Below are 57,671 nucleotides of genomic sequence, written 5' to 3' on the forward strand. Positions count from 1 at the left end.
TTTGTCTACACTCTGAGAGGTGTACTGAGTACACCTCTAACATTTTTTGTTTTATTTAAATTTTAAAGAATTCTTGCTTGTTTAACTTGAACAGGGCCCATTCCACGTGGAATTTCAATGTTCTCGCGTGTTTCAGCATTTAACGCTTCAGCAATATAATCCGCTGCAATATTTGGATTTAAATCACCGCAAGTATATACATCAATGCTTGCATAGCCGTGCTCAGGGAAGCTGTGAATGGTTAGATGTGATTCAGAAATAATGACTACCCCGCTGACACCCTGTGGAGCGAATTTATGAAAAGCTACTTCGCGAATTTCTGCACCTGACTTAAGAGCCGCTTCTACAAAGGTTTGTTCAATAAAATCAATATTATTTAGTTTTTCAAAGTCGCATCCCCATAATTCAGAGATTACGTGACGTCCCATTGTTTCCATATTCAATTCCCCCTCTAACCTTTTTCAGATCCGTTCTTGAAATTCTGTTATTGACGGTACAGAACAATTACCACGGGGGAAAGTTAGTCCAGAGAGGTCCTAACCCTTTAAGTAATTATTCACTCCCAATTTCAAGAAGTTCACGATGACTAGTATACTTTGTTTATATTTTTTTTGCAACCTATCAAAATGAAATTTTTGCAAGTATTAAATAATTCCATGTAATGATTTTCAAATTAGGTAAAATCACAACAAAAAAAGCTGTCAGTCGACAGCTTTTTTACCCAACCTTAACCTTTGGCATATTAGCAATTTCCTCTGCAACATATAATGTAAGATCGATTACCCGTGAAGAATAGCCCCATTCATTATCATACCAAGCAAGTACTTTTACTTTTCTTGTTCCCATTACCATGGTGGAAAGACCATCAATGATAGCGGAATGTTCGTTTGTATTAAAATCCACGGATACCAGCGGTTCCATTGTCAAATCTAAAATGCCTTTTAATGCATCATCAGCTGCTTCAGTAAACGCTCTATTTATATCATCAACAGTTACATCTTGTTTCAAATCAACTACTAAGTCCACTAATGACACATTTGGTGTTGGAACTCTTAGTGCCATTCCATGCAATTTCCCCTTTAACTGAGGCAACACTAGGGATAAAGCCTTCGCAGCTCCCGTTGTAGTTGGAATGATAGATTGTCCACATCCACGGGCTCTTCTTAGATCTTTATGCGGGTTATCAATATTATTTTGATCATTTGTATAGGCATGAATGGTTGTCATCAAACCGCTTTCAATTCCAAATTTATCATCTAATACCTTTGCAACAGGTGCAAGGCAGTTTGTTGTACAAGACGCATTTGAAATAATATCATGTTGTGTGATGTCGAGCATTTCATCATTAACACCCATAACAATCGTTACATCTTCATTTTTACCTGGTGCAGTTAAGATTACTTTTTTGGCTCCTGCTTGTAGATGAAGCGCAGCCTTTTCTCTATCATTAAATTTCCCTGTAGCTTCAATAACAATATCAATCCCTAGTTCTCTCCAAGGAAGTTCTTCAGGATTACGGTTACTTAACAGTTTAATTCTTTTTCCATTCACAATTAGTTCATTATCTAAAGAAATGACGTCTCCTTGGAAAGGCCCATGGTTTGTATCATATTTCAATAAATGAGCTAATGTTTCGGCCGGATAGCTTGCATTGATTGCTACAATATCAAGTTTATTTTCAAGAATCGCTTTTCTAAAAACCATCCTTCCGATTCTCCCAAATCCATTAATTGCTACTCTTGCCTTCATTGTATGACCCCTTCCACATTAATGTTATACTTTTTAGTTACCTTGATGTAATTAGTATAACATATTTAAACTTAATTGTGATGAATAAAAAGCGGATTTTTTAATGTTTTATTATTCTGACTCTTTAGGCAAAAAAAATAAGAAGGATCGGCTCCTTCTTAATCTATTTCTGCTTGATTCCCCAGCTCGATAATATTTCAATGAGCTGTTTTTTTGAATCTGCAATTGATCCATTATTGTCAATTACGGCATCGGCTAATTTGACTTTATCAGAGAGTGGCATTTGCGAATGAATTCTTGCTTCCGCATCCTCTATTGAAAGATTATTTCTCTCGATTAATCGATTTAATTGAGTTTGTTGGTCTACATAAACGAGGATGGTTTTCTCCACCAAATAAGTTTGCTTGCTTTCAAATAATAATGGAATATCTAGAACCACAACTTGTTCCTTACGATTTTTAGCATCTTCAACTTTTGAGTTCATTCTTTTCCGTACTTCCGGATGAACAATTTGATTTAATTGATTTCTTTTTTCAGCTTGGTGAAAAATAATTGAGCCCAATTTCGGCCTATCGATTTCACCATCCTCAAGTAAAATCTCCTTACCAAATTCTTCAACAATTTGATTGTAAGCAGATTCTCCCTTCATGACAGCGAGGCGTGCTTCAACGTCTGCATCGACAACTGTAATATCCATTTCCTTGAACATATTTGATACGGTACTTTTTCCACTGGCAATTCCGCCTGTTAAACCGATAATTAGTGACATGCTCTTATCCTTTCTCGTTTCTTATAATTTCCATATTCCAATTATAATTAATAAGATACCAGGAATGAATGTAAACTTTTGAATCCATTCAAATTTATGAAAAAAGGTTCCGCTTTTTATCCCAAATAGAACAAAGAGGGAACTCATTGTCGCTACGGTAAAGGATAAAATTAACGGAGAGAAACCAAGCATCGCTGCCCCAATTCCTGCTCCAAAAGAGTCAAGTGACAGGGCTAAACCAAGCATTAACGCTTCTATTCCAGTAATGGTACCGGATTGGTCAAAGTCGGCTGACATTGGTTTTTTCAAAATATTAATGGCTATTCCTAGTGAGCGTATTTCAAAATTCACTATAGTTTTTTCATGTTTAAGGACTTCTTTTTCTTTCTCAGGCCGGAAATATTGATAGAGCACCCCAGCGCCAAGAGCAATCAGAATGAAGCCTCCCAGGCTTGCGGTGATCTTCGGGGACAAAACCCTTTCAAGACCATGTCCGATTGTTATGGCAATTAATAAAGAAACCGCCGAACATGTTGCAATAATAAGAATTGATTTTAACGGCATTACCATTTTCCTCAGTCCATAGGTAAAACCTACACTAAAGCTGTCAAGGCTGAGGGCAAATGCCAGAATAAGAAGTGAGAACAACTGAACCATGACGTCTAGGACTCCTTCCTCCAAAATCACTAAGATAGTATATGGCAGGAGCCTATCCGATGTTATTCAATTATCCTCCACTCTTACAAACTTAAAGTTTTTGACAGCTTGGGCAAAAGTGGGTGCCTCTGCCTCCTACCGTTGTTTTTTCTAGGGGTGTCCCGCAACGTTTACATTCTTCGCCCTTTCGTCCGTATGCATATAGTTCGAGCTGAAACATACCAATTTCACCTTGAGAATTCACATACGATCGGATGGTGCTGCCGCCCTTTTTGACCGCCTCACTTAAGGTCCCGACAATTTCACGGTGAAGAATGGATATTTCTTTCTTGTTTAGTGTGTTGGCAATCCTTTCAGGATGGATCCCTGAACGAAAAAGGGCTTCATCCACATAGATATTTCCAAGGCCAACAAAGAGCTTCTGATCTAATAAAGCCGGTTTTATTTTACGGTTCGTTTTTTTCAATTTCTCAGCTAAATACTCTTCTGTAAACTCCTTGGAAAAGGGTTCAGGACCCAGTTCAATTAACGGCGGCTTGAGGAATTCCTCGCCTTTTTTATAAAGATGCATCGTTCCAAATTTGCGGACATCGCGGTACCTTAATTCAGTCCCATCTGTAAAATGAAAAATTACATGTGTATGCTTATCAAAAGGCTCGTCTTTAGGGTGTAGACCATATTTTCCTTCCATCCGTAAATGAGATACCATGGCGAATTGGTTCGTATACAGAATTAAAAATTTCCCTCGTCTGCCGACATCCAAAATCGTTTCACCTTTTAGAGCATCGGTAAACTGCTCCACTTCGACAGGATTCTTTATGATTTTGGGCCAGAAAACTGAAATGCTTTCGATTGTTTTATGGAGTACTAGTTTTTTTAAGGTTTTCCTGACTGTTTCTACTTCTGGAAGCTCTGGCACTTCGTTTGCCCCCTTTTTATTTCGCGTCAAACCAAGTTGGACCATAAGCATAATCGACTTTTAATGGTACTTTTAATTCGAGCGCATTTTCCATAACTAGCGGCACTAAACTTTTTAGAATTTCTATTTCCTCTTCAGGAGCCTCAAAAATTAATTCATCGTGCACCTGAAGTAATAGACGGGTTTTTAAGCCTTTATCCTTTAAGGCTTCTGCCATATCAATCATTGCTTTTTTAATAATATCTGCAGCAGTTCCCTGGATTGGTGTATTCATCGCTGTTCTCTCTGCAAAACTTCTAAGATTAAAATTACGGGCTGTTATTTCAGGAAGGTATCTTCTTCTATGCAACAATGTGGTAACATACCCCTTCTGTCTTGCTGAATGGATAATGTCATCCATGTATTCCTTTACACCAGGATAGGTTTCAAGGTAGCGCTCAATAAATTCTCCCGCTTCCTTCCTTGTGATTCCTAACGATTGAGACAAACCGTAATCGCTTATTCCATAGACAATACCAAAGTTCACTGCCTTTGCCTGCCGTCGCATATTTGAGGTTACCTCATCTTTGCCGACATGGAAGACCTCCATCGCTGTTTTAGTATGGATATCCAGGTCTTCTTTAAAGGCTTGTATCAGTTTTTCATCACCAGCAATATCAGCCAAAACACGGAGCTCAATTTGTGAATAATCGGCCGCAAAAATAACCCAGCCTGGTTCAGACGGAACAAACGCCTGTCGAATCCTGCGGCCCTCTTCAAGTCGGATTGGAATATTTTGCAGATTAGGATCGATCGAGCTTAATCGACCAGTTGCTGTTAACGTTTGTTGATATCGTGTATGTACCTTTTCAGTATTTGGATTAATAAATTTAAGCAGCCCTTCGATATAGGTTGACTGAAGCTTTCCTAATTGCCTGTAAAGCAAGATATGCTCAATAATTTCATGGTCCCCTGCTAATTTTTCTAAGACATCTGCGGATGTAGAATAGCCCGTTTTCGTTTTCTTAAATGAATAGAGACCTAGCTTTTCAAATAAAATTACACCTAGCTGTTTGGTTGAATTGATATTAAATTTTTCACCGGCTAATTCACAAATTTTCTCCTCAATATCAATTAACCGTTCATTTAGTTCCCTGCCCATCGTTTCAAGTCGCTCCCGCTCTACTTTGATACCGCAAGATTCCATATCCGCTAAAATAAGCGATAATGGCATTTCAAGCTCTGTAAACAATTCAAACTGTTCATTGCTTCTTAATTCATCTTCCAATTTTTCCTTCAAATCGGACATAGCCAGGCTTTTGCGAACAAGATGTTCCGCAAGCTTGACTGCTTCCGGAACTTTACGTTTTGCCCCTTTCCCATAAAACGATTCATCTGATTGGATATTATGTAAGTCATACCGTTTCGCAATCGCGGCAAGATCTTCGATGTTTTCAGAAGGATTTATGATATAGGAAGCCATCAAAATATCAAAATCGGCTCCTTTTAAATGGATGTCATGCCTCCTTAATGAAACCTCGGAACGTTTGACATCATAAACCGTTTTTTTCTTGCTTTCATCCTCAGCCCAATTTTTAAAAGCTTCCGAATGCAGGGCTAATTCCGTTGGCAAGTAAAATTGTCCATTTTTATTAACGATGGAAAAACCGATTATATCTGCATAATGATAATTATCATCAAGCATTTCAACGTAAAAATAATTGTTGTCTGCAAAAATCTCAGGGGTTATTTCCGACGGGATATTGACTTCAACATCCTCCAGCTCCTTCTCTTCGGTTACGGTTGTATCCTCACCAAGTTTGTCCAGTAATGAATTAAAACCTAATTCTTTAAAGAAAGGTACTAGTTTTTCACGAATAAAACCTTCGTATTGGATGCTTTCTAGATCTATTTCTACAGGTGCCTGTCTTTCAATCGTCGCAAGTTCTTTACTCATCAAGGCCTGGTCTTTAAATTCCTCGAGCTTTTCCTTCAATTTGTTCCCGCTGACTTGGTCGATCGAGTTTAACAAATTTTCTAAGGTTGTAAATTCCTTAAGCAGCTTTATCGCGGTCTTTTCTCCAACCCCCGGAACACCAGGAATATTATCGGAGGTATCACCCATTAATCCCTTCATATCAATAATTTGCTCTGGAATCAGTCCATATTTTTCTGCAACGTGGTCCGGAGTATATTCTTCAATATCGGTAATCCCTTTTCGTGTGATTCCAACAGTAGTATGAGCGGAGGAAAGCTGTGTTAAATCCTTGTCCCCTGAAATAACCTTCACTTCATAGCCATCTTTTTCCGCTGACAACGAAAGCGTTCCAATTATATCGTCCGCCTCATAATTTTCCAGTTCGTACCTCGAAATTCCATAGGCATCGAGTAATTCACGAATGAACGGAAATTGTTCCGATAATTCAGGCGGGGTTTTTTGTCTTCCGCCTTTATATTCTCCAAAGGTTTTATGGCGAAAGGTCGTTTTACCGGCATCAAAAGCAACAAGCATATGTGTCGGCTTTTCATCTTCGAGTATTTTCATAAGCATCATCGTAAAGCCGTATACCGCATTGGTGTGAATCCCCTTGTCATTATTAAGCAGCGGCAGTGCAAAAAAAGCACGATAGGCAATACTATTGCCGTCAATCAGCACAAGCTTTTTCTTCTCCAACAATTTCACCCTCTATTATTTTTTAAGTTCAATGATAAATTCGCTTCCTTCACCAAGCTCACTTCTAACACTGATTTGACCATGATGAGCTTCGATTAAATGTTTAACAATGGCAAGTCCTAGACCCGTTCCGCCCGAATTTCTGCTCCTAGCACGGTCGACCCGATAAAAGCGCTCAAAAATACGGGGAATTTCTTCTTTTTTAATTCCAACACCTGAGTCCCTCACATGTATTCGAACATTTTCACCTTGCTCAAGCAGAATAACTTTTACCTCTCCTCCAGCCGGTGTGTATGTAATGGCATTGGCAATTAAATTGATAAATACCTGTTTTAGTCTATCGATATCCCCTTTTAAGAATACTTGCTGCTGTTTACTTATAAGTTCCAGGTGAATTCCCTTTGTTCGTGCCTTTCCATTAAGGAGTGCAATAACTTCTTCAAGTAATGTATGTAAATCTAAATCCTGAATGGCCAATTGAAAGCCCTGCTGCTCTATTTTTGAAAGATCTAATAATTCCTGAATGAGCGTTTGCAGCCGGTCACTTTCTTTTAAAATAATAGAAAGGAAGGCTTCCAAAGTCTCTTTATTGTTCATCGCTCCATCAAGGAGTGTTTCCGCAAATCCTTTTATAGAAGTAACAGGAGTTTTTAATTCGTGGGAAACATTCGCCACAAAATCCTTTCGCATTTGCTCGAGCTTTTTCAGTTCGGTAATATCATGAAAAACGAGCAAAACCCCTTTCCAAACATTGTTACTTCCAATAATCGGCACACCATATACGACAAAATACTTTCGTTCAATAAATAAAGGAATTAATATTTGTTTATTAACCTTTTTCTCAGTTCGAAATACTTCTGCAATTAAACCACTAATTTCTTCTTCTTCTATGACTTCATAATAAAGTTTATTTAAGTAATCAGACGGGCTGACTTGGAAAATATCAATAAAGCCTTTATTGATTAAATTGATGTACCCGCGGCTATCAATAAAAACTAGACCGGCACCCATATTTTCAATCAATGCCTTCAAACGATCATGCTGCATTTCTTGTGTTTTCACAAGCTCTTGGAGGTTTTGAGCCAGCCTATTTATCGCTGAGCCCAGCATACCGGTTTCATCGAGCCGATCGACTCTTGTTCTCGCCCGGTAATTTCCTTTTGTCAGCTCAATCGCAACGTGGGTCGCTTCGACAATTGGCTTTGTATACCTCGACGTTATTCTTAATCCAAGAATGATGATGACAATTAAAGCAAGCCCCAGAAATAAAGAGATGCTCCACCAAATGACTATTTTTGAGTGATCATCTAGTGAGTCTAATAAATAACTTTTAAATAACTGACCAAGCAATAATCCTATACCAACTAATACAAAAATAATTAAGGTGATTAGAGCAATGATCATTCTGGACCGAAATTTCATCATTCTCCTTTTGGCTCCTCCAGTTTATAGCCAAGGCCGCGAATGGTTTTAATATAGGCTGGCTTTTTTGTGTCTTCCTCAATTTTTTCCCTTAAATGTGAGATATGGACATCCACGATTCTAGTATCGCCAGCAAAGTCATAATTCCAAACAGCACTAAGTAATTGATCACGGGTTAATACTCGTCCCTTATTTTGTGCGAGATACAGGAGCAGTTCAAATTCTTTTAAAGTTAACTCAATAAGATTCTCTTTAAAGTAGGCCTCATATTTTTCTGGATGAATCAATAAATTTCCAATCAAAATTTGTGATTCCTCTTTACCGCTTTCTTCAGAAGTATCTTGTTGAACCTGCGTTCTTCTTAAGATGGCTTTTACTCTTGCTATCACTTCTCTTGGGCTGAATGGTTTGACCATGTAATCATCTGCACCAAGCTCGAGGCCCAATATTTTATCGAGTTCATCATCTTTGGCAGTCAGCATTAAGATAGGCGTCATGATTTTTTCCTGGCGAAGCTGTTTACATACCTCCATCCCATCCAGCTTTGGAAGCATTAAATCGAGAACGATAATATCTGGCGACTCAATTTCAGCTAATTGTTTTCCTTTTTCCCCATCCATCGCTGTAATAACTTCAAACCCAGCCTGCTCCAAATTATATTGAAGCAGGGTGACTATTGACTGTTCATCATCGACTACAAGTATTTTATTTTTCATCATATCCCCCGCCTATATAAGTTAACTTCATTATAATAATAATTTATGCGTATTATCTAGTTTTACGGGCTGAACTAAATTAGTATGGCTGACGCAAAAAAAATCGTTAAAAACCTAGGTCTGGTCTTTGGTTAAAGATTTTAATTGTGATTATCTTTACAAAAACTTAACAAAGCCTAATTTGTCGATAAAGGAAAAATTAGGCTTCTTTTAATTATTATGTTATTAATGAAAAGCTAATTTGACCCACTTGTCCCATAATCCTTTACGGTTAGATTTACATTGTACTTGATAGGAATCTTACTAAAAGTATGATCCCAATCTTTTTTAACCTTCTCCCAAACTCGTGGATATTCAATTCTCAATCTGTTTCCAAACCCTGCTATGTCAACCTGATAGTTTTGTTGGGTTTTGACTAATATATTTTTAACTAAACGCTCCACTTCTTTTTCAGTCGATTTTTCCGCTTTTTTTAAAAATTCATTTTCAAAGGGTTGGCCTGAAGGAACCCAATGCTCGGCAATACTTCCTTCAGATTCGATCTTTACATCAAATGAAATGTTATTGTTTACAACCCGAGGCTGAATTTTACTTTTCATTGATTTAATCTCGTAAATAATCGGCTGACCGGTCTCTTTATCAAAGCTCTTCACAACCCCGCCTTTTCCTTTACCAGTTAGCCATACTATGCCTTCTAATTCTTTTTCATTCAAAAATCCGAGCAGTTTTTTGGTCTTACCTTTTATTACCGCCGCTCCTGCAAATTTGACTTCACTCTTCTCTGAGACCACAGTCTGTACAAGAAAACTGGATCCAGAATGCAACTTACCCATTACTTTAGCCAATGATAAGGGAGGCAAAATCTTCGTGGTTCTTTCTTGACTTTTTGTAATCTGAAAAAGGTGAAAGGCTGGAATAACGGTGGTTTCTTGCGATTCCAAAGTTTTTTTAGCGTTGTTCTTTGCGATAAGTATTAGACCGCTTAACCGCATCTCTTGTTCTCTAAGAAAAAAATCCAAAATCTGTTGCAGATTCAAAGTACGTGTAAGATCCTCTCCAATGACAATCACTTTTGAATGTTGAGCAAATGCACGTTTATCAATTTTCAATATCATTTTACGTAATATAGGAAGAATGGAATCTCCTGTTTCCGATACATTTTTGAAAGATTTTTGCTGCGGGGCACCTGTTTTTTTTCCACTCTCCGTTGTCTGGGAAGTTATTAATTGGTTTGTTATCGTAATCATCACTCTATTAGGATACCTATCCTCCTGTCCCTCTATTTCTTCACTTAAGTCTGTCTTTTTTTCTAAATCCAGTGCTGTACCTGCAACAAGACCCAATTCTTCAATTTCTTTACTACTCCAGCATCCCGAAAGCGGCAGCAGGAGCAGAAGGACTAGGGAACATTTAAGAAGCCGAAAAAAATTTCTTCGTTTCATGTTTTCCCACCCTTTATTTTCGAAATTACCAATAATAGCAACGGCAATACACCAAATAACACCAAAGCAGCATTTCCAATTAAGTCTCCAAATTTAAAAAGGTCGTTTATATTTTTAGGAATTAAAGCTATGACATAAATAATGAATAATAAACCATACAAAATTGGATTCATCTTCATTTTAAAAATTTGGGACAAACCCAGGGAAGCAGCATAATACGTGATCGTAAAGGTGGAAAATATTTGCATAATCCAAATAACTAGTAACATTGATTCAAAGCGTTCAAAAATCAATCCTTGGATTTCAAAGCTCCTTATGAGGTCAAGGGTGGGCCATGTTCTCAAAACCACTCCATCAATTGATAAAGCTCCGATGACCATAATAACGGTTATGATGTAAAAAATCATAGGAATACCAATTCCAACGAGAATAACCTTGGTGGCTTTATGCGGTTTTTGCATAAATGCTGTTAGGAGCAACATAATTTCCGGTCCTAAAAATGCTAGAACCGTTGTTTTAATACCTTTTAACACCGGAAATAGCCCTAACCCTAAGACAGGACGTAAATTATCTATCTCAAATATTTCGAATCCCATAAAGGTTACAAGCAAAAAGATAACTACTGTGATTGGAAAAATGATTTCAAACAGACGGGCAATCGGGTTTATACCGTCCAAAACCAAATAGAGTCCCACCCACATAAACGGCATGATGATGGCCCAGATCGGGGTGCCTTCCAGCAAAAAAAAACCGGTTACCTCAGCCAGCGTTCTAACTTCATAGGCGGCAAGGGTAAAGAAGTAACCTACTATTAGCAAGCTGAGCAGGCCTCCTAACCATTTTCCCACCAACACTTGACTGTATTGATAGATGGTCTTTTCAGGAAATTGCTGGCTTAATTTGACCATGATTATACCTGCAATTATTGCGATCAAACCGCCAATGATGACTGACAACCAGACATCAGGTGTTTTCACCTTTTCTACAGAAGTTCGTGGAAGGGTGAGGATTCCAGCTGCAAGAATATAATTGATCAGGACAATTACTGCTTGAGGCGTTGTAATACGGTCCTTATGACTTACTTTCATCGCTGGTTCATCCCCTTTTTTAAAGTCAGCTACCCTTTACGAATGGAATCTTTTGTGTCTAGCATTTTCGGACGGCGTTTCATCATAAATAGCGGCATTCTTAAGATAAAATCTTTCCAGTCACTTATTCGATAAGGAACGGCTGGACTGACATATGGTACTCCAAAGCTTTTCAATTTCACCAAGTGACTGCAAAGTATGAGGAAAAACAAAATAATTCCATACAAACCAAACATTGCAGCACAGAACATCGCCACAAAACGAAGAATTCTTAACGTGATCCCGGCACTATATTGTGGGATTGCAAAGGAGGAGATGGCGGTTAAGGACACCACAATTACCATAATGGGACTTATAATCCCAGCTTGTACTGCTGCTTCCCCAATGATTAATCCCCCGACAATCCCCATTGCAGGTCCAATCGGTTTTGGCAAGCGGAGACCTGCTTCCCGCAATATTTCAATCGATATTTCCATAATTAGTGCCTCTATCAACGCTGGAAAAGGGACGCCTTCCCTTGATGAAATAATAGACAATGCTAACTTGGTCGGTATTAATCCTGGATGAAACGAGATGAAAGCAATATACATCGAAGGTGCAAAAAGAGATAAAAAGGCAGCTAAAAAGCGTAAGAGGCGGATTAGTGAGCCAGGAATCCAGCGTTCATAATAGTCCTCTGGTGATTGTAGCAGCATGCTAAAGGTTACTGGGACAATCAAAGCAAAAGGTGATCCATCTAATAAAATTGCGATTCTCCCTTCCATCAAAGCACTGAAAACCCTGTCTGGACGCTCCGTATTCTGTACCTGAGGAAATGGGCTGAGGTAATTATCCTCGATTAACTGCTCCACATAGCCTGATTCAGGCAGATCATCGATATTAATTGTCTTAATTCTTTTTATAACCTCGTCCACCAATGCTGGGTCTGCAATGTCATTTATAAAAGCAATAACAAGTTCCTTTTTAGATCTTTCACCAACTTGAATTTGAATAATAGATAAATTGTGATTACATCCTTGCTGTCGTAAAATGGCCGTATTATCGCTTAACGTTTCTGTAAACCCAATCCTTGGTCCTCGAACTAAAGCCTCTGAAACAGGTTCTTCGATATTGCGCGCTTTTTCTTTTGTCGTGCCGAGAATGATGATTTCCCGTATGCCATCGACTAAAAGTGCTGTATTACCTGTTAATATTTTAGATACCGTATCATGCAAATTATTAACTTCTGTTAAGTCACTAATAGAAAGAGCTTGATTAGTAATAAATTCTTTTAGACTGACTTCACGGTGTTCATGTCTTTCTGAAAAATTGACCATAAGTGATTTTAAAATGTATTTATTGATGAGCTCTTTGTCTGTTAGCCCATAAAGGAAAATAATGGCCGCTCGAATTCCTGTGTTTCCTAAATAAAACTCGCGAAATCCCACATCAGAGTTATGACCGAGTTCTTTCCTGATTTGGTCTAAATCAATAGTGATATTACCTGAAAATGGAACTGCAGCAGTCTCGGGCTGCTTTTCAATTTGCCTGGTCTGTTGTTGCTGTTTGGACAGCTTTATCTCGATCTTCCGTCGTTTCAATTTAATACCTCTCCTTAGAAGAACGTATCCATCTAAACAATCGTGAAGTTGTAAATGGGATAAGGAAGGTAATGAAGGCTTGAATAAAAACTTTCCAGTCAGGAAGATAATCGACTAAAGCTTTCCACATACTCACCATTTCCTTCCATGATTTGTTTTTATCTTTCCTATTATTTGAGAAAATAATCCAAGTAGAAAAGTTAACAAATTAGTCGTTTTTGTCGCTCGGTCGCAGATATATTTTTTTGTAAAATTAAGGTTGAAACTAGAAAGGAAGTGGATTGTGGCTTTTAAATCTCGCATTGAATCAAAGGAGTTAAAAATATTAAGAATTTTAAACACACGAATGGAATTAACCGCAGATGAAAAAAAGCACTATTTCAACCTTAAGAAAGGCTATGAAGGGGAAGTTCAGTTTGATTTATTAACAGAGCAGCTCCAGAATGAATGCTATATTTTAAATGATTTGCTGCTTAAGGCAGGTAATACTAGTTTCCAAAATGATACAGTAATGCTTTTTCAAGAAACACTCCATCTATTTGTGGTAAAAAATTATGAATACGATCTTATTTTCAAAACTAACAGGTTGGAATCATTTTCTGGGAAGGAATATCAGAATCCACTAGATCAGCTGAATAAGAATACTTTACTGCTTCGTCAATTACTCCAAAATATGGGATATAATATCCCCATTAAGGGCTACGTTGTATTTATCAACCCCGAGTTCACCTTATATCAATCACCTCCTAACGAGCCTATTATTCATCCAACACAATTAAAAAAGTTCATGAAAAAATTAAATTCCCAGCCGTCAAAACTATCTAACAAGCATAAAATGCTGGCGGAGAAACTGGTTTCTTTGCATCAGGTTGAATCCCCGTATACAGTGCTGCCCGCATATTCTTTTGAAAAAATGCGGAAGGGGCTTACTTGTGGAATTTGCAATTCATTTAAGGTTTCAATTTCAGTTTCAGGCGGGAAAATGGCCTGTCATGATTGTGGATCCGAGGAAGAGGTTGAAACTGCGATTTTACGGTTTGTCGAGGAAATAAAACTTTTGTTTCCGGTTAAAAGAATTACAACGAATTGTGTTTTTGAGTGGTGTGGGGGAGGAGTTTCAAAGAAGGTAATTAGGCGAATACTCAAGAGGAATTTTAAGGCTTTGGGTGAGAAAAAAGATCGTTACTTTGAGTAAATATAAAATTTTTTGATAAAGTTGTGATTGTTAAGCTGTAATTATTGTACATTCATTGCCCGTAAGATCTCTTTCTAAAGGGATACGGGCAATGAACTGCTTTTTTCATTTACCTTGTGGAACTCTTTTCACCGGTTGCGGGCAATGAACTCCTCTTTCATTTACCGTGAAGACCCTTTTTCACCGGTCGCGGGCAATGAATTGCTCTTTCATTTCCCTTGACGACCCTTTTTCACCAGTTGCGGGCAATGAATATATAACAAGTAATTATTTCTTAAAAATTATCCAACGCCGTCCCATGAATTTCCTGCAACCGATGTGGTGGGCATACTTTCACCGTGCCATTTATGACGGTTTCATTTTTTTCGTTGACAGCTGCCACCTGAATTAAAACAGTATGGTCATCACTGTCCACATTAATAATCTCGAATAAAAACTCGACGGTTCCGTAATGATAAACAGGCTTTGGGAACTCAAGATTTTGGCCTAAAATATGGCTCCCCGGCCCCGGTAAATATTTTGAAATGGCCGAAGTAATCATGCCAGTCAGCATAATACTTGGTACAATTGGTTTTTCAAATGGTGTTTGCGATGCGTAGTCATGTTGAATATAAAGCGGGTTGGCATCATCTGTTAAGCCTAAATAGAGAAGCAGATCTTTATCCTCAATCTTCTCAGTTAAAGTTAACTTTTCCCCAACGGTTATTTCTTCAATTCTTCTCCCTAGTTTTCTTTTTTTTCCTAACAGCATCTAAAAAACACGCCCCTTTGTAAGCGATTGCAAAAAAATATAGAGAAAATTCGGGGTCCCCATAACCCCGAATTTAAAAACAATCTATTAAGCTAATACGTTCATTACGTTGCGAACAGAATCAACAGATTTGTCTAATGCTGCTTTCTCGTCTGCAGTTAACTCAAGCTCGATTATCTTTTCAATACCGTTAGCTCCTAGGATCGTTGGAACACCAAGGTAAATTCCATCGTAACCATATTCGCCTTCAAGGTAAGCGATTGAAGGAAGAACGCGGCGTTGGTCTTTAAGAATCGCTTCACACATTTCCACTAAGGAGGCTGCTGGAGCATAGTAAGCGCTTCCGTTTCCAAGAAGGTTTACGATTTCGCCGCCGCCTTTGCGAGTGCGCTCAACGATTGAGTCAAGACGATCTTTCGGAATTAAAGTTTCGAGCGGGATGCCGCCTGCATAAGAGTAACGAACAAGAGGAACCATGTCGTCACCATGTCCGCCTAAAACGAAGCCGGTAATATCTTTTACGGAAAGGTTTAATTCTTGTGATATAAATGTACGGAAGCGAGCTGTGTCAAGAACACCTGATTGACCGATTACACGGTTCTTAGGGAAGCCAGATTCTTTGAAAACGGTATACGTCATGGCATCAACCGGGTTTGTTAATACAAGAATTGTGCAGTTTGGAGAGTACTTTGCAATCTCCTGTGTTACACTTTTCATGACTTTTTGGTTGGTTTGGACTAAATCGTCACGGCTCATGCCGGGTTTACGGGCAATCCCTGCTGTGATAACAACGATATCAGAATCCTTTGTATCTTCATAGTTGGAAGTACCTGTGATATTTGCATCAAAGCCTTGAACTGGACTAGCTTCAAGCATATCTAATGCTTTACCTTTTGTTGGGTTTTCCATTTGCGGGATATCAACTAAAACAACGTCAGCAAGTTCTTTTTGTGCAAGTAAAAATGCAGTAGTTGCACCAGTAAATCCGCCACCGATTACAGAAACCTTTTTACGCTTTAATGACATATTAGCTCTCCCCTTTTTCCGTTAAAAAATTTAATCAAAGGGCTGTTAAAAACAGCCCTTTAAAATATTACTCCATGTTTTTGATTAGCTCATTAGCAAACTCAGAAGTTTTCACTTCAGTTGCACCGTCCATTAAGCGGGCAAAGTCATAAGTTACAACTTTGGATGCAATGGTTTTTTCTACTGATTTAATGACCATTGTAGCCGCTTCGTTCCAGCCCAAGTGCTCAAGCAATAATACACCAGATAAAATAACTGATGAAGGATTTACTTTATCAAGGCCTGCGTATTTTGGAGCAGTACCGTGAGTTGCTTCAAAAATGGCATGTCCTGTTTCATAGTTGATGTTAGCTCCAGGAGCAATACCGATTCCACCAACTTGTGCTGCAAGAGCATCAGAAATGAAGTCACCGTTTAGGTTCATTGTTGCAACAACATCGAACTCACGAGGACGAGTTAGGATTTGTTGTAAGAAGATATCAGCAATCGCATCTTTAACAATGATTTTGCCTGCAGCTTCAGCATCAGCTTGCGCCTTGTTAGCTGCATCTGAACCTTGCTCAGCTTTAATGCGATCATATTGAGCCCATGTAAATACCTTATCGCCGAATTCTTTTTCAGCTAGCTCATAACCCCAGTTTTTAAACGCGCCTTCAGTGAATTTCATGATATTGCCTTTATGCACGAGTGTAACGGATTTACGGCCTTCTTTAATAGCATAGTTAATAGCAGCACGAACAAGGCGAGATGTACCTTGTTCAGAAACAGGTTTAATACCGATACCAGAAGTTTCTGGGAATCTGATTTTATTTACACCCATTTCGTTTTGAAGGAAATCGATTACCTTTTTAACTGCTTCAGTTCCTTTTTCATACTCGATACCAGCATAAATATCTTCTGTGTTTTCACGGAAGATTACCATATCCGTATCTTGTGGACGCTTAACTGGAGAAGGAACGCCTTCAAACCATCTTACAGGACGTAAGCACACAAACAAATCAAGCTCTTGACGTAAAGCAACGTTTAACGAACGAATGCCTCCGCCAACTGGAGTTGTAAGTGGTCCTTTGATAGCAATTAGGTATTCATTAATTAAATCTAAAGTTTCTTGTGGAAGCCATTCGCCAGTTTGATTGAATGCTTTTTCTCCAGCTAGAACTTCTTTCCATACCAATTTGCGCTCGCCTTTATAGGCTTTTTCTACAGCTGCATTTAAAACTCTTTCGGAAGCAGCCCAGATATCAGGACCAATACCGTCTCCCTCAATAAATGGGATAATTGGATTGTTTGGTACATTTAATACTCCATTTGTTACCGTAATTTTTTCGCCTTGCATAGATGTTCTCCCTCCTATTATGTATGAAAACTAAAAATGTTGGACTGAATCAAAGGTTAGAGAACCAAGGTCCCTAACCTTTTCATACTCTCCTATTTTACAACAATTTTTAAAAAAATGAAAAATATTATCCTCTTTGTTCAATTGGAATATATTTCTGCATTCCAGGACCTGTGTATTCAGCACGAGGACGGATAAGTCGATTGTTTTCATATTGCTCTAAAATGTGTGCAAGCCAGCCTGAAACACGACTAACGGCAAAGATTGGTGTCATTAAGTCATGATCAATTCCTAAGCTGTGATATACAGATGCAGAATAGAAGTCAACGTTAGGCGGAAGTTTCTTTTCCCCAGTAACGATGCCTTCAATTTTAACAGACATATCGTACCAATGAGGTTCGCCTGTTAACTCTGTTAATTTCTTTGACATTTCTTTTAAGTGCTTGGCACGTGGATCGCCTTGACGATATACTCTATGGCCAAAGCCCATGATCTTTTCTTTGTTTTCAAGCTTACCACGTACATATGGCTCAACATTTTCCAATGTCCCGATTTCTGTAAGCATTTTCATTACGGCTTCATTCGCGCCACCGTGAAGAGGGCCTTTTAAAGCACCAATGGCTGCGGTTACACCTGAATAAACGTCCGATAATGTAGCAACACATACACGAGCTGTGAATGTAGATGCGTTTAATTCATGGTCAGCATGTAATACCAATGCTTTGTCAATTGCTTCTACCGCAATTGCCTCTGGTACATTGCCTGTTAACATATAAAGGAAATTTGCAGCAAAGCTTAAATCTTGTCTTGGAGCGATTGGGTCAAGACCCTTTCGAACGCGGGCAAACGTAGTTACAATTGCTGGCATTTTTGCTTGAAGGCGGACAGCTTTTCGATAATTCGCTTCTGTGTCCATAACATCTGCTTCCTCATCGTATAAGCCTAATAAAGATACCGCTGAACGAAGTGCTGCCATTGGATGTACTTTTTGAATTGGGTACATTTTAAAATGCTCGATAACTTCTTTTGGAAGTGCAGCGTTTTCAGCAAGCTGCTGCTTTAATTCAGCCAATTGTTCGGCATTAGGAAGCTTGCGGTGCCATAATAAATAAATAACTTCTTCAAAGCTAGCATTTTTAGCTAAATCATCAATGTCATAGCCAACATATGTTAGCGTGTCATCAATAATTGAACTAATGGAGGAAGTTGTTGCCACTACCCCTTCAAGACCACGTGTTACTGACATAGTTAATCTCTCCTTCACATAATAATTTTCCCCATTACCCATTTTGTTAACAAAAAAATTTCATTGAGCGACTGCTCAGGATAAGAAATAAAAAAATTGAATGCCTTTTCATTCACATTGGTAAAAATTTTTTTTACAAGTAATACAGTATACATATATGATTTATGTAAAAAAGGTGACGCTTACAAGCCTATTATAAACAATTATCAGAACTTTGTGAATGAAAAGGGCCTGAATTTGTTAAAAAAAATATTATTTCACAAAAAATCTAAGTAAAAAAACTAAAGATTTTCATGGAGGCATAGGCAATCCCAGCGCCAATCAACGGGCCAACCGCCACACCTTTAAAGATGGATACAGAAAGAATAGTTCCTAAAACCAAGGCTGTTGTAATCTGTGGATCATTTGCTAATAAGGTTACGCCGCCTTTCGCCAGTAATGCCACGAGCATCCCTGAGACAAGTGCAATCCATGCATAAGGAGTTTTAAAGGCGCCTGTTAAGTCCCGAAAGCCAATTTCACCCGTTGCAATCGGTGCTAGTACAGCGATGGTAATCACGGTAACTCCCCAATTAATCCCCTTCGCTTGCAGAAACGAGAAGGATTTAGTATCCATGCCGATTAGCTTTAAAAAGAGCAGGACTGCTATAGCCATCATTAATGAACTATTTTTAGCAAGAAATCCAATGATCAATAATAAAATGAGGAATAAAACAGGCTGGCTTATCATTTTGTCACATCATTTCTACATACAAATTATTGTACCATAACATTTAAAAAAGGTCAGAATTCTGAATTGATAGGGTATTTTTGTTCTCTAATATTTTGAAACTTTTATTCATTACTTTCGTATTAATGCTTAGGATTTGGAAAATTATACACAAACGCTTATAAAATGGTAAACTAAAACCAATATTCCGTATTGAATAGGAGGTCTACGCTTGAATCCTAAATACATATATCAAACGTTAAGATTTTTACTTGTCATTGGTGTTGTCGTTTTAGCACTCTTTTCTTTTTATTTTGTTTCAAAGGTTGCATATCCTTTTATTATCGGCCTTATAATCGCTCTTATGATTAACCCGCTTGTCAATATTTTTGAAAAAAAGGCAAAAATGCCGCGGGTACTTTCAGTTTTCCTTGCCCTTATTATTATATTTGCCTTATTTGCCGGGTTAATTACACTATTAGTAGCTGAGATTGTATCAGGTGCCACTTATTTAGCTAAGGTGGTACCAGAACATCTTGATACACTCATTAATTATCTTGAGGATTATTTTACAGGCCAAATTCTCCCGCTTTACAATCAATTAACGAGTGTATTTAATAAGCTTGAAACCGGACAGCAGGATACAATCATTTCCAACATCCAAAATGTTGGGCAGAAAATCGGTTCTACTGTTGGATCATTTATTCAAAATTTATTTTTAAAAATTCCAAATATCATTTCATGGTTTCCAAATGTGGCAACCGTGCTCATTTTTTCGCTTTTGGCTACTTTCTTTATCAGCAAAGATTGGTATCGTTTATCGGCCATGGGAGGAAGACTTTTACCTGAAAAAGCAAAAAGGAGCGGTAGAACCGTTTTCGTTGACTTAAAGAGGGCCTTATTTGGCTTTATTAAAGCACAATTGACACTTATCTCCATTACAACAGTTATTATTCTAATTGGTCTTCTTGTCTTAAGGGTTGATTATGCGATTACGATTGCTTTGGTTACAGGAATTGTTGACATCATCCCATACCTTGGAACAGGTGCAGTATTTGTTCCGTGGATTATTTATGAAGCAATCGGCGGTGATATGGGGATTGCAATTGGACTTGGCGTCCTCTATATCATCGTCTTAGTTCAAAGGCAAATCATGGAGCCGAAAATTCTTTCTTCCAGTATTGGCCTCGACCCATTAGCCACTTTAATTGCACTTTTTGTTGGTTTTAAATTAATTGGTTTTTTAGGCTTGATTGTCGGGCCGGTTACCCTAGTTATCATTAGCACGCTATATCGAGCCAATGTCTTTCATGATGTTTGGTCCTTTATAAAAGGAAAGCAAGTATAGCATAAAAAAGTCAGCTCCAATCAGGAAGCTGACTTTTTTATTATAAGACGCTTGCATGCCCGTTATAAATAACTCCTCTTGTTGCATCGACGGTTATTTCTTGGCCATCCTTCAATAATTCCATCACATTGTCTACGCCCACTATTACTGGGATGCCTAGGTTTAATCCAACCACTGCAGCATGGCTTGTTAATCCGCCTTCTTGGGTAATGAGAGCGGCACATTTTTCAATCGCAGGAACCATATCACGATCTGAACCAATTGTCACAAGAATAGAGCCCGGCTTTACTTTTTCTAAAGCTTCCTGTGCATTATGAGCTATAACCACTTTACCGAATGCAGACTTTCGGCCAATTCCTTGAGCTTTTGTGATAATATCGCCAACAACATGAATTTTCATCAGATTCGTGGTTCCAGCTTCACCGACTGGTACACCTGCAGTAATGACTACTAAATCACCACTCTTAACGATCCCGCTGTTTAAACTTTCTTGAACAGCAATATCAAGCATTTCATCAGTTGTTGCGCACATTGTTCCAACACGCGGATATACACCCCAAACAAGAGATAAACGGCGGGAAACAGAATCATTAGCAGCTACCGCAACAATTGGAGCTTTGGGACGATATTTAGAAATCATTCTTGCAGTATGTCCGCTTTCTGTCGGAGTAATAATCGCATTTACATCTAAATTTAATGCTGTATGAGCCACAGACTGGCCAATGGCATCGGTAAGATTGTGTTCAGTATCTTTACTGCGGCTTGAGAGAATTTCTTTATGATCCAAAGCCTGTTCTGCTCTAGAAGCAATATTGTGCATGGTTTGAACTGCTTCCACCGGATAAAGTCCTGCAGCAGTTTCTCCCGATAGCATAATGGCATCTGTTCCATCAAAAATAGCATTAGCTACATCGCTTGCTTCCGCTCTTGTTGGTCTTGGATTTCGCTGCATTGAGTCGAGCATTTGTGTAGCTGTAATGACAGGCTTTCCTTGAGCATTACATTTCTTTATAAGCATTTTTTGAACAAGCGGTACCTCTTCTGCTGGAATTTCGACGCCAAGGTCTCCACGGGCTACCATCAAACCGTCAGAAATCTCTAGAATTTCATCGATATTATCGACGCCCTCATGGTTTTCAATCTTAGGGATAATATGAATATGTGCAGCATTATTCTCTTCTAACAGCTGACGGATCTCTAACACGTCTTTAGACGTACGAACAAATGAAGCGGCAATAAAATCAATCCCTTGTTCGATTCCAAAAAGGATATCTTGTCGATCCTTTTCTGTAATGCCCGGCAGTTTAACCGACACACCCGGAACATTGACACCTTTTTTATTTTTTAATGTGCCGCTGTTTAAAATTTTAGTATGAATTTCATTTTCGGCTTTATCTATTTTGATAACTTCAAGTCCAATCAATCCATCATCTAGCAGGATTTTTGAACCGATATGCACATCTTCTATCAGGCCAGGATATGTAATAGAGAATTTTTCAACTGTTCCTTCGACTTCTGTCATTGAAACAACAATATTTTCTCCGGCCTTTAACTCAATCGCGCCGTTTACCATATTGTTTGTCCGAATTTCCGGGCCTTTTGTATCAAGTAAAATGGCAACGGTTTTTCCAGTCAGCTCTGCTGCTTCGCGGATATTTCGAATCCGTCCGCCATGTTCTTCGAAATTCCCATGGGAGAAATTCAACCGGGCCACATTCATTCCTGAATTTATTAATTGGGTTAATTTTTCAACACTTTCACTTGCAGGACCAATCGTACAAACGATTTTTGTTTTACGTAACATCCTTGTTATCCTCCGATACTACAAAATAGTTAAATAGATAATTCTTTTGATAGCTTATACAACTCAAGATCTAATACATGCTTCCGGCCTAATGCTTCAACAATGTCATAATCAACAAGCTGATTATTTTCGATTCCTACGGCCCGGCCGCCTTTTCCTTCAATAAGGAGCTCAACTGCTCTTGCTCCCAATCTGCTCGCTAATACTCTGTCAGCAGCTGTCGGGGACCCGCCGCGCTGCATATGCCCCAACACTGAAACCCGAGTATCAAAGTTCGTTAATTCTTGAAGCTCCTTGGCAAATTCCACGCCGCTGCAGACACCTTCAGCAACAATGATGATACTATGCTTTTTCCCACGTTCTTGTCCTTTACGGAGCCTGTCTGCTACTTCATTCATGTCATAATTCTCTTCAGGAATAAGAATGGTTTCTGCACCACCGGCTAATCCTGCCCATAGAGCAATATCCCCTGCGTCCCGGCCCATTACTTCAATGACAAAAGTTCTTTCATGGGATGTAGCAGTGTCACGAATTTTATCGACTGCATCTATAACTGTATTTAATGCCGTATCAAAACCAATTGTAAGTTCTGTTCCAGGAATATCATTATCAATCGTTCCAGGAACACCGACACATGGATAGCCAAGCTCTGTCAATGCCTTCGCCCCACGGTATGAACCATCACCGCCAATAACAACAAGGCCTTCAATCCCATGGACATTCAGCTGCTCAATCCCTTTTAGCTGGATATCTTTTGTTTTAAATTCCGGACACCGTGCTGAATGCAGCATTGTACCACCACGATGAATAATGTCCCCAACAGAACCAAGCTCTAATTTTTTAATATTTCCACAGATTAATCCGGAATACCCGCCATAAATACCATAAACATCAACGTTATGATATATTGCTTTTCGAACAACTGCGCGGATGGCTGGATTCATCCCTGGGGAATCTCCACCGCTCGTAAGTACCCCAATTTTTTTCATGGATATCACCTCATTATCAAAATAAAAAAATTATGTAATCATTCATTGAAAGAAACACAGAATATGCCAAAATACCTTCTTTTATTATTCACATAAAACCCTTGAATATTAATAAAATAACATGAAGAAATAGCCATAACAACCCAATCGTATTAGTAATTACAATAGACAGAATAGTTAGTAAACTGGAAACGTTTTATACTTAAGTGTAAGCGTCATCATTGTCTTTTCCTTGAAATTTTCATGTTTTTTTATTGAACTGGTGAAAAAAAATCGTGCCCCAATGAGCACGATTTTTTACTTAACTCCAATAAGATCATTGATTAAAGCAAATTCACCGATTGAGCGGAATCGATTGTACCGATCGGAAATTAATTCATCCTCAGATAATTTTAACAGTTGCTTTAATGAGGCGCTAAGAATCTTTTCAATTTCTTCCGCCTGCTTTTGAACATCCTTATGAGCACCGCCCTTTACTTCAGGGATGATAGCATCAATTACACCGAGCTCTTTCAAGTCAGGAGCGGTAATTTTCATCGTCTCTGCGGCATTTTTAGCGAAAGAGGCATCCTTCCATAAAATTGCGGCTGCCCCCTCTGGGGAAATAACCGAGTAGGTAGAGTTTTCAAGCATATAAATGCGGTTCCCTACTCCAAGAGCCAAGGCCCCGCCGCTGCCGCCTTCTCCTATAACAATACAAATAACGGGTACCTTTAAACCAGCCATCTCAAACAGATTGCGAGCAATCGCTTCACTTTGGCCCCGTTCTTCTGCAGCTTTCCCTGGATAGGCACCTTTTGTATCAATAAAGCAAATAATTGGCCGATTAAATTTATCTGCCTGCTTCATTAAGCGAAGGGCTTTTCTATAGCCCTCAGGATGTGGCATCCCAAAGTTCCGGCGAATGTTTTCCTTTGTGTCTTTTCCCCGCTGATGGCCAATGACGGTAACCGGAAGACCATTAAATTTTGCTATTCCGCCCACAATCGCTTCATCATCAGCAAAAGTGCGATCACCATGACATTCAAAGAAATCTTCAAACAGGAAGGAAATATAATCCAGGGTTGTCGGTCTATTCGCGAGACGAGCGATTTGGACCCTATCCCAAGGTTTAATATTCTCGTAAATATCCTGTTCAAGCTTTTCTAAACGTCCCTCTAATTTTTTAATTTCAGAGCTTAAATCCACATCAGCGTTTTTTGTGAATTCCTTTAATTCACTGATCTTCTTCCTTAGCTCCACTACCGGGCGTTCAAATTCCAATTCTCCGATCATGCCAGTTCACCCCCTGGTTGATGAATATCTAGAATGGTTGAGATTTTCTCTACCATGTCAAGCCTTGAAATAATTGCATCCAGCTGACCATGCTTTAATAGAAACTCTGCTGTTTGAAAATCCTCAGGTAATTCTTCACGGATTGATTGCTCTATGACTCGCCGTCCGGCAAATGCAATTAACGCGCCTGGTTCAGCGAGGTTGTAATCCCCTAATGAGGCAAAGCTTGCCGAAACGCCGCCTGTTGTCGGATGGGTCATAATGGAAATAATTAAGCCGCCGTTGTCGCTGAATTTTTTTAAAGCAACACTCGTCTTTGCCATTTGCATCAAGCTTAAAGCACCCTCTTGCATTCTAGCACCGCCAGAAGCTGTAAAAATGACAAAAGGTACACCAAGTTCATCTGCTTTTTCAATTGCAAGTGTAATTTTCTCACCAACAACTGATCCCATACTACCCATTCGGAAGGATGAATCCATGATGGCTACGACTAATTTATGTCCGCCAACTGACCCTATTCCCGTAACAACCGCTTCATTTAATTGACTTTTTTGCCGGTCCTTTTCAAGCTTTTCCAAATAATCAGGAAAATTAAGTGGATTTTTGGAAATCATATTTTCATTAATTTCTTCAAAGCTTCCCTCATCAATAAAGCTATCGATTCGTTCTTTCGCATTCATCGGAAAATGATGTCCACAATGTAAACAAACCATTAAATTTTTGGAAAGTTCCTTTGAGTACATGATTTTCTTACATGTAGGACACTTCGTCATTATTCCTTCTGGAACATCACTTTTCGCTGCTTCTGTCGGTATCGTTGCATATTTTTTCTTTTTTGTTTGGTTTTTTGTAAAAAGATCTTTAAGCGCCAAAATTAAACCTCCCTGGTTCGCTTCTGCATTATGGGACGATTCCCCACTATATTCTATTCAGAAGTCTTTCTATCTTATTTAAACTTCATACGTTTATATTCACAAAAGTGGTCAGACCACTAGATGATTTAAAATTCCCTTAAAAAATTGGGCTTGTACAGAATTCACTATAAAATAAAAAGAGTTCAAAATTTGTTAATTCTTGTCGTTAGAATGAAGACAAATTTCTTAAGTTGAAGTATGCAGAAAGTGTTTTTGCTTCATCTTTATCAGCTAATCCATTTAGCAAAAGTATATAGTCTTCAAACTTATAGGTACCCTGAATGGGGTTTAAAGAATAATAATACTCTTTTAAGATTAACCAAATCCTCAAGAAGAGGTGATTGTCAGACATTTCGATGATTCGGTAAAAGAACTCATCATCTGTAAAATGTTCTTCTTTATTAATCCAATCATGCAAAATGGCTAAATGATGATCGTCCATCCTTTGAAGGACCAAACGAAGACAATCCATCTCGATATAGTTTTTAGTTTCGAACACATCCCGTTTGGCTTTTTCATCCTGTAAAATAAATGTGCCGAGAAGCTGGACCAGCTGATGACCGCGAAAGTCTCTGATAAATGTTCCTTCACCGCGGCGTGTTTCAATTAAGCCAAGTAATTCTAATGCTCTTAATGCTTCCCGAACTGAAGAGCGCCCGAAATTCAGGCGCTCTGACAATTCTCGTTCTGAAGGGATTTTATCTCCTGGTTTCAGTCCATCAATTGTAATCATTTCTCGTAATTGCTTTACAATCTCTAAATAAACCTTTGAGCTTGTCACTAATGGAATCACTCACTTTTGCCAATCAAAGCGAGCCTTTGTGTTTTTTCTTTCACTTCTTCCGGGTCTACTTTTATGCGGGCGACACCTGTTTCCATCGCAGCTTTTGCGACTGCTGCTGCGACATTTGGAGCAACCCTTGGATCAAATGGAGCTGGAATAACATAATCTGCATTTAGCTCATCTTCATGGATTAATTCAGCGATCGCTTCCACTGCCGCCACTTTCATTTTTTCGTTAATATGTGTAGCACGAACATCAAGGGCACCGCGGAAAATTCCTGGGAAGGCAAGTACATTGTTTACTTGATTTGGGAAATCAGAGCGGCCAGTTCCTACTACTTTCGCTCCAGCTTCTTTTGCATCAACAGGCATAATTTCTGGAACTGGATTAGCCATCGCAAAAATGATTGAGTCTGGATTCATGGATGCTACCATTTCTTTCGTTAGAGCCCCAGCAACGGATACTCCAATAAAGACATCGGCACCTTTAATAACATCTGCAAGGCTGCCAGATAGATTGTCGCGATTTGTATATTTTGCTACTTCTGCTTTTACATTGTTCATGCCTTGAGGGCGGCCCTCGTAGATGGCACCCTTCGTATCACACATAATGATATCTCTTACACCATAGCTATATAATAATTTAATAATAGCAATCCCAGCAGCCCCTGCACCATTTGCAACGACTTTAATTTCTGTCATTTTCTTGCCAACAAGCTTTAAGGCATTGACTAGACCTGCAACGGTTACAATTGCAGTACCATGCTGGTCATCATGAAAGATTGGGATATTGGCTTCTTTTTTCAGTCTTTCCTCAATTACAAAACAATTTGGAGCTGCAATGTCTTCAAGATTTACGCCGCCAAAGGTTGGCTCAAGTAACTTAACAGTTTCAACAATTTTATCAACATCTGTAGTGTTTAAGCAAATTGGAAAAGCATCGACTCCGGCAAAGCTTTTAAATAACACTGCTTTTCCCTCCATTACTGGGAGAGCCGCTTCCGGACCAATATTTCCAAGTCCAAGAACCGCTGTGCCATCAGATACTACGGCAACCATGTTTCCTTTCATGGTATAGTCGTATACGGTTTCTGGTTTTTCATAAATCTCTTTACATGGTTCGGCTACACCTGGTGAATAAGCTAGGCTTAAATCATTCGCATTCCGAACTTGCACTTTTGATTTTGATTCTAATTTGCCCTTGTTAATCCGATGCATATGTAATGCTTCTTCACGTAAAGTCAAGACATGTCACCCCTCGAATAGTTACAAAAAAATGATTAGAACATCCTGTTATATTGGTGGTCAGACCACACTTGTCTATTTATCACTATAACATATCTACGATGGTTGTAAAGAATTAATCTTTTAGCACAACATTATCTGAACCGAGAATAGTCCTTAATTGATCTAATAAAATTGAGGTTGGATTAACATTATTTTCTGATCCTAATTTAATGGTTTTACGGGTTGTTTCATAATGCAATACAACTGATGTTTCCCCTTTATTTTCCTTTAAGACATGATTAATTTGCTTAAGCGAAGTTTCATCCTGTTTTCCACTGACAATTTTCAAATACAAAACGGATTGGTTACCTATTTTGGTTTCTAGCCACTGTTCTAAATCATATACTTGTTGAATGATAAACTGCCGTTTTCCGTCCCGTTCTTCTATTTTCCCCTCCAGCCAGGCAAATTTCCCCTGCCCTAATAATAGCGAAGCTTTTTTATACACATTGGGGAATGCGACTGCCTCCATTTCTCCGCTGCCATCACTCACCATTAAAAATGCCATCGAATCCCCTTTTCTTGTACGAATGGACTTCAATGAGGAAATATAGACTCCTACACCCACTCTTCGCTGATCAGTTTTAAGATGAAACAGCACCTGCGCACCCATCTTTTTTAAATTCTTTTCGAAAATAGAAATCGGATGATCTGACAGGTAGAGTCCAAGTGCTTCTTTTTCAAAGTATAGTTTATTTTCCTGAGTGATAGGATCGACCTCAACATATTTCGGCTTAAGATTAAATTCTTCCTCAAATAAATCAAATTGATTAGAATCATCTGGTTTGAATATTTGGGCATGTTCTATGGCAACATCCAAACTGGCAAGCAGTATGGCACGATCCTCGCCAAATTCATCGAAGCTTCCGGAATGAACGAGAGACTCCAGTGTTTTCCGATTTATTGCTTTCGAGGAAACACGAATACAAAAATCAAATAAGTCCAGAAACTTCTTTGTTTTTCTTATTTGAAAAATTTCTTTTAAAGCGGTGCCGCCAACGCTTTTAATCGCTGCAAGGCTATAGCGGATGGCCCCTTTTTCAACTAAAAAGGAATAACCGCTCTGATTAATGGACGGGGGCAGAATGACGATATCCTTCTGCTTCGTTTCCATTATGTATTGCGCGATTTTCACCTCATTTCCAATAGCAGATGTCAGTAATCCAGCCATGAAATACACTGGAAAATTTGCTTTTAAATAGGCAAGCTGATACGCAATCATACTATAGGCTACAGCATGGCTTCTGTTGAATCCATAATTGGCAAATCGAACAATTAAATCATAAATGTCATTGGCGAGTGACAGATTGTATCCTTTTTTAAGTGCTCCCTGAACAAAATGATGTCGCTCTTTGTCCAGTACCTCTTTTTGCTTTTTCCCGACAGCCCTTCTTAACAAATCGGCTTCCCCAAGTGAGAACCCAGCCATTTTCGAAGCAATTTGCATGATTTGTTCTTGGTAAACAATGACGCCATATGTATTCTCAAGAATTGGCTGGAGATCTGGATGCGGGTATTCGACTGACTGCCTTCCATGTTTCCTGTCAATAAACAGCGGGATATTCTCCATTGGGCCTGGCCGATAAAGTGCATTAACTGCAACAATATCTTCAAATCTTGATGGCTTTAACCGTGTTAAAACCTTTCTCATCCCTTCTGATTCCAGCTGGAAAATTCCTGTCGTTTCCCCTTTAGACAATAGGTCGAAGACAGTTGGATCCTCTAATGGAATCGACCTGATATCCAGATTCGTTCCTGTATGACGTGATATAGAAGATAAAATGGATTCTATAAGCGATAGATTCCGAAGTCCTAAAAAATCCATCTTTAGCAAACCAATCTCTTCTAAATGTTCCATTGAATATTGGGTTAGATAGACATTGTTAGAGCCCTTTTGAATCGGAACTAACTCTATGAGCTGCTTTTCACTTATAACCACCCCTGCGGCATGCGTCGAAGTATGGCGGGGCAACCCTTCCAGCTTTAATGCTGTTTCAAAAAGTTTTCGATTGATCGAAGATTCCTGGACAAACCGCTGGAAACCCTCTGATTCATTGTAGGCAGATTGGATATTAATTCCTAACCGAGAAGGGATAAACCTCGATAATTGCTCGAGCTCTTTTGAATTCAAGCCGAATACTCTGCCGACATCTCTTAATGCTGCCTTGGCAGCAAGTGTCCCAAATGTAACAATTTGCGCGACATGAAGTTCTCCGTATTTCTTTGCAACATATTCAATTACCTCATCACGGCGATGGTCTGGAAAATCGATATCTATATCGGGCATAGAAATCCGCTCTGGATTTAAAAATCGTTCAAATAACAAATTATGTGTTAATGGATCGACATCGGTAATATATAAAACATATGCAACTAGAGATCCTGCAGCAGACCCCCTTCCAGGGCCTGTTAATATTCCATTTTCACGGGCATATTTCATAAAATCCCAGACAATTAAAAAATAATTGCTAAACTTCATTCGTTTAATTACTTCTAATTCATAGGATAACCGGTTATAGTACTCTTCGTTAGAAGAGGAAAAGCGTTCGAGAAGGCCTTTTTTACAAAGCATTTCAAGGTATTCCTCTGCGGGTATCCCATTTTCCGTCGGATAAGTCGGTAAATAGGTTTTATTTAATTCAATATTTACCTGACATCTATCGGCAATATTCAAAGCATTTTCTAAAGCTTCTGGAACCTCTGAGAAAGCATCTATCATTTCTGCTGTGGTTTTTAAATAGAATTGATCACTTCCCAATTTCTCCCTATGATCATCCTGCAATTTATCACCATTCTTAATCGCCAGCAAACATTCGTGAGCAAAGGTATCTTCTTTTTCTAAATAATGGACACGATTGGAGGCAACCACGGGGAAATTCATTTCTCGCGAAATGGACTGAAGCTGATTCCGGATAGTTAACTCTTGCTCAAGCTGATGATTTTGGAGCGATAAGAAAAAGTTGCCGCTGCCGAAAATAGCGGTTAATTTTCTAATTAATGCACGTGCCGAATCCTCGCTGCCCTTTAATAAAAGCTGTTCGATTTCGCCCTCAAGTCCCGGTGTAATGGCAATCAGCCCATCAGAATAATGCTTTAGCCATTTTAGCGGTATCCCATTTTCTACTTTTGTTTGAACAGCACTGGATATTTTTAAAAGATTTTTAAAACCACGTTCATTTTCGGCAAGTAGCACGAGCGGATATGCTTCGTTTTCATTTATCTCACTAGCAACATCCACGGTTAAGCCGATAATCGGTTTTATATTATGCTTTTTACAGAGCTTATAAAATTCAATGGTGCCATACATCACATTTCTGTCGGTTAAGGCAAGTGCCCGAAATCCCTTTGATTGGGCGTTTTTGATTAATTCCGGGACAGAAGCCGTACTTGTCAACAAACTATACGCACTATATACATGAAGGTGAATAAAAGACATAAACGTCACACCCTTATAAATTATCTCACTATCTATTATAGGACTTCATACTAAAAAAGGAAAATATGTTCTCATTTTTTTAAGAAATAACATAATCACAAAGGTTTGTCCATATAGATGAATATAAGGACTATTTTTATAGGGGCGGATGAAGGAATGAAAGAAATTGGTTTTTTTCCTGCGTTTATTGAAAGCTATTTTATTGCCTTAGGAGTCATTCTTGGAGGAGCATTGATTGGAGGGATTGCTTCTTTTTTAACTGGACAACCTCCCTTAACTACGGTTTATCGCTTATCTTCTGCACTACGAATCTGGGCGATCGTCGCGGCGATTGGTGGAACCTTTGATACCGTGTATAGCTTTGAGAGAGGAATCCTTAATGCAGAAACAAGAGATCTTTTTAAACAATTTTTACTTATTCTTTCGGCATTAGGCGGCGCTCAGACTGGTGCGCTTATCATCAATTGGCTGACTCAGGAGCATATTTCATCATGAGAATCCCTCCCTATTACCGGAGGCCCTCCTGGCAGCGATTTTTTTCTGGAATGGTGATTGGCGGCGCGATTAGCTGGTGCATTTTTTTATATATACATGGAGTTTGGCAGGAGAAGTATTCAAAACAAATCCTTAGTCTCCAGGATAATATTTCTGATTTAAATAAAGAAAAGAAAATTTGGCAGGAAGAATATAAGGAGTTAAACAAGCGGAACTTAGAAAAAATCACAGTTCAAAAAATAAACATTAAAATCACAAATTATGAAAAGTATAAGCTTGATTATTTTAGTATCTTTCAAACAGAAGAGGCTGTTAGGGATGAATTAAGTATCATGCTGGCCAAGGACTTAGACACTGTATACAAAAGCAAGGACCTCTTGAAAAAAATCATTGAAAACAAGCCATTGAAAATCAATGAAAAGAGATATAAGCTCAAGGTTAAGGAAATGGTCATTTATACCACCCTCTCTATTCAAGTAGAGCTGCAATTCGACGAATAAAAAAATCGGTCCATTGAAGGGGACCGATTTTTTATTTGAATTAACCCTTACATACTTCTTCTAATTCTTTGAGGACTTGGCTTACCTCATCCCATGAATAGATGGACGCACCGGCTGCAAGCGGATGGCCGCCACCTTTAAACTTTCTGGCAACCGTATTAATGACAGGGCCCTTTGAGCGTAAACGCACGCGAATTTGGTCATTTTCTTCAATAAAGAAAACCCATGCTTTAATCCCTTTTACATCTCCTAAAATCCCAACAAGAAGAGATGCCTCAGCCGGCCTTGCATCGTATTCGGCTAATAATTCTTTTGTTAACTTCACAGAGGCTACGCCGTTCTCATGTAACCCGAAGTTTTGTAATATGTACCCTTTTAGCTTAATTATATTGGCATCCAATTCGTACATTTTATCAAATAGCTCAGTCCGTGAGAAATTGTAATGAATTAATTCCCCAGCATAGGTGAATGTCTTTTCTGTTGAACTAGGAAACAGAAATCTTCCTGTATCCCCGACAATTCCAGCAAACAACAGCCGTGCCGCTTCATCATTCATTTTCAAACCTTTATCTTTTCCATACAGATAAAATTCATAAATCATTTCACTGCATGAACTTGCGCTCGTTTCGACCCATAATAAGTCACCATACGGGTCTTCATTTGGATGATGGTCAATTTTAATGAGCTTATCTCCTAAAGTATAGCGCTTATCACAGATTCTTTCTTGGTTGGCTGTATCACAAACAATGACTAAAGCGCCTTTATAGACCTCATCCTCAATCACATCAAGCCGGCGCATATAGTGCAGGGTCGGTTCTTCTTGGCCAATTGCATAAATCTTTTTCTCCGGATAGGATGCTTGCAGAATAGCAACTAATCCACCTTGGGAGCCATAGGCATCTGGGTCGGGGCGCACATGACGATGGACAATAATCGTTTCATATTGTTCAATCGTTTCCAAAATTTTCTCTTTCATACGATCTCCTTTTTACAACGAAATATGGCGTTTTTTAAAAATAAAAGTTACAATAATAGATGATTTTAAACATGGAGGAACAGATCATGCTAGTTTTTGCCTTTTTAATCGTCATATTATTTGCTTTTTATTTATTTTATAAAACAAAATACATTCGAAGCAACCGTTTAGTCGAAAAGAAATGGCTTTCTGCTAAATCAAATATTGCCCTAGGGCTTTTCGTTTTCTTTTTTGGGATAAATTCCTTATTTGTATCTCAGTCAACAGGCACTTACATTGTTGCCGCAATTTTTATTATCTATGGAGCTTTATTCAGCTGGATAGGATACAAAAAATACAAACATTACCTGCCTTTTGCCATTGAGGAAGCAAAAGAGCTTGATATGCAAAAATAAAAGATAAAAGCCGCTTCGTTCATAGGAAGCGGCTTTTATTTGGTCAATATTATTAAGTTCTATCTATTAGCTGGCACATCATCATCGCTTTTCCAACTAAGACGCCTTCATTGAACACCTCTACATCCACTTTCCCGAACTTACGGCCTACTTCCAGTATTTTTGGGAAAATTTCCAGCCTGCTTTCCATTTGAACGGGTTTAATAAAGTAGATGGTCATGTTCTCTACTACGAGGTCCCCTTTTTTGTAGCTTCTAAGCACTCGATTCGCAGCATCCGAAACAATGGTCGTGAACACACCATAGGAAATCGTCCCAAGATGGTTCGTCATTTGCGGGGTTACTTCGCAAGAAAATACATCTTCCCCTTTTGCCCTTCCCTGCATTAACACCATCTGATTGGTTACGATATCATCAATCGTTTCTCCTACTTGAGGCTGTCTTTGGTTCATTTGAAGTGCTTTTAAGACATCCTGCCTGCTGATCAAGCCTTCTAAACGGTTGGAGTCATCCGCAACTGGAAGAACCTCAATTCCTTCCCACACCATCATATGGGCAGTGGAAGCAACACTCGTCTTCCCATTTACAGTCATTGGATGTTTGGTCATAATCTTATCGATAGAAGTATCTGCATCTTGACCTAACACATCCTTACTCGTCACCATTCCTTGAATCTTCATGTTTTGGTCGACTACAGGATAACGGCTATGTGTCGTTTGCTGATTTAATTCATGCCATTTCGACACTTTATCAGAGGTTTTTAAAAAGAAGGTTTCAGAAATAGGAGTTAAAATATCTTCCACCAAAATAATTTCTTTTTTGATTAACTGGTCATAAATAGCCCGGTTTATCATTGTGGCAACCGTAAACGTATCATAACTGGTGGAGATGACCGGCAGTTCCAGTTTATCGGCTAATTTTTTAACATGGTCCTCCGTATCAAATCCACCTGTAATAAGGACAGCTGCACCAGCCTTTATGGCAAGTTCATGGGCCTGTGTCCGGTTCCCGACAATTAACAGATTGCCAGCCTCAGTGTAGCGCATCATAGCCTCTAATTTCATTGCACCAATAACAAATTTATTAAGGGTTTTATGCAATCCTGCTCGTCCGCCTAGAACCTGACCGTCAACAATGTTTACCACTTCGGCAAATGTAAGCTTTTCAATATTTTCCTTCTTTTTTCGTTCAATTCTAATCGTTCCAACTCGTTCAATCGTGCTGACATAGCCTTTATTTTCTGCTTCTTTAATTGCACGATAGGCTGTTCCTTCACTTACCGTCATCGCCTTGGCGATTTGCCGCACTGATATTTTTTCACCGATTGGAAGTCCATCAATATATTGTAATATTTGTTCATGCTTAGTAGCCAAGACCTTCACCCTTTATAATCAAATTCCAATCTATTCTGTCAAGATTAGCAAATTACGTATAAATTTTATTATAAAGTTTAAAAAGCCTTGATTCAATGCGGTTTCTCACTGATTAATGAAAAGAGCGAGATTTTTTCTTTAATTTCTGAGATTGGATTTTTTGAACAGTTTTCTTAGGGCTATATAAGATCCCTGTTAAATTCCCTGACATTACAATTAATGCAAAGGCCAGCCAGACAATAGAAAAAGCACCCTCTATCCCCTCAGCATGAAGCGATAATCGCGGTACAGCAAAATAAAGCATAAATCCGCAGAGCAACAGGCATAGTAAATATCTATTTTTCTTCAACTTTCTTCCTCCTTCATAAGTGCTTGTTTCATTTTTATGCATTGGGGAGGAAAAAAAGTATGCGAAAGCCTAGGAACTTTATAATTCTATTGCTTCTCCAGGATTTAACACTCTGCCATTTTTTGAATCCAGCATTTCAATAAATTGATATGGATCCTGTTTGATTGGCGGGAAGGTATTATAGTGCATTGGAACAACTGTTTTTGCATTCAATAGTTTTGCTGCAAATGCAGCATCTTCAGGCCCCATTGTAAAATTATCACCGATTGGCAAGAAGGCGAGGTCAATTGGGTGACGTTCTCCTATTAATTTCATATCAGAGAATAAGCCGGTGTCACCGGCGTGGTAAACCGTTTTGCCTTCATTCATAAACAGAATTCCAGCAGGCATGCCACAATAGACGATTTGTTTGTTTTCTAGCGTATAGCTCGAACCATGAAACGCCTGCGTCAGCTTCACTTTCCCAAAATCAAACTGATAAGCACCGCCAATGTGCATGGCATGGGTATTTACTCCTTGCCAGCTTAAAAATTCAGAAAGCTCAGCGTTAGCGATGACAAGGGCATTATGTTTTTTGGCTAATTGCACGGTATCGCCGACATGGTCACCGTGGCCATGTGATAAAATGATAACATCTGGTTTTACATCCTCTACTTTTAAATCTGTCAATGAGTTTCCTGAAATGAATGGATCGATAATAATTGTTTTCCCATTCGAATTAATTTGTACAACTGAGTGGCCATGATAAGAAATTTTCATTTTTAATCCCCTTTCAAAATTGGTCTATTATGTACTTCCATAAAAAGTTTGGATTTCCTTCCTCATTTATATCCACAACTGTCCTCTTTTAGCACATGCTAAGGTCAGATAGTTTACAATTACTTTTAATATTGATAATCTCATAGTGGATTTGAAATTTTTAGGGGGGCTCCAAATAATGAATCAACGTTTAGAAAAACTTCAGACATGGATGAAGGAAAATGATATTGAAGTTAGCTTCCTAACCTCTTCTGAAAACGTATTTTATTTAAGCGGTTATTATACTAACCCACATGAACGCTTGCTTGCGCTTGTTATTTTTCAAGAGCAAGAGCCGTTTCTTGTCTGTCCGGCTATGGAAGTCCATGATGCTAGACGTTCCGGCTGGGAGCATGAGATCATTGGCTTCAGCGATATCGAAAATCCGTGGGAAATGGTGTTAAATGCTATCAATAAGCGGATTAATGCTGTTGCAAAGGTTGCAATTGAAAAAGAGCATATGAATGTAGAGCGATATGAACATCTTTCAAGACTATTCCCTGGTGCAGCATATGTTTCTGCGGAAGAAAAATTAAGAATTCTTCGAATGGTTAAAGATGCTAAGGAATTAAAGATTATCGAAGAAGCGTGTGCCTTAGCGGATTATGCCATTGAAGTCGGTGTAAGTGAAATTAAAGAGGGCCGGACAGAGCTAGAAGTACTAAATGCGGTTGAGTATGCTCTTAAGCAAAAAGGCGTGACCGAAATGTCCTTCTCAACGATGGTTTTGACTGGCGCAAATGCAGCTTCCCCTCACGGCAATCCTGGGACAACGAAAATCCAAAAAGGGGATTTAGTTTTATTTGATTTAGGTGTCGTCGTTGATCGCTATTGTTCTGATATAACTAGAACGGTTGCATTTGGTGATATAAACGATAAGCAAAAGGAAATTTATGATACCGTGTTAAAAGCACAGCTTGCTGCGGTTGAAGCAAGTAAGCCTGGTGTGTCGGCAGCTGAAGTCGATTTAACGGCACGCAGGATTATTGCGAATGCAGGTTATGGCGAGTATTTTCCACACCGCTTGGGACATGGACTAGGAATCAGCGTTCATGAATATCCGTCATTAACGGAGACTAATCAGCTAATTATTGAAGAGGGCATGGTTTATACCATTGAACCTGGGATATATGTTCCAAATGTTGCCGGTGTCCGGATTGAAGATGATTTGTTCATTGGAGCAGATGGCGCTAAAGTTTTAACGAAATTCCCGAAAGAGCTTCAGATTATTAAGTAATTGGATTTGTTTTACATTGAATTGTACGGCTAAATGGTGTATTATACAAATACAAGCTGCGTTGTACGTAATAATAATAAAGTTTTAACCTTATAAGCTGTAATAGGGAGTTTAAACATCGAAGCCGGAATGACAAGCCTCTGTCTATAAGACATGGAGGACACGCAGAAAAGCTTCTGAGAACACCCACTTTGAGGAGTGGTGGTTTAAAACTTTCTTATATAGATACGGCAAAGGCGGCTACATATGTTTTAAACATAAAACCAGTTCCATTTTGGAACTGGTTTTTCTATTATTATTTATTTTTCCAGCAATGTTCTCGTATCTTTGAATTCAAGTCCGTGTGCCTCTGCGACTGCCTCATAGGTAACAAACCCACCAAGTGTGTTGATTCCTTTTAGCAATGCTTCATTATTTAGACATGCCTTCTGATAGCCTTTATTGGCAATTTCTACGGCATATGGAACAGTTACGTTTGTTAAGGCAATAGTTGAGGTTCTAGGTACCGCGCCAGGCATATTGGCCACCGCATAATGGACAACTCCATGTCTCTCATAGGTTGGATTATCATGCGTCGTAATTCGGTCTGTTGTTTCAAAAATGCCTCCTTGGTCAATTGCGATATCTACGACCACACTGCCTGGCTTCATTGATTTAATCATATCCTGTGTTACAAGCTTGGGTGCCTTCGCCCCAGGGATGAGAACCGCACCAATAACTAAATCAGATTCCTTTACCGCTTCGGCAATATTATAAGGGTTAGACATTAATGTTGTTACATCTGAACCAAAAATATCATCTAGTTGGCGTAGTCGGTCAGGATTTAAATCAATAATTGTTACCTTAGCTCCTAATCCTATCGCCATTTTAGCGGCATTTGTGCCAGCTACTCCTCCGCCAATTATCGTTACAGTTCCCCTTTGAACACCAGGAACACCGGAGAGAAGAATTCCCTTACCTCCATAAACCTTTTCTAAAAATTGAGCACCAATCTGGGCAGCCATTCTCCCTGCTACTTCACTCATCGGCGTCAATAACGGAAGACTGCGGTTTGCTAGCTGAACCGTTTCATAGGCAATCCCGACGACTTTTTTTTCAATTAACGCTTTCGTCAATTCTGGTTCAGGTGCTAGATGTAAATATGTAAATAGTATTAATCCTTCACGAAAGTATTTATATTCACTTGGAAGCGGCTCCTTAACCTTCATTACCATTTCCATCGACCATGCTTCTTCAGCTGTTTCTACCAATTTCGCACCAGCGGAACTATAATCTTCATCTGTAAAGCCAGAGCCGAATCCAGCGCCTTTTTCGATCATTACTTCATGACCAAATTTCACAAGATTCACGACTCCTGCAGGTGTCATGGCTACACGGTTTTCATTGTTTTTTACTTCTTTAGGTACTCCAATCCGCATGTGATTACCTCCAAATAATGTTATCATTTCTAAAATAAACCAAGACTATTTTATTATAACCCTTTTCATTAGTAAGATGTAACAACAAGCAGTGATAAGAAAGATACAGGAAACAAAAGCCTCGCCAAGAAGGCAAAGCTTTTATATTTGCTTAATACCAGTATGGATATCCGTATCCGTAATCGTATGGATATCCGTATCCGTAACCGTATGGATATCCGTATCCGTAACCGTATGGATATCCGTATCCCCAAGGGCCTGCTAAAAGAGCTCCAGCAGCTAATCCACCTAAGAATGGTAAACCAAATCCCCATGGTCCAAAGCCAAAGCCAAATGGACGGCCAAACCCGAAGCCAAACGGTCTACCGAATCCAAAGCCAAACGGTCTACCGAATCCAAAGCCAAATGGACGGCCAAATCCGAAGCCAAATGGACGTATCCTCTCGTCTCCTGGATTCACCATATCGTAATTCGCATCAATGGGCATTCCTGTAGTCATTTTTTTCCTCCTCATTTTATTTATAAATTGCACACTAAAGAATATGCAACTGCTAAACCAAATTCTTGGGTAAATGCCCTTCTAATACGAAATTCCCAAGACATTTGTCCAGTAAAAAAGACTATCCAATTCAGGACAGTCTCTTTCTTTTTCGTGCTTATTCTTCAACTGACGTAAAATCCTCACTATCAGCTAGCGCAGTTCCTTGATCTATAAAACCCGTATTGTATGAATCAAAAATTTGCTCACTAACTTCATTTGCCCCTTGTTCATCAAACTCAAATGAAAACTGCTTATTAGGGTCACGATTAACCATCAAATAATTCTTCCTTTCAATGTAAGATTCCTAATTATTGTTCGAAAAATTGCAACAGTTATACGTTGTTAAATTTTGTATAATAAAGGTGAGGAGATGATGATCATGGGACTTAGATATCAAAATATTTTAGTCGCAGTCGATGGTTCGAAGGAAGCTGATTGGGCATATAAAAAAGGAATTGAAATTGCCAAAAGAAATAATGCCAAACTACTTTTAGTTCATGTAATCGACACAAGATCATTTGCATTAGTAGAAGCCTACGATACTGTCATTGGTGATCGGGCAGAAAAGCTGGCCAAGGATATGCTTGAAAACTATCAACAACAGGCAATGGATGCTGGTTTACCAGAAGTTCAATATGAAATTGATTTTGGCTCTCCTAAGGTTAGAATCCCTAGAGAATTAGCTAGAAAGCACAAGGTTGATTTAATCCTTTGTGGTGCGACTGGAATGAATGTTGTAGAAAGGTTCTTTATCGGAAGTGTCTCAGAACATATTACCCGGTATGCTCCATGTGACGTTCTTGTTGTCCGTACAGAAAAAGAAAGTTAATAACAAAAAGGCACGAAACAAATCGGGTTTCGTGCTTTTTTAATAGTTTTATCGTGAATGAATAATAGATGTGTAGTACAATTAATATAACTACTCAATCTTGGAGGCAAAAAATGAAAGAGCATTTTTCTTTCGATGAACGTCTTGGTATTTACTTGCCTGATTTAACAAATGAATGGGATGAATATAGTAAAGAAACCCAGCAAGACATTTTATTTAATTGGGAACAAATCCGCGGCTCCATTCCTGACCGGATTGCCGATCTCGAAAACGATATCAATCATAAACAAGCACAGCTTTCCGATGAAAGTGACTTCAAGCGTTCATGTCAATTAAATACGGAAATAGCAGATTTGGCCTCAATTATTAATGATTTATGGTTATGGTTCCGTGCAAACCAAAGTTTATCTGCTAAATCCCATCACTAAAAAAACTCCCGAAACAGGGAGTTTTCTCATTTTATAAATCTTTCTTTATTTCTCTCACCACATGGCCAAGTTCAGGCAGAATTAATTTATTCATTGCTAACTTAACAGCACCTGTTGAGCCTGGCGTCGAGAATACAGCTTTATTTTGGACCACTCCGGCAATCGCTCTTGAAAGGATGGCTGAGGCTCCAATATCCTCTTGATAACTTAGCATCCGGAACAATTCACCGAAGCCGACAATTTCCTTCTCTATAAGATTTTGAACTGTTTCAATTGTAACATCGCGCTTGGCGATTCCAGTTCCGCCATTCGTTAAAATGACATCGATGTCATCACGACTGCAGCCTTTGAGGATTTCCGTTTCAATAGGCGCCGTTTCGTCTTTTACAATCACATAGTCTACAATCTTATGCCCTGCTTGTTCAAGTAAGTCGATCATCAGCTTTCCGCTTTTATCTGTATCCTTCTCTCTTGTATCGCTGACCGTGATGACCTTGCAATTTACTGTTTTAGGCGCTTCTTGTTTATGCTCGTTAGTGCTCATTCAAAAAACTCCTCTTTTTCCATTAGATAGCGAAGTTGATAATATTTATGGGCCAAATCTGTTACATTTTTTGTTAATTGATAATTTGCACCAGCACCAATGGCCATGCTGATTAGTGGAACCCCTTGGATCAGTTTTTTGCGAAACAAGGCAATCACCATCGCTTTTAATAATTGTTGGACAGGCTGCTCAAGCCAGGTGATATCGGTGATTTCTTCCTTGCCTTCATAAAAATAAGGATCACCATTAGCTTCTATGTCCTCCATCAAGGAGGACCACCCGTCTTTTTGAATTCTCGAGGGCAATGTTGCCGTATGAAAAACCTTAAGTGATGACATCATTTCGTATGGGGAATTCACTTCAAACCCGTAGACACACGCAATTAATTGAACCGCTCTTAAATTAATCACCGCCATTGCGGGAATATCGGTTCCCAATAGGAGCGGACCACCAGTACCTGCAAATCCCCCTTGGACAAACGAATACAAACGGTGCCTCGCTATTTGCTGGTCAGCTATGTATTGCAATTGATCAATCTCTAATTGTTTTAAATCTTCTATTTTTTCGATACCCTTCCGAAAAGTTCTCCCCGAAGAAAGAATTCTGTTCTTCGCATCCATTTGAAGCTGGGAACCCTGGATAATTCCATGTAAATAAAACAACCAGCTATCTATGACCGAAAAAAACTGTCTTTGAACATCCTCAGGCAGTAAGGAAAAGGAACGTTCTAAATATTTTTCATATGTTAAACGAAAATCGCTTGCTTCATAGTTAAGTATTTTCTTTTCCCATTCGCGAATATCATTCAAGACTCTGCTCTCGCGGTCAGTCAGCTGCATGTTTAGGTTCCTCCTTTTTTATATCTTTTACCATCAGTATAGCACAAAGAAAGGCAAAAGCAGTTATCTGCCTTTGCCTTTTTGATGATTAAATGGCCGCTAAACGAACAACGTCTCTTGCGATCATAACTTCTTCATTTGTTGGAATGATGATGACCTTAACTGGAGAGTGAGGGTAATTAATAAAAGCTTCCTCACCTCTGACTTTATTTAGAGCAGGGTCCCAATAAACACCCATAAATTCAAGACCTTTTAAGACATTTTCTCTAATGACATCACTGTTTTCGCCAATACCTGCTGTAAAAATTATCGCGTCAACGCCATACATACGTGAAGCGTATGAACCGATATATTTATGAATGCGATTTGCAAACACATCCAGGGCAAGCTGTGCCCGGTTATTTCCTTGCTTTGCCTGGATTTCAATATCCCTTAAATCGCTCGAGAAGCCTGTTACACCTAACATACCACTCTTTTTATTTAATACATCAAGTACTTCTTCAACTGATTGCCCGGTTTTTTCCATAATATATGGAATAAGCGCAGGGTCAATATTTCCGGAACGAGTTCCCATTGTTACTCCTGCAAGAGGTGTAAAGCCCATGGATGTATCAATCGACTTTCCGCCCTCAATCGCTGCAATACTTGCCCCGTTTCCTAGGTGACACGAAATTAATCGAAGCTGTTCTACAGGACGACCTAATAGTTCAGCAGCACGCTGGGATACATATTTATGTGATGTTCCATGAAAACCGTATTTTCGAATTCCAAATTTTTCGTAGTATTCATATGGAAGACTGTAAAGGAATGAACTCTCTGGCATTGTTTGATGGAAGGCTGTGTCAAACACCGCAACAGCTGGAACATCTGGAAGCACACGCTTAAAAGCCTGGATTCCTGTGATATTTGCTGGATTATGCAAAGGCGCTAACTCGGATAATTCTTCAATTTTTCCCATGACTTCATCCGTGATTAGAATCGAATCATTAAATTCCTCTCCACCATGTACGACACGGTGGCCAATTCCTTCAATTTCATTAAGTGAAGCAATAATACCAAGGGTAGTTAGTTTATCCAAAATCATTTTTACAGCCACTTCATGATCTGGTATATCAATAGTTTCTTGTACTTTTTCACCGTTTACTGTGATATTAAAAATAGAATCTTTTAAACCAATACGTTCAATAAGACCCTTTGTAATTACATTTTCACTTGGCATTTCAAACAATTGAAACTTTAAGGACGAACTTCCTGCATTAATTGCAATAACTTTTGCCATTTTGCTGACGCTCCTTTTATATAACAACATCGGATGAAGAATACGAAATTAATACAACTTTATTTTGTGCAAACCGACCTTGTTTCTTTCTCTCAAGTCCTCATTAAATCACTGTATAATTCACATTTCAAGAAATAATTTAGCTGGGAACGTTTTCAGCAAAAATATAATTATATTCAAATTAATCGAATAATCAAAAAGGATAAAACCGGCTGTTTTTACCGATTTTATCCTTTATTTTCTTGAAACCATTTTTCCATTTTTGTTAAAATTTTATCCATTTCTGCTGCCGATGACAAACTTGGCAGATCAACAAGAAGCGCTTGCTTTGGCGGTTGGACGTCTTCTCCTTTTTTCTGCAAAATTAAGATGCTCTTTGCCGCATTTTTATTTTTAAACATACTTGTCGGCAGTTGAAGCAATCCCTGGATGATAACCTGATCTTTAAAATATTCCCGCAGCTGGGCAGCTTGTTCACTTTCAAACAGTCCATTCGGAATGATGAAGAATAAATAGCCTCCAGGCTTTGTGTGCCGGACACTTTGCTCAATAAATAAATGATGGGCAAAAGAATGGCCTTCTTCTGCTTTTAGTTGATATTCTGCTGCTCTTACATCATTTGGATAAAATCCAACTGGCAAGTCCGCGATGACGGCTTCAACAGGATCAATGAATAACGGCTCAAGGCTGTCTTGATTAAAAAGCTGGACTGGATGTTCCTGTAAATTAGCATTGACATAGGCAAGCTTAATTAAAAGATCGTCAATCTCAACACCAATGGAGGCTACATTTTTATTTAGCTGATTTAGAACTGTCGTTAATAAATTTCCGGTACCAACAGCCGGATCCAGCAATCGGAAGCTTGATTGTTTCAAAAATCTATCAACAAGATAGCCTACAAGCATTCCGACAGTATCAGGGGTCATTTGATGATTGGGCTGAACATTTTCCTTCATCCCTTTTAGAATAACCAGCTGATAGGCTTTGCGGATTTCCTCATTCGAAAACTTTTGTAAATGAATTTCTTCATATTGCTTCTTCAACCTTTTAATGGTTAATTCACTTAGTTCCTCCTGAAGAATAGCTCCTTGAAATAAATTCTCCCCTGTTTCAGCCAGGGCTTCTAGGTAGGTACAATCTAATTCTTCTTGCAGAATAAGAGCTGTTTCATTGAATAAAGTAAATAACTGTTCTGTTGGAGTTATTTTCATTTTTGATACTCCCCATTTATAAATTTCCTTACTCATTTTAAACGAAAAATAAAAATTTAAACAACTAAAAAGGCCCCGCCAATTGACGAGACCTTAATTTTCTTGGCTTTGTTAAACTTAGCTGTTGATTTGCGCTCCGGGCACTTCGCGCACCTTAGGGCGTGCCGGGGAGCCTCCTCGGCCCCGTACTCCCGCAGGAGTCTCGCGCCCTCCACTCCAATCAACGAGTTTCAAAATCAAAAATGTGCTTTAACACAGCCATTAATTTAGATTTATTTTGCAGCTTTTGCTGCTTCAAGTGCTGCTTCATAGTTAGGGTGGTTGGTAGCTTCACTTACATATTCTACATATGTAACTGTGTCGCTTGAGTCCACAACAAAAATGGCACGAGTTAATAATCTTAATTCTTGGATTGCGACGCCATATGCTTCACCAAATGAAAGGTCACGGTGATCTGATAATGTTTGTACATTTTCGATTCCAGCTGCTGCACACCAGCGCTTTTGTGCAAACGGAAGATCATTGCTGATGGTTAAGATTTTAACGTCTCCTAAAGAATTAGCTTCTTCATTAAAACGGCGAGTTTCTGCATCACATACACCAGTATCCAGTGAAGGTACTGAGCTGATTAAACGAACCTGCCCCTTTGTATTGTCTAAAGTAACAGCAGATAAGTCATTTGCAAGCACGGAGAAATTTGGAGCTTTGTCTCCTACTTTTACTTCATTACCAAGTAATGTAACCGGGTTCCCCTTGAAAGTAACATTTGCCATACTAACATCCTCCTTTGATTATGTACAGTGTAAATATATCTTTTCAGAATTATTTTTGCAATTATAAAGCTTTGTGATAGCTCATTTCATGAAAAAAGTTAATCTTCCTCGTTCGTTGGAAGATTAACCTTTCTCATTATAAATCTAAATCATGTTTAGTCTGATGGTTAGTTTGTTGCCTTCCATCATCTCTTTTTGAGAACATTTGCTGAATTTTATCGACCGCCTGCGGTGCGACTTCTAAAATCTTTTCATATAAATGGGTACTTTCGTCTAAGTGAAGCATTTTGACTCCATGCGAGTTAACAATTAAAAAGGCGATTGGTGTAATGGATACGCCGCCGCCGCTACCGCCGCCAAATGGCAGCTTGGCTTGCCCCTGACTTTGCCCTTGTTCTTGTTTTTGGCCTCCGGACTGGGAACTATCCATTTTAAACTCACTGCCCCCGGCAGCAAATCCAAATCCAACCTTTGAAACTGTTAAAATGACACTTCCGTCTGGGGTTTCTACTGGATCCCCTATAATCGTATTTACATCAATCATTTCTTTCAAACTTTCCATTGCCGTTGTCATTAAGCCTTGAATTGGGTGATCGGACATGAAGGTATCCTCCTCGTTCAAATAGATTTCACTTTTTCATCTGAAATATTTGCTTTGCTTTTGAAGTGCGGTTTCCCGCCCTTCCAGAATTTAATCAGTTTTAATCCTGCTAGAATAGCTTGCCCGATTCGAAACTGAAAAATACATGTTAACTGGGTGTGAATAACAACTGCTTGAAAATGCGGGGTAACCGTCAATTGTGGCATTTCTTTTAGCTTTAAAAAATGGCTCAGCAGTCCAATAATACCCCCTTTTACCGCCCATAACGCACCTGTCGCCATTCCCGTATGTGCAGCATCGCCAACCCCAATCATCGAGTGCCACTCGAATTTTTTTATCGTGACTTTCCGAAAGAACTTCCTCACGATCACATGCATTCCAAAAACATGCTTCAGCATTTCTTTCGTATTTTGTAGATTCGTAAGCATATCATTCGGAGTAATTTGTTTTACATTTTTATCGGATGAATTGTCTTCTACGACGATGCTTGGGGAGTTATCATCCACCTTGATTAATGGAATATGTTTTTTATATTTAATTAATCCGAACCAAATCCTTAACTCTACCTTTAAATCATCATTGTCGTTATGGTGATAATAATTTACAAGAATCGTTAATTTAGAAAATATGATAAGGATAAATAAGAGCAACAAGATAGACAGGGCAAGCAGCAGCCAAAACAAAATATTCACAACCTTTCCGACTGTTAGTATTTCCTATTCACAAAAAAAACTATCAACATTGTAGTTGATAGTTCTATTTTTAGCGATCGGCATGAATGACTGTAGTGTCAGTGAAAAGATCATGTATTCCTTGTTTTTTAGGTAAAAAAGCGACAATGAGGTATCCAAGGATTGTTGTTGCTGAAATAAACCGGCCAATCCATTCACGAAACAGTATGGTTCCCCATGTTAATTTTTCTTTATTTAATTCAATTACTTTAAGTCCAAACACCATTTTCCCGAGCGTTTGATTGAAGTATTTTGTCATCAGCACGAAATACAAATAAAAGATGACAGCAGATGCAATAGAAATGGGGGCAAACATATTCAATTCGGATAACGATAGATCAAGACCGCGAAAGACTGGCTTGATTAAAATGCGCCCGATACTGCCGATAACGATTAAATCAAGGAGATAGGCCCAGAATCGCATCCAAAAGCCAGCATAGCGAACCTGCCTATTCATTCTCTCTAAAACTACATGCTCGCCGGCAAAGTAATCATTCGATTCCATTTATAGACCCCCTATTCAGAATAAAGATACATGAGACGCGGCGAATTAGGCCTGGAAAGTAATTTTAAAAGACCTGTCATTTCAACGCGATCACCCATCCATTTTTTTGCTGTTAAATTGAATAAGGAACCTATTCCGAGGTCATCTGTATAACGCACCACCTTGACACCTTTAAGCTTTTCATTTCTTTTCATCTCCGAGATGACATCATCTAAATAGCCGAATCCATCGATAAGATTTAAATCCTTCGCCTGCCGGCCATCATAGACTCGGCCATCTGCAATCTTTTTAACTTGCTCTTCAGTCATATGACGCCCTTCAGAAATTACTTTGACAAAGCCATCATATGAATTTTCAATCATTCGTTGTAAAATTTGCCGTTCTTCATCCGTCATTTTTCTAGTTGGGCTCATGATATCCTTATATTTGCCGCTTTTTATCGTTACAAAATCCACACCGTATTTATTTGCCAGTCCTTGATAATTGATACCTTCCATGATTACCCCAAGGCTGCCCGTAAGAGTTTCAGGGCTGGCATAGATTTTCTTCGCTGCCGTTGAAATATAATATCCTCCCGATGCTGCCATGGAGCCCATCGATATATATACTGGTTTTTTCGTATCCCTTTGGATTTCCATTAATCTATCATGAATTTCTGCGCTTTCTACCACCCCGCCTCCAGGAGAATTTACTTTAATAATGATTCCTTTAACTGTATCATCCTTTTTAATATAATTTAGCTTCTTCATAAACTCCTGGTGGTTATAACCTGGGCTTTGTAAAATCGATTCTGAATCCCCTGTGTCCTGGATTACTCCATTTACATCAAGGATGACGATTTTCTTTAATTCGCTTCCGTTTTGAACCACTTCCTCTGAATATGGCTTATCAGAATTCATCAAGTCATTTATATCTGTTTCAATTCCTTTAAAAGCAAAGGATGATAATAGATTAATGATGACTGATCCAATAAATAAAACGGCTGCAATTCCAAGTGCGGCCCAGCGTTTTCCAGTCAATGTATTTCCCCCTTTTGTCAAAACTCTGAACTTTTACGTTCATTCATTCATATTGTTTCTTAAACATGCTAAACTAAATGCATTAAAACATTAATTTACCAATGATTAATTGAATATAGGGGAATTCTATATTTCAGTTCTCAACTAAGGGGGCCCTGCCATGACAGAAAGACGTAATATTTATTATGATTACAAGCGAGATCCTGAAGTGCTTGCAAAAGCCGCTCCTCTTTTTGAAGCAAGTGAACGTTATGGATTTACCATCGTGAATGATTATCGAAAAGCAAATATAATTGCCAGTATCGGAGATGACGGAGCCTTTCTCCAAGCAGTTAGAAAAACAGGTTTTCGAGATGATTGCCTTTATATGGGGATTTCGATAAAAAACAGTTTAAATATGTATTGTGATTTTAAAATTGAAGACGTCCCATCCATGATTTTAGCAATGCTTAATGAAAAGTTAGAGGTTCGCCGCTATCCGCTGATTGAAGTTTCTGTTGATGGACAAGGAACCTTTCCATGCTTAAACGAATTCTCCATCCGCTCTTCCATTATTAAAACGCTCGTAGTGGATGTGTTTGTCGATGACCTTCATTTGGAAACATTCCGCGGTGACGGCCTGATTGTTGCCACGCCAACCGGAAGCACCGCTTATAACAAATCCGTTGACGGTTCCATTGTTGACCCCTTACTCTCCTGTATGCAAGTAAGTGAGGTTGCTTCCGTTAATAATAATCGGTACCGTACCCTCGGTTCTTCGTTTATTTTAAGCAGTGACCGAACACTAACACTAAAGGTTATCCAGGAAGGCAACGACCACCCGACAATGGGTATGGACAACGAGGCATTAAGTATTCGCCATGTGGACAAAATCCAAATTACATTAAGTGACAAAAAAATAAAAACCCTTAAATTAAAGGACAACTCCTTTTGGCAAAAGGTAAAGCGGACATTTCTTTAATAAAGGCTATTCTCGCAAGGATTGTTGTTCTTAATATAAAAACCTTATCCTTAAAAAACAGGATAAGGTTTTACTTTTATGTTCTTTTTTCTCCCCGCACCTTTAATCCACTCTGGGAAAACAGTTTGGTTTTTGAAAGAGAAAAAATGGTTAATGCGGACCAAATGAATAAGAACGAAAGCAGCTGTATTTTTGAAAAATGTTCTTGATAAACAAATACACCAAGCAGCAGTGTGATTGTTGGTGCGATATATTGCAGGATGCCGAGTAAGGATAGGGGAATTTTTTGTGCCCCTTTTGCAAAATAAAGCAAAGGAACTGCTGTCGCGACCCCAGCACCAATTAAGAGCAAATCAGTGCCAATACCTGCCGTTAAAAATGCATTTGAATCTTTTACAAAAAGAAAAGCCATATATATCGCAGCAATTGGCGCCACTACTAAAGTTTCTAATGTTAACCCAACGGCAGAGTCGACATTAATCAATTTTTTAGCCAATCCGTAAAGTCCGAAGGAAACTGCAAGACCGATGGCGATCCAGGGAAAATTCCCATGCGATGCTGTGATAATCGCAACCCCAACCCCAGCCAACACGAAGGATACATATTGTGGCACCGATAATTTTTCCTTTAAGACAACCATTCCCAATAAAATACTCACTAAAGGATTAATATAATAGCCAAGACTTGCTTCAATCATATGACCACTATTTACTGCCCAAATATAAATAAACCAATTTAAACTGATAAGAAGTGAAGCTATGATTAAGGCATACATCTGTTTTTTATTTTGGGCAAAGCCCTTAAAAGTCCTAATGAATAATCCCCATTTTTTTGTGAAGATAAGAACAACTACCATAAAAATAAATGACCAAAAAATGCGGTTTGCAAGAATTTCTTTTGCATTTACATTATCTAAAAGCTTCCAGTAAATCGGCAATAATCCCCAAAGAAGATAGGAAAATCCGGCATGGATGACCCCTAGCTGTGTTTCACTCTTTTTCATATATCTCTCGAGCCCCTATTCTTTCTAGTTTCGAAATATTTTATATTATAACGTGAAACAACCTTAATTGGGGATTTTTTTGCTTACTAATTCATTCCATAAAAAAAGCAGGATGGAAACTCCCAGCCTGCTTTTTGATTGTGAAATTAATTTTCCTTAACAGCTTCCATTTCTTTTTGGCGCAGTTCTATCCGGCGAATTTTACCAGAAGTTGTTTTCGGAAGCTCTGTCAAATACTCAATTTTTCTTGGATACTTATATGGAGCTGTCAGTGTTTTTACATGCTCTTGAAGATTTTTGGTTAATTCAGGCTCATTCAGTTCAACATTTTCTTGTAAGACTACAAATGCCTTAACAATAAATCCACGAATTTCATCAGGACTTGCAACAACCGCACATTCTTTTACAGCTGGATGTTTAACAAGGGCATCCTCAACTTCAAAAGGCCCAATTGTGTATCCGGAACTGATAATGATATCATCCCCGCGGCCTTCAAACCAGAAATAACCTTCCTCGTCCATTTTCGCTTTATCACCCGTGACATAATAATCGCCGCGGAACTGCATGGCTGTTCTTTCCGGATCCTTATAATAATTTTTAAATAACGCCGGTGTTTCTACGTGTACAGCGATATCGCCAACTTCCCCAACAGCGCAAACCTGGCCATCTTCATTGATAATTTCAACTCTGTTCCCTGGAGTAGGCTTGCCCATTGAACCCGGTTTTAATTCCATCCCTTTGGTCACACCAACTAGTAATGTATTCTCTGTTTGACCATATCCATCGCGAACGTCCACATTAAAATATTTTCTAAATGTATCAATGACCTCACGATTTAACGGCTCTCCTGCTGAAACAGCACTATGAAGATTGGACAGCTGGTATTCAGCTAAATTATCTACCTTTGCCATTAAGCGGTATTCTGTGGGTGTACAGCATAGAACATTCACATCATATTTTTGCAAAAGAGTTAAATACTTTTTCGGCTCAAATTTGCCATTATAGACTAATCCTGTTCCTCCTGAGCCAAGAACGGAAAGGAAAGGACTCCAAATCCACTTTTGCCAGCCTGGACCTGCTGTTGCCCATACTGTATCACCTTCTTCGATGCAAAGCCATTTTGCTGCAGCAGTCTTTAAATGAGCAAATGCCCATCCGTGTGTATGGACTACCCCTTTTGGATTTCCTGTTGTTCCTGATGTATAGGATAAAAAGGCCATATCATCCCGGAGTGTGTCAGCTAGTGGGAACTCCTCTGAAGCCGCTTTCATTTCTTCATCTAGATGAATCCAGTCATTCTCCTTTGCCCCAATCGTAAACTTAACGAGTGGCTGCGTTGATTTAATATTTTCAAATTGGTCTACGTAAGGATAATAGCTGATAACTGCTTTCACATCACCATGTGAAATTCTATACTGCAAGTCCTTTTCCCTTAACATTTCCGAGCTTGGAATGACTACCATCCCTGATTTTAAGGCGGCTAAGTAAACAACATATGCTTCAATTAGGCGTGGAATAATTACGAGAACGACATCGCCTTTTTCCAAACCATTTTGAGCAAAAACATTTGCAGCTTGGTTAACTTGTTTTAATAATTGCTCATATGTAACCTGTTTTGTTTCACCAGATTCACTTTCCCATTTTAAAGCCACTTTGTTTGGGTCTTTAGCAAATCGCTCAACTTCAGATACAAGATTATACTTTTCTGGTGCAATTAAATCCTCGCGTTTCATTCTTCTCCCCCTCAATATTAGATAATAAAATTCCCTCAAATTTATTATACAAAATTATTCTAAAATTTTAAATTATTATTAATTTTTTAATATTATTTAAAATAAAAAGAGAGCGAGGCAAGTGCCTCACTCTCTGTAGCCATCGTATTAAATTTGATTAACGAGCAAATCCGCCGCCTAATTGCTGTTCAGCCATTTGAACTAGACGCTTTGTGATTTCACCACCAACAGAACCGTTGGCACGTGAAGTAGTGTCTGCACCAAGTTGTACACCAAATTCAGAAGCAATTTCATATTTCATTTGGTCAAGAGCTTGTTCAACACCAGGAACTAATAGTTGATTAGAGTTGTTACTTCTAGCCATGTGATAATCACCTCCTTGTGAGTATAGAATGTGTAGAACTCACAAGGTTCATTCTAAATATCAATTGGTAATTATTCACAAAAAATTCACAAATACATTTTAAAATAACTCATTGAATTCCGAGCGATGTTCGCTATCAGGTTTGATAATAATCGTTTCAACCTCTTGAACAGCCTCTTGAATTAAAGGTTCAAAATCAAAATAACTTTCATACTGGTTAACTTTTTCTCGTTTCGGTTTTGTCTTTGGAGATGACGGCACAAAAATAGTACAGCAATCTTCAAAAGGACGAATCGAAATATCGAGGGTATCAATTTCCTCAGCGATTTTAATAATATCCGTTTTGTCCATTGAAATCAAGGGACGTAAAATTGGGGTGTTCGTCACTTCGTTAATCGCATACATACTCTCAAGCGTTTGGCTTGCTACCTGCCCAAGACTCTCACCAGTAATAATCGCAAGGCCCTCTTGTTTTTTTCTAATTTCATCTGTAATCCGTAACATCATTCTCCGCGTAGATGTCATCGAATAATTTTCCGGGACCTGCTCACGGATGGCTTGCTGAATATCTGTAAAGTGTACGATATGGAGTGTTAACGAGCCAAAAATTCCGGCAAGTTTTTTGGAAAGATCAATCACCTTCTCTTTCGATCGCTCACTAGTAAAAGGCGGACTGAAAAAATGAACGGCTTCAATTTCTACTCCCCGCTTCATCGATAAATATCCGGCCACAGGGCTATCAATTCCACCTGAAAGCATGAGCATCGCTTTCCCACTCGAACCAATTGGAAGCCCGCCAGCACCTTGAATAGTTTCAGAAGAAAGGTAGATGGCATCCGGTCTAACCTCAACGCGTAAATTAATGTCCGGATTCCTTACGTCCACTTTCATTCCTGGAATATTTTTTAACAGATGCGCCCCAATCGTTTGATTGATTCCGTCTGTATTTAACTCAAAGGTTTTGTCAGATCTTTTAGCGGTAATTTTAAAGGTTTGTCCCTCTTTAAATTGAGAGTTAACTAATTCATATGAGGCCTGTTTCAAAGCCTCCACATCTTTTTCAACTTTTATTGCAGGACTATAGGACTGAATCCCAAATATATTCTTTAATTTCCCGATAATTTCCAATCCGTTTTCACCATTTAGTAATACATACATCCTGTCACGGCTTGCTTCAATTTTTACTTTTGGAAATGGGGCTAAGGCGATTCGAACACTCTTTTTCAATTTATCAATAAATTTATTGCGATTTCTTCCTTTGGTGGATATCTCTCCATAGCGTATTAGAATACGATCATAATTCATCTATTTCATAACCTTTCGTAGTTGGTTTACTGTTTTTTCAATTACTGAGAGGACTTTTAAGGCTTCTGCTTCTGTATTATCAAAAGATAAGCTTATTCTTATAGCACTCTCTGCAAGGCTTTCTGGGACTCCCATCGCGAGCAATGTATTGCTGGGTGATTTCTTCTTTGATGAACAAGCACTTGTCGTAGACACAAAAATCCCATTTTGCTCAAGGGCATGGATAAAAACTTCTGATTTTATCCCTTTCAAAGAAAAATTTAAAATATGTGGTGCAGCATGTTGAACGGGTGTGTGAATCTGAATATCTTCAATCTTGGTTAAGCTTTTTCGCAGCAAATGTTGAATTTCCGCCAGTCCTGCAATTCCTGCATCACTTTTCATCATTGTCATCCTGAGCGCCTTTGCCATTGCGACAAATCCTGCCACATTTTCGGTACCGCTACGCATCCTCCGCTCTTGATTTCCGCCTGAAAATAACGGGGTCAGTCTTGCTCCCTCCCGTATAAATAGTACACCAGTGCCTTTTAAGCCATGAAATTTATGGCCTGATAGTGAACAAAGATCTACATTATTTTTATATAAAGAAAGTGGTACTTTTCCAACACTTTGTACGGCATCCACATGAAAAAGGATGGATGGGTATTTTTTTAGAATACTACCTATTTCTTCAATAGGCTGGATGGTTCCAACCTCATTATTTACCTGCATGATTGAGATTAAGATTGTTTCTTTTCGAATGGACTTTTCTAAATCTTCTACTGTAATCCGTCCGTACTCATCAACTGGCAAGCGGGTGATCTCAAATCCCTCCTGCTCAAGTTGCTCCATTGCTGCTCGGACTGATGCATGCTCTACACTCGTAGTAATCAAATGCCTACCCTTATGTCGATTTAATAAAGCAGCACCTTTAATGGCGATGTTGTTGCTTTCGGTCCCGCCAGAGGTAAAATAAATCTCATTTGCTTTTACCTTTAAAAGACCGGCAACCTGTTCTCTAGCCTGTGATAAAAGCTTTTCCGCCTGCCCGCCCAAACTGTGCAAAGAAGAGGGGTTGCCAAAATATTCGCTGGATACTGTTACAAAAGAATCTAAAACCTCTTTATATGGTTTTGTTGTTGCACTATTATCAAAATAAATCATCGTTTTATCCTCCGTCAAAAATAAATCTTATCATAAACCTATCTTTTTGAAAAAGAAAAGAAAAAAACCGATTCAGCAGAATCGGTTTTTTATTCCATGACAGCCGAAGCTTTTATTTTCTTTAATGCTTCAGGGTCAATACCTTCCAAGGAAGCCGCTACTTGCTCTAAAGCATCTTGATAATCATAGAGCCTAAAGGCGAGTTCTGCATCCGATAGGCCTTTTGCAACAGAAGGATACTGGCGTCGGTATCGGTTTCCATATTGGATGGCTTTTTCCGCAAGCGTAGCATTCTCAATTAATTCAATAGTCGAAGAAACAAGTTTATCAACGGTTAAAACGGCAATTTCTAAATATTGATTAAGGGCAGAAATGTTAAGCGGCTTTTCCTCCAGCTGGTATCTGACATTTTGAATACTATCGTTAGTATCTTCATATAGGTACTTGTAGTCATCAGGTAAGCCTGGAACATTGCTCTTTGCAACAAGGCGGACAGTCTCTCCAACCTTTTTCGTTAGTTCCTTTAGTTTATCTCTTGCCTCAATTTCATCTTTTCTTAGTGCTTGCAGCTTATAAGCAAATGCATGCTGTCCATCGAGGATGATTTCTAATTGTTCTTTTAGTTCACTTAATTCCTCACTTAGAACAGATTGAGCTGTTTCGTTTAGTTTTAATTTTTCCAATAAAATATCATAATGTTTAAATACTGCCGTAAGTTCTTTATCTAAATTCCGCTGTGTCTCAAAATCATCATCTGATAACTGATATCTTTCTTGAATATTAAATACTTCATTTGAAAGATTTCTATTTTCTTCCTCAGCTGAAATAAGAAGACCACTGGTTACCTTTTCATTCTTCAGCACGAAATGCTTGGCATGAACTTCCTTTTCCAAAAGGTCAAAAAGAATATCGACTCTTTCCTTCACTTCTTTTATTCCTTCTTCAGCTTGCTCTATTTCTGTTTTCTCAATTTGCATTACAATCTCAGTGAGCTTTTCTTCCAAGCGAATCTTTTCTTTTTCCACATTTATGTGCTCTAAATAATATCCTTGACCCGTCATTTCCCGGTATCCATCGTAAATATCAGCAAGCTGATTTGGAAGCAATGACTGACACTCAATTAAGTACTGAGGGATTACATTCATATTGCTTTTGATTGAGTCAAGTGTGCTATGAATTAGTAAGACCACTTCTCGTGCTTCAAGGTAATTGCCGTTTTCCGTTTTTTCATCATATTCATGAAATTTTTGCGTCACTTCACTGAGCTGCACCTCTAAGTATTTTTCAGCATTCCCAAAGCTATGACGGTGGGCTAAAAGCATTTTTTTCGATTCCCGATAAAGCTCTTTTAATTCCTCGATCTCTACTCTGTTTTTCTCCTCACTGCCAACTAGTTCATGAAGCTCTTCCAAAATACTTTTAATTTGGTCTTCTGTCTCCTGCAGTTTTTCAGCAATCTTTTGTTGAACTTCCTTTGACTTCTTGAATCGGTACTTGTCTATGTACTCTTCTGCATCAAACAGCATTTCTTCTAAGTCTGGAAGCTTTACGGTTACGACATCATCCCATTGACTCCGCCAATGTTCAAAAAGCTCCTCGGTCTGTCCGGTCATATTAAGCTGTTTCACTTTCGACATTTCATCCAGTATCGGACGATTCATTAGATCAATTTTCCATGCTTCCAATCGATCCATTTCTTTAAAATATTTTTTCTTTATTAAATATCCTACTACAAATAGGGCTAGTAATAGGAAGAATAAACCAATGAAATACTTCACATGAAAGCCTCCTAGCTCAACACACTGATTCTATTAAAAGAATTTTTTCGTCTATATAAAAAGATCACTTAATGTTTTATTCAATGCTATTATGATACCATGTAAACGACATTTTTTGACTATTAAATTCAATTTTTTTGTAAAATAAAAAAAAATAGCGATTGCCGCTATTTTAGCATTGCTCCTTTTTTAATTGGCACATCTGAGCATAATGTTTTTTCAATCCATTGATTGATATCTTTTAAATATTTCTGCTCAAAAAATTGCTCATTTGGAAAAACATATAATACTTCTCTCATATAATGATTGTTCATAAAGGGCATCATGATCAACCCCTTAAGTTGTATGATTAAATATGGAATGGAATGAGGGCGGAACTCTCCCCATTCAAACCCTCTTTCAAAGATTTTTTGAAAGTAATATTTTTCTTTTAATGAATACGTCGACATAATTTCTCTGACAACTTGTGAATCGATTGACATTTCACGATATACAAAGCATGCCAGCTGCAGATTTTCGCATTGAAAGTGAATTAAATCGGCGACCATTCGCTTTAAACAGACTTCAGCACCTCGTTCAATTGAGAGGTAAGCTTCTTCCATTTTGCTGATATATTGTTCAAAAAAATGCGTAAAGCAATATTCTAACAATCCAGCTTTATTTTCAAAATAATAAGCAATCGTTGCCGAATTTACTTTTGCTGAATGAGCAATATCCCTGATTGACGTCCCAGTGTACCCTTTGGAATTAAACAATAATACGGCGGCTTTAACGATCGCTTCTTTTGAATTTTTCTTCATCAGCTTTCCCCCCAATTAAAACACCGAATATCCCCTTACATAAAGATTCTTTATGTCATAATAGATTCCTTTATGAAAATATCGACAAAGTCTGCTCATTTTCTTCTTGTTTTGATAAAATAAGTTATAAATTTTATAAGAAAAAGGTGAAATTTCATGTTTAACGTCGAAATGTATAGAGGAAGTCGCGAAGAAAATTATGATCTCGTGATAAAACAATTGCAGGCACTTCTGCACGATGAAAAAAATCAAATTGCAAATCTCAGCAACGCTTCTGCTTTATTAAACCAATTTCTTGACCGGATCAACTGGGTCGGTTTTTATCTCTTAGACACAAACGGCGAGCTTGTATTAGGCCCCTTCCAAGGTTTGCCGGCCTGTGTCCGCATTCCGCTTGGCAAAGGAGTTTGCGGGACTTCCGCTTTGAAAAGAGAAACCTTACGAATCGAGGATGTGCACCAATTTCCTGGCCATATCGCCTGCGATGCTGCATCCCAATCAGAGATTGTCATTCCACTTTTAAAAGAGGAACAGCTTATTGGGGTATTAGATATCGATTCACCTGAAAAAAATCGGTTTGATGAACTTGATCAACAAAAACTGGAAGAATTTTCTGCAGTTTTGTTAGAGTATATTTAATAAAAGGCACG

56 protein-coding genes and 1 other RNA gene are annotated in these 57,671 nt (G+C 38.6%); 11 read left to right on the forward strand and 46 right to left on the reverse strand.

The window, feature by feature from the left end:
- Nucleotides 1-62: 62 nt before the first annotated feature.
- The 11 genes from speD to V7161_RS02335 form a co-directional block, all read right to left on the reverse strand.
- Entirely contained in the window at nt 63-437 is a 375-nt protein-coding gene (speD, locus tag V7161_RS02285; RefSeq protein WP_223591041.1) for an adenosylmethionine decarboxylase, read from the reverse strand.
- A gap of 280 nt (nt 438-717) precedes the next feature.
- Nucleotides 718-1,749: a glyceraldehyde-3-phosphate dehydrogenase gene (locus tag V7161_RS02290; protein WP_335442079.1), complete on the reverse strand. Its 1,032-nt coding sequence runs from the start codon at nt 1,747-1,749 to the stop codon at nt 718-720.
- Between the two features lie 163 nt (nt 1,750-1,912).
- Nucleotides 1,913-2,518 (reverse strand): dephospho-CoA kinase, encoded by a 606-nt coding sequence (gene coaE, locus V7161_RS02295; protein WP_335442080.1) that lies wholly within the window; start codon nt 2,516-2,518, stop codon nt 1,913-1,915.
- Between the two features lie 21 nt (nt 2,519-2,539).
- Entirely contained in the window at nt 2,540-3,175 is a 636-nt protein-coding gene (gene ytaF / locus V7161_RS02300; protein ID WP_335442081.1) for a sporulation membrane protein YtaF, read from the reverse strand.
- Nucleotides 3,176-3,266: 91 nt separating this feature from the next.
- Entirely contained in the window at nt 3,267-4,094 is an 828-nt protein-coding gene (gene mutM / locus V7161_RS02305; protein WP_335442082.1) for a DNA-formamidopyrimidine glycosylase, read from the reverse strand.
- Between the two features lie 16 nt (nt 4,095-4,110).
- A complete protein-coding gene (gene polA, locus V7161_RS02310; protein WP_335442083.1) occupies nt 4,111-6,750 on the reverse strand; it encodes a DNA polymerase I in 2,640 nt (879 codons plus the stop codon).
- 12 nt (nt 6,751-6,762) lie between these two features.
- Nucleotides 6,763-8,172: a two-component system histidine kinase PnpS gene (gene pnpS, locus V7161_RS02315; protein ID WP_335442084.1), complete on the reverse strand. Its 1,410-nt coding sequence runs from the start codon at nt 8,170-8,172 to the stop codon at nt 6,763-6,765.
- Nucleotides 8,169-8,885, reverse strand: coding sequence for a response regulator transcription factor (locus tag V7161_RS02320; protein WP_335442085.1), 717 nt, complete (start codon nt 8,883-8,885; stop codon nt 8,169-8,171). Before V7161_RS02320 ends, pnpS begins: the two co-directional genes overlap by 4 nt.
- Nucleotides 8,886-9,121: 236 nt before the next feature.
- Complete coding sequence (locus tag V7161_RS02325; RefSeq protein ID WP_335442086.1) at nt 9,122-10,327, reverse strand: Ger(x)C family spore germination protein; 1,206 nt, start codon at nt 10,325-10,327, stop codon at nt 9,122-9,124.
- Nucleotides 10,324-11,415 (reverse strand): spore germination protein, encoded by a 1,092-nt coding sequence (locus tag V7161_RS02330; RefSeq protein ID WP_335442087.1) that lies wholly within the window; start codon nt 11,413-11,415, stop codon nt 10,324-10,326. Before V7161_RS02330 ends, V7161_RS02325 begins: the two co-directional genes overlap by 4 nt.
- 29 nt (nt 11,416-11,444) lie before the next feature.
- A complete protein-coding gene (locus V7161_RS02335; RefSeq protein WP_420491554.1) occupies nt 11,445-13,001 on the reverse strand; it encodes a spore germination protein in 1,557 nt (518 codons plus the stop codon).
- A gap of 277 nt (nt 13,002-13,278) precedes the next feature.
- On the opposite strand from V7161_RS02335, the gene V7161_RS02340 reads away from it, so the two are divergent.
- Nucleotides 13,279-14,190, forward strand: a complete 912-nt coding sequence (locus tag V7161_RS02340) for a nuclease-related domain-containing protein (protein WP_335442088.1) — start codon at nt 13,279-13,281, stop codon at nt 14,188-14,190.
- Between the two features lie 274 nt (nt 14,191-14,464).
- Here the strand turns inward: V7161_RS02340 and V7161_RS02345 are convergent, their stop codons facing one another.
- The 5 genes from V7161_RS02345 to V7161_RS02365 form a co-directional block, all read right to left on the reverse strand.
- Entirely contained in the window at nt 14,465-14,941 is a 477-nt protein-coding gene (locus tag V7161_RS02345) for a MaoC/PaaZ C-terminal domain-containing protein (protein ID WP_335442089.1), read from the reverse strand.
- Nucleotides 14,942-15,028: 87 nt separating this feature from the next.
- Nucleotides 15,029-15,967, reverse strand: a complete 939-nt coding sequence (mdh, locus tag V7161_RS02350) for a malate dehydrogenase (RefSeq protein WP_335442090.1) — start codon at nt 15,965-15,967, stop codon at nt 15,029-15,031.
- 67 nt (nt 15,968-16,034) lie between these two features.
- Nucleotides 16,035-17,303, reverse strand: coding sequence for an NADP-dependent isocitrate dehydrogenase (gene icd / locus V7161_RS02355; protein WP_335442091.1), 1,269 nt, complete (start codon nt 17,301-17,303; stop codon nt 16,035-16,037).
- Between the two features lie 127 nt (nt 17,304-17,430).
- Nucleotides 17,431-18,549, reverse strand: coding sequence for a citrate synthase (gene citZ / locus V7161_RS02360; protein WP_335442092.1), 1,119 nt, complete (start codon nt 18,547-18,549; stop codon nt 17,431-17,433).
- Nucleotides 18,550-18,817: 268 nt separating this feature from the next.
- Entirely contained in the window at nt 18,818-19,279 is a 462-nt protein-coding gene (locus V7161_RS02365; protein ID WP_335442093.1) for a DUF441 domain-containing protein, read from the reverse strand.
- Nucleotides 19,280-19,490: 211 nt separating this feature from the next.
- On the opposite strand from V7161_RS02365, the gene ytvI reads away from it, so the two are divergent.
- Nucleotides 19,491-20,606, forward strand: coding sequence for a sporulation integral membrane protein YtvI (gene ytvI, locus V7161_RS02370; protein WP_335442094.1), 1,116 nt, complete (start codon nt 19,491-19,493; stop codon nt 20,604-20,606).
- A gap of 40 nt (nt 20,607-20,646) precedes the next feature.
- Here the strand turns inward: ytvI and pyk are convergent, their stop codons facing one another.
- The 7 genes from pyk to dnaE all read right to left on the reverse strand — a co-directional run bounded on the left by pyk (nt 20,647) and on the right by dnaE (nt 31,094).
- Nucleotides 20,647-22,410 (reverse strand): pyruvate kinase, encoded by a 1,764-nt coding sequence (gene pyk, locus V7161_RS02375; protein WP_335442095.1) that lies wholly within the window; start codon nt 22,408-22,410, stop codon nt 20,647-20,649.
- A 29-nt stretch (nt 22,411-22,439) separates the two neighbouring features.
- Complete coding sequence (pfkA, locus tag V7161_RS02380) at nt 22,440-23,399, reverse strand: 6-phosphofructokinase (RefSeq protein WP_335442096.1); 960 nt, start codon at nt 23,397-23,399, stop codon at nt 22,440-22,442.
- 297 nt (nt 23,400-23,696) lie between these two features.
- The gene (gene accA, locus V7161_RS02385; protein WP_335442097.1) at nt 23,697-24,674 is read right to left on the reverse strand and encodes an acetyl-CoA carboxylase carboxyl transferase subunit alpha; all 978 of its coding nucleotides are present in this window, start codon (nt 24,672-24,674) and stop codon (nt 23,697-23,699) included.
- Nucleotides 24,671-25,546 (reverse strand): acetyl-CoA carboxylase, carboxyltransferase subunit beta, encoded by an 876-nt coding sequence (gene accD / locus V7161_RS02390; protein WP_335442098.1) that lies wholly within the window; start codon nt 25,544-25,546, stop codon nt 24,671-24,673. The genes accA and accD overlap by 4 nt, the downstream gene beginning before the upstream one ends.
- A 208-nt stretch (nt 25,547-25,754) precedes the next feature.
- The gene (locus tag V7161_RS02395) at nt 25,755-26,321 is read right to left on the reverse strand and encodes a FadR/GntR family transcriptional regulator (RefSeq protein WP_420491555.1); all 567 of its coding nucleotides are present in this window, start codon (nt 26,319-26,321) and stop codon (nt 25,755-25,757) included.
- Nucleotides 26,322-26,377: 56 nt separating this feature from the next.
- On the reverse strand, nt 26,378-27,616 hold the full coding sequence (locus tag V7161_RS02400; RefSeq protein ID WP_335442100.1) for an NAD(P)-dependent malic enzyme: 1,239 nt from the start codon (nt 27,614-27,616) through the stop codon (nt 26,378-26,380).
- A gap of 115 nt (nt 27,617-27,731) precedes the next feature.
- Entirely contained in the window at nt 27,732-31,094 is a 3,363-nt protein-coding gene (dnaE, locus tag V7161_RS02405) for a DNA polymerase III subunit alpha (RefSeq protein WP_335442101.1), read from the reverse strand.
- Nucleotides 31,095-31,250: 156 nt separating this feature from the next.
- Here dnaE and V7161_RS02410 point away from each other — a divergent pair, with 156 nt between their 5' ends.
- A complete protein-coding gene (locus tag V7161_RS02410; RefSeq protein ID WP_223591012.1) occupies nt 31,251-31,589 on the forward strand; it encodes a YtrH family sporulation protein in 339 nt (112 codons plus the stop codon).
- Nucleotides 31,586-32,089: a sporulation membrane protein YtrI gene (gene ytrI, locus V7161_RS02415; protein ID WP_335442102.1), complete on the forward strand. Its 504-nt coding sequence runs from the start codon at nt 31,586-31,588 to the stop codon at nt 32,087-32,089. The genes V7161_RS02410 and ytrI overlap by 4 nt, the downstream gene beginning before the upstream one ends.
- 40 nt (nt 32,090-32,129) lie before the next feature.
- Here ytrI and V7161_RS02420 read toward each other — a convergent pair whose 3' ends face one another.
- A complete protein-coding gene (locus tag V7161_RS02420) occupies nt 32,130-33,065 on the reverse strand; it encodes a DHH family phosphoesterase (RefSeq protein ID WP_335442103.1) in 936 nt (311 codons plus the stop codon).
- Between the two features lie 86 nt (nt 33,066-33,151).
- Here V7161_RS02420 and V7161_RS02425 point away from each other — a divergent pair, with 86 nt between their 5' ends.
- A complete protein-coding gene (locus tag V7161_RS02425; RefSeq protein ID WP_335442104.1) occupies nt 33,152-33,460 on the forward strand; it encodes a YtpI family protein in 309 nt (102 codons plus the stop codon).
- 52 nt (nt 33,461-33,512) lie between these two features.
- On the opposite strand, the gene V7161_RS02430 is transcribed toward V7161_RS02425, so the two are convergent.
- From V7161_RS02430 to V7161_RS02440, 3 genes are all read right to left on the reverse strand, one after another.
- Nucleotides 33,513-34,832 (reverse strand): CBS domain-containing protein, encoded by a 1,320-nt coding sequence (locus V7161_RS02430; protein ID WP_335442105.1) that lies wholly within the window; start codon nt 34,830-34,832, stop codon nt 33,513-33,515.
- A 112-nt stretch (nt 34,833-34,944) separates the two neighbouring features.
- Nucleotides 34,945-35,181 (reverse strand): hypothetical protein, encoded by a 237-nt coding sequence (locus V7161_RS02435; protein WP_335442106.1) that lies wholly within the window; start codon nt 35,179-35,181, stop codon nt 34,945-34,947.
- A 78-nt stretch (nt 35,182-35,259) separates the two neighbouring features.
- On the reverse strand, nt 35,260-35,940 hold the full coding sequence (locus V7161_RS02440) for a metal-dependent hydrolase (RefSeq protein WP_335442107.1): 681 nt from the start codon (nt 35,938-35,940) through the stop codon (nt 35,260-35,262).
- 178 nt (nt 35,941-36,118) lie between these two features.
- Between V7161_RS02440 and V7161_RS02445 the strand changes: the two genes are divergently transcribed.
- Nucleotides 36,119-37,216 carry a M24 family metallopeptidase gene (locus tag V7161_RS02445; RefSeq protein WP_335442108.1) on the forward strand — a complete coding sequence of 366 codons (1,098 nt, stop codon included), beginning with the start codon at nt 36,119-36,121 and terminating at the stop codon, nt 37,214-37,216.
- Nucleotides 37,217-37,266: 50 nt separating this feature from the next.
- Nucleotides 37,267-37,463, forward strand: a non-coding RNA gene (gene ssrS / locus V7161_RS02450) — 6S RNA.
- A gap of 52 nt (nt 37,464-37,515) precedes the next feature.
- Here ssrS and ald read toward each other — a convergent pair.
- From ald to V7161_RS02465, 3 genes are all read right to left on the reverse strand, one after another.
- Nucleotides 37,516-38,634 (reverse strand): alanine dehydrogenase, encoded by a 1,119-nt coding sequence (ald, locus tag V7161_RS02455; protein WP_335442109.1) that lies wholly within the window; start codon nt 38,632-38,634, stop codon nt 37,516-37,518.
- A gap of 151 nt (nt 38,635-38,785) precedes the next feature.
- Nucleotides 38,786-39,133 carry a hypothetical protein gene (locus tag V7161_RS02460; protein WP_335442110.1) on the reverse strand — a complete coding sequence of 116 codons (348 nt, stop codon included), beginning with the start codon at nt 39,131-39,133 and terminating at the stop codon, nt 38,786-38,788.
- Between the two features lie 157 nt (nt 39,134-39,290).
- Nucleotides 39,291-39,449, reverse strand: coding sequence for a hypothetical protein (locus V7161_RS02465; protein WP_335442111.1), 159 nt, complete (start codon nt 39,447-39,449; stop codon nt 39,291-39,293).
- A gap of 105 nt (nt 39,450-39,554) precedes the next feature.
- Here V7161_RS02465 and V7161_RS02470 point away from each other — a divergent pair, with 105 nt between their 5' ends.
- A complete protein-coding gene (locus tag V7161_RS02470; protein ID WP_335442112.1) occupies nt 39,555-40,004 on the forward strand; it encodes a universal stress protein in 450 nt (149 codons plus the stop codon).
- Between the two features lie 113 nt (nt 40,005-40,117).
- Nucleotides 40,118-40,432, forward strand: a complete 315-nt coding sequence (locus V7161_RS02475) for a hypothetical protein (protein ID WP_223591000.1) — start codon at nt 40,118-40,120, stop codon at nt 40,430-40,432.
- Nucleotides 40,433-40,463: 31 nt separating this feature from the next.
- On the opposite strand, the gene V7161_RS02480 is transcribed toward V7161_RS02475, so the two are convergent.
- The 9 genes from V7161_RS02480 to sppA form a co-directional block, all read right to left on the reverse strand.
- Nucleotides 40,464-40,976 carry a MogA/MoaB family molybdenum cofactor biosynthesis protein gene (locus tag V7161_RS02480; RefSeq protein WP_335442113.1) on the reverse strand — a complete coding sequence of 171 codons (513 nt, stop codon included), beginning with the start codon at nt 40,974-40,976 and terminating at the stop codon, nt 40,464-40,466.
- On the reverse strand, nt 40,973-41,815 hold the full coding sequence (locus V7161_RS02485; RefSeq protein WP_335442114.1) for an EcsC family protein: 843 nt from the start codon (nt 41,813-41,815) through the stop codon (nt 40,973-40,975). The genes V7161_RS02480 and V7161_RS02485 overlap by 4 nt, the downstream gene beginning before the upstream one ends.
- Before the next feature lie 88 nt (nt 41,816-41,903).
- Nucleotides 41,904-43,094, reverse strand: a complete 1,191-nt coding sequence (locus tag V7161_RS02490; RefSeq protein ID WP_335442115.1) for an acetate kinase — start codon at nt 43,092-43,094, stop codon at nt 41,904-41,906.
- A 227-nt stretch (nt 43,095-43,321) separates the two neighbouring features.
- Complete coding sequence (locus V7161_RS02495) at nt 43,322-44,305, reverse strand: class I SAM-dependent methyltransferase (RefSeq protein ID WP_335442116.1); 984 nt, start codon at nt 44,303-44,305, stop codon at nt 43,322-43,324.
- Nucleotides 44,306-44,577: 272 nt separating this feature from the next.
- Nucleotides 44,578-45,078, reverse strand: coding sequence for a thiol peroxidase (gene tpx, locus V7161_RS02500; RefSeq protein ID WP_335442117.1), 501 nt, complete (start codon nt 45,076-45,078; stop codon nt 44,578-44,580).
- 136 nt (nt 45,079-45,214) lie between these two features.
- Nucleotides 45,215-45,679 carry a GerW family sporulation protein gene (ytfJ, locus tag V7161_RS02505; protein ID WP_335442118.1) on the reverse strand — a complete coding sequence of 155 codons (465 nt, stop codon included), beginning with the start codon at nt 45,677-45,679 and terminating at the stop codon, nt 45,215-45,217.
- A gap of 17 nt (nt 45,680-45,696) precedes the next feature.
- Nucleotides 45,697-46,371 (reverse strand): DUF2953 domain-containing protein, encoded by a 675-nt coding sequence (locus tag V7161_RS02510; protein ID WP_335442119.1) that lies wholly within the window; start codon nt 46,369-46,371, stop codon nt 45,697-45,699.
- Between the two features lie 70 nt (nt 46,372-46,441).
- Nucleotides 46,442-46,867 (reverse strand): RDD family protein, encoded by a 426-nt coding sequence (locus tag V7161_RS02515; protein ID WP_335442163.1) that lies wholly within the window; start codon nt 46,865-46,867, stop codon nt 46,442-46,444.
- Nucleotides 46,868-46,926: 59 nt separating this feature from the next.
- Nucleotides 46,927-47,934 carry a signal peptide peptidase SppA gene (gene sppA / locus V7161_RS02520; RefSeq protein WP_335442120.1) on the reverse strand — a complete coding sequence of 336 codons (1,008 nt, stop codon included), beginning with the start codon at nt 47,932-47,934 and terminating at the stop codon, nt 46,927-46,929.
- A gap of 160 nt (nt 47,935-48,094) precedes the next feature.
- On the opposite strand from sppA, the gene V7161_RS02525 reads away from it, so the two are divergent.
- Entirely contained in the window at nt 48,095-48,895 is an 801-nt protein-coding gene (locus V7161_RS02525; protein WP_289987706.1) for an NAD kinase, read from the forward strand.
- Between the two features lie 76 nt (nt 48,896-48,971).
- Here the strand turns inward: V7161_RS02525 and rarD are convergent, their stop codons facing one another.
- The 7 genes from rarD to refZ form a co-directional block, all read right to left on the reverse strand.
- Nucleotides 48,972-49,898: an EamA family transporter RarD gene (rarD, locus tag V7161_RS02530; RefSeq protein ID WP_335442121.1), complete on the reverse strand. Its 927-nt coding sequence runs from the start codon at nt 49,896-49,898 to the stop codon at nt 48,972-48,974.
- 146 nt (nt 49,899-50,044) lie between these two features.
- Nucleotides 50,045-51,631: an acyl-CoA synthetase MbcS gene (mbcS, locus tag V7161_RS02535; protein ID WP_335442122.1), complete on the reverse strand. Its 1,587-nt coding sequence runs from the start codon at nt 51,629-51,631 to the stop codon at nt 50,045-50,047.
- 157 nt (nt 51,632-51,788) lie between these two features.
- Nucleotides 51,789-51,995, reverse strand: a complete 207-nt coding sequence (locus tag V7161_RS02540) for an alpha/beta-type small acid-soluble spore protein (protein WP_289987703.1) — start codon at nt 51,993-51,995, stop codon at nt 51,789-51,791.
- Between the two features lie 99 nt (nt 51,996-52,094).
- Nucleotides 52,095-53,300, reverse strand: a complete 1,206-nt coding sequence (gene thiI / locus V7161_RS02545) for a tRNA uracil 4-sulfurtransferase ThiI (protein WP_335442123.1) — start codon at nt 53,298-53,300, stop codon at nt 52,095-52,097.
- The gene (locus tag V7161_RS02550) at nt 53,301-54,443 is read right to left on the reverse strand and encodes a cysteine desulfurase family protein (protein ID WP_335442124.1); all 1,143 of its coding nucleotides are present in this window, start codon (nt 54,441-54,443) and stop codon (nt 53,301-53,303) included.
- Nucleotides 54,444-54,532: 89 nt separating this feature from the next.
- Nucleotides 54,533-56,221 (reverse strand): septation ring formation regulator EzrA, encoded by a 1,689-nt coding sequence (ezrA, locus tag V7161_RS02555; protein WP_335442125.1) that lies wholly within the window; start codon nt 56,219-56,221, stop codon nt 54,533-54,535.
- A 167-nt stretch (nt 56,222-56,388) separates the two neighbouring features.
- On the reverse strand, nt 56,389-57,021 hold the full coding sequence (gene refZ / locus V7161_RS02560) for a forespore capture DNA-binding protein RefZ (protein ID WP_335442126.1): 633 nt from the start codon (nt 57,019-57,021) through the stop codon (nt 56,389-56,391).
- A 156-nt stretch (nt 57,022-57,177) separates the two neighbouring features.
- On the opposite strand from refZ, the gene V7161_RS02565 reads away from it, so the two are divergent.
- Complete coding sequence (locus tag V7161_RS02565; protein WP_335442127.1) at nt 57,178-57,660, forward strand: GAF domain-containing protein; 483 nt, start codon at nt 57,178-57,180, stop codon at nt 57,658-57,660.
- Nucleotides 57,661-57,671 lie beyond the last annotated feature (11 nt).

The sequence above is a fragment of the Neobacillus drentensis genome, assembly GCF_036965425.1.
GTDB lineage: Bacteria > Bacillota > Bacilli > Bacillales > Cytobacillaceae > Neobacillus > Neobacillus drentensis_F.

Coding starts and splice junctions, on each gene's coding strand:
- speD (WP_223591041.1), bottom strand. CDS start 437: ATGGAAACAATGGGACGTCACGTAATCTCTGAATTATGGGGATGCGAC.
- V7161_RS02290 (WP_335442079.1), bottom strand. CDS start 1,749: ATGAAGGCAAGAGTAGCAATTAATGGATTTGGGAGAATCGGAAGGATG.
- coaE (WP_335442080.1), bottom strand. CDS start 2,518: ATGTCACTAATTATCGGTTTAACAGGCGGAATTGCCAGTGGAAAAAGT.
- ytaF (WP_335442081.1), bottom strand. CDS start 3,175: ATGGTTCAGTTGTTCTCACTTCTTATTCTGGCATTTGCCCTCAGCCTT.
- pnpS (WP_335442084.1), bottom strand. CDS start 8,172: ATGATGAAATTTCGGTCCAGAATGATCATTGCTCTAATCACCTTAATT.
- V7161_RS02320 (WP_335442085.1), bottom strand. CDS start 8,885: ATGAAAAATAAAATACTTGTAGTCGATGATGAACAGTCAATAGTCACC.
- V7161_RS02325 (WP_335442086.1), bottom strand. CDS start 10,327: ATGAAACGAAGAAATTTTTTTCGGCTTCTTAAATGTTCCCTAGTCCTT.
- V7161_RS02330 (WP_335442087.1), bottom strand. CDS start 11,415: ATGAAAGTAAGTCATAAGGACCGTATTACAACGCCTCAAGCAGTAATT.
- V7161_RS02345 (WP_335442089.1), bottom strand. CDS start 14,941: ATGCTGTTAGGAAAAAAAAGAAAACTAGGGAGAAGAATTGAAGAAATA.
- mdh (WP_335442090.1), bottom strand. CDS start 15,967: ATGTCATTAAAGCGTAAAAAGGTTTCTGTAATCGGTGGCGGATTTACT.
- icd (WP_335442091.1), bottom strand. CDS start 17,303: ATGCAAGGCGAAAAAATTACGGTAACAAATGGAGTATTAAATGTACCA.
- citZ (WP_335442092.1), bottom strand. CDS start 18,549: ATGTCAGTAACACGTGGTCTTGAAGGGGTAGTGGCAACAACTTCCTCC.
- V7161_RS02365 (WP_335442093.1), bottom strand. CDS start 19,279: ATGATAAGCCAGCCTGTTTTATTCCTCATTTTATTATTGATCATTGGA.
- pyk (WP_335442095.1), bottom strand. CDS start 22,410: ATGTTACGTAAAACAAAAATCGTTTGTACGATTGGTCCTGCAAGTGAA.
- pfkA (WP_335442096.1), bottom strand. CDS start 23,399: ATGAAAAAAATTGGGGTACTTACGAGCGGTGGAGATTCCCCAGGGATG.
- accA (WP_335442097.1), bottom strand. CDS start 24,674: ATGATCGGAGAATTGGAATTTGAACGCCCGGTAGTGGAGCTAAGGAAG.
- V7161_RS02395 (WP_420491555.1), bottom strand. CDS start 26,321: ATGATTACAATTGATGGACTGAAACCAGGAGATAAAATCCCTTCAGAA.
- dnaE (WP_335442101.1), bottom strand. CDS start 31,094: ATGTCTTTTATTCACCTTCATGTATATAGTGCGTATAGTTTGTTGACA.
- V7161_RS02410 (WP_223591012.1), top strand. CDS start 31,251: ATGAAAGAAATTGGTTTTTTTCCTGCGTTTATTGAAAGCTATTTTATT.
- ytrI (WP_335442102.1), top strand. CDS start 31,586: ATGAGAATCCCTCCCTATTACCGGAGGCCCTCCTGGCAGCGATTTTTT.
- V7161_RS02420 (WP_335442103.1), bottom strand. CDS start 33,065: ATGAAAGAGAAAATTTTGGAAACGATTGAACAATATGAAACGATTATT.
- V7161_RS02425 (WP_335442104.1), top strand. CDS start 33,152: ATGCTAGTTTTTGCCTTTTTAATCGTCATATTATTTGCTTTTTATTTA.
- V7161_RS02440 (WP_335442107.1), bottom strand. CDS start 35,940: ATGAAAATTTCTTATCATGGCCACTCAGTTGTACAAATTAATTCGAAT.
- V7161_RS02445 (WP_335442108.1), top strand. CDS start 36,119: ATGAATCAACGTTTAGAAAAACTTCAGACATGGATGAAGGAAAATGAT.
- ald (WP_335442109.1), bottom strand. CDS start 38,634: ATGCGGATTGGAGTACCTAAAGAAGTAAAAAACAATGAAAACCGTGTA.
- V7161_RS02460 (WP_335442110.1), bottom strand. CDS start 39,133: ATGACTACAGGAATGCCCATTGATGCGAATTACGATATGGTGAATCCA.
- V7161_RS02465 (WP_335442111.1), bottom strand. CDS start 39,449: ATGGTTAATCGTGACCCTAATAAGCAGTTTTCATTTGAGTTTGATGAA.
- V7161_RS02470 (WP_335442112.1), top strand. CDS start 39,555: ATGGGACTTAGATATCAAAATATTTTAGTCGCAGTCGATGGTTCGAAG.
- V7161_RS02475 (WP_223591000.1), top strand. CDS start 40,118: ATGAAAGAGCATTTTTCTTTCGATGAACGTCTTGGTATTTACTTGCCT.
- V7161_RS02480 (WP_335442113.1), bottom strand. CDS start 40,976: ATGAGCACTAACGAGCATAAACAAGAAGCGCCTAAAACAGTAAATTGC.
- V7161_RS02485 (WP_335442114.1), bottom strand. CDS start 41,815: ATGCAGCTGACTGACCGCGAGAGCAGAGTCTTGAATGATATTCGCGAA.
- V7161_RS02490 (WP_335442115.1), bottom strand. CDS start 43,094: ATGGCAAAAGTTATTGCAATTAATGCAGGAAGTTCGTCCTTAAAGTTT.
- V7161_RS02495 (WP_335442116.1), bottom strand. CDS start 44,305: ATGAAAATAACTCCAACAGAACAGTTATTTACTTTATTCAATGAAACA.
- tpx (WP_335442117.1), bottom strand. CDS start 45,078: ATGGCAAATGTTACTTTCAAGGGGAACCCGGTTACATTACTTGGTAAT.
- ytfJ (WP_335442118.1), bottom strand. CDS start 45,679: ATGTCCGATCACCCAATTCAAGGCTTAATGACAACGGCAATGGAAAGT.
- V7161_RS02515 (WP_335442163.1), bottom strand. CDS start 46,867: ATGAATAGGCAGGTTCGCTATGCTGGCTTTTGGATGCGATTCTGGGCC.
- V7161_RS02525 (WP_289987706.1), top strand. CDS start 48,095: ATGACAGAAAGACGTAATATTTATTATGATTACAAGCGAGATCCTGAA.
- rarD (WP_335442121.1), bottom strand. CDS start 49,898: ATGAAAAAGAGTGAAACACAGCTAGGGGTCATCCATGCCGGATTTTCC.
- mbcS (WP_335442122.1), bottom strand. CDS start 51,631: ATGAAACGCGAGGATTTAATTGCACCAGAAAAGTATAATCTTGTATCT.
- V7161_RS02540 (WP_289987703.1), bottom strand. CDS start 51,995: ATGGCTAGAAGTAACAACTCTAATCAACTATTAGTTCCTGGTGTTGAA.
- thiI (WP_335442123.1), bottom strand. CDS start 53,300: ATGAATTATGATCGTATTCTAATACGCTATGGAGAGATATCCACCAAA.
- V7161_RS02550 (WP_335442124.1), bottom strand. CDS start 54,443: ATGATTTATTTTGATAATAGTGCAACAACAAAACCATATAAAGAGGTT.
- refZ (WP_335442126.1), bottom strand. CDS start 57,021: ATGAAGAAAAATTCAAAAGAAGCGATCGTTAAAGCCGCCGTATTATTG.
- V7161_RS02565 (WP_335442127.1), top strand. CDS start 57,178: ATGTTTAACGTCGAAATGTATAGAGGAAGTCGCGAAGAAAATTATGAT.